A 45,475-nucleotide genomic window follows, 5' to 3' on the forward strand; every position below is an offset into this window, starting at 1 on the left:
GCCTTCGCCGCCGATACCGCCGGCGCCGCCGACTCCACCCGTGCCGCCCGTGCCGCCCGTGCCGCCGACTCCACCCGTGCCGCCCACTCCGCCGGTGCCGCCTGTGCCGCCCGTACCGCCCGTGCCGCCTCCGGTTCCCCCGGTGCCGCCCGTGCCGCCGGTCGCGCCCGCGCCGCCCGTGCCGCCGGTCGCGCCGCTACCACCTTGGCCCCCCGTGCCGTTGTCCGAGCACGACGCGAGGCCGAGGGCGCCCGCGAGCAGAAGCAGCGAGCTGGAAAAGAGAAGGGTACGAGCCATCAGGAAAACCTCCGGGAGCAACGCGCCGGCGCGGCGCCGCCCGAATGCGCGCGGTGGTGCGGCCACGTGGAGCACCCACCGCGCATGTCGGATCCGGAGCGCGCGCCTGCCGGGAGTGCGGCTCCGATCAAGCGGGCCGAAGCGACTTCCGGAGCATCGTCTCAGATTTCCGCGTGCGGCTCAACTCGGACGAACGAAGTCGATCGACGCGCCCGACGCGAGCTGCAGCCGTGCAAACGAACGGCACCCATCGTGGGAGATCTCGCGATCCTGGGATGGAGCGGGGACGGAGGAAGGGCGGCGCGCCCGGGGTTGTCTGCCGCCGGGCGCGCGGGCGGGGGCGGGTCAGTAGCTCGTGACGAGCGCGAAGCAGGCGGCGTACGCCTTGTTGCAGTCGGGCTCGGAGCTGTCCGTGATGCAGTTGGCGAGCTCCTGGAGCGCGGCGCTGTTGAAGGGATTCGTCTCGAGCTGGCAGCCCTGCGTGTCGAAGACCTCGCCGTTGATGCAGAGCTGGTCGGAGATCGTCTGGCAGGCGAGGGCTGCGTCGGCCGAGGGACAGGCCGCGGCGTACATCTTGCCGACGCAGTCGGCGACCTGCTCATCGTCACAGGCGTTCGCGGGCTCGACGCCGATGTCCGAGAGGCAGCTCTGGAGCACGGTGGCCGCGCCGCGCGTGTAGATGTCGAAGCCACGCTTGCACGTGCCGTAGCCCGGGGGGTCGTACTCGATGGGGTTGCCGTTCCCGTCGGTGCCCTGGCACTGGGCCGCGGGGCCTTCCGGCTTGGGCGTGATGTTCATGGCGTCGCAGGAGGCGACATCGCCGCTGCCGTCGTCCGGGCCGATGCAGGAGGAGCCGCCGCCCTCGCCGCCGGCGCCGCCCGTGCCGCCCGTGCCGCCCGTGCCGCCCTCGCCGCCGACGCCGCCGACGCCGCCGGCGCCGCCCGAGGCGCCGACACCCGCGCCGCCGTCGCCGCCGCTTCCGCCGGTGTTGTTGTTGGGATCCGTGACGATGATGCAGCCGCTGCTGAGGGCCGCGGCCGTGAGGAACGAAGTAAGAACCAAGGCAAACGTCGAGCGAGACTGCATGTTCCGAGTCCTCCGGAGTTGGGAGGCGCCGAGGGCCCGGGGAGGTGGGGCTCCGGCGCGGACGATTTCAAGAAGTGTGAGCGTAGTACGAGCGGCCCGGCGGATCCTTCAAAACCGAACCGTGCTCCGGACGCCCGTTCAGCGATCGCGGGAGATCCGTTCAGCCGGATCCCTCACGGACGGTGGAGCTCGCAGAATTTCTGCGGATCTGGCTTGCAAGCGTCGTGGGGCTTTGCTAGACACCGCGCTCCGTTTTCCTGGGGGCGATCGCCTATGGTGTTCGTCCCTCCCGAAGCCGTAACGGCGCTTCGGATCCAGCTCGCCTCTTCGGCCGCCGTGGGACACCCCCCGGTGACGCGGAGAGGGTTCCTCGTCGCGAGACGTCGGGTTGGTCTTCCGGAACGTACGACGGCAGGGCTCGGTTCGACAGGCGTAACGCTGGTCGACCGAGTTGGCCAACGACCGGGCGCCCTGGGCCGAACCGGCCCCCTGTCTGCGAGGTTTCTCGGATGCTAAGCAAGGCCAGTGCGATGTTTTCGCGGATCTCTCCGCGAAAGGCGCGCATGATTGCGGACCTGGTCCGCGGACGCGATGCAGCGGATGCGATCCAGCTGCTCCAGTTCACGGAGAAGTCGGGCGCGCCGGTGATCAAGAAGGTCATCGAGAGCGCGGTGGCGAACGCCCGCCAGGGTGGCGCCGACGTCGACGCTTTGTTCATCAGCAAGGCCACGGTCGACAAGGGCCCGAACAAGTTCAACCGCCGCTGGCGCCCCCGTGCGATGGGGCGCGCGACGAAAGTCGTGAAGGGCGTCTCTCACATCGTGATCGAGCTCAGCGAGCGCAAGTAAAGGAACACGGCTTCCATGGGACAGAAGACCCATCCGTACGGCTTCCGCGTCGGCGTGATCAAGACGTGGAGCAGCAAGTGGTACGAGGACGGTAACGCGTACCAGAAGTGGCTCCACGAGGACATCCGCATCAAGCGGGCGATCAAGCAGTACCTCTACAACGCGAACATCGCGAGCGTGGAGATCGAGCGCGCCGCGAACCGGGCCAAGGTCATCGTCTACACGGCGCGTCCGGGGATGGTGATCGGCAAGGGCGGCAAGGGCATCGAGACCTTGAAGGGTGGCAACGTCGGCACCGCGACCAAGGGTGAGACGGTGTTCCCGGGCGTCGCCTCCTTCACGGACAACGAGGTCTTCATCGACGTCCAGGAGGTCCGGAAGGCGGAGACGAACGCGCAGCTCGTCGCGGAGAACATCGCGACGCAGCTCGAGCGTCGCATCGCGTTCCGCCGCGCCATGAAGAAGGCCGTGGCGACGGCGATGAAGTTCGGCGCGAAGGGCATCCGCGTTCGGTGCGCGGGCCGGCTCGGCGGCAGCGAGATGAGCCGTGTCGAGACGTACCGCGAGGGTCGGGTTCCGCTCCACACGCTGCGCGCCGACATCGAGTTCGGCCTCGCCGAGGCGAGGACGAAGGTCGGCATCATCGGCGTGAAGGTGTGGATCTTCAAGGGTGAGGTTCTCCAGCGCAAATCGCGCCGGATTCAGTAGGAACGACCGATGCTGTCTCCCAAGCGAACGAAGTTCCGCAAGATGCAGAAGGGCCGCATTCGCGGGGTTGCGACCACGGGAAGCGACGTGTCCTTCGGTGATTTCGGTCTGCAGGCGCTCGAGCCCGCGCGCATCACGTCTCGCCAGATCGAGGCTGCGCGTATGGCGATTCAGCGGCACTGCAAGCGCGCGGGCAAGCTCTGGATCCGCATCTTCCCGGACCGACCGGTGACGAAGAAGCCGCTCGAGGTCCGCATGGGTGGCGGAAAGGGTGCGCCGGAGGAGTGGGCCGCGGCGGTGCGGCCGGGCCGCGTCATGTACGAGATCTCGGGCGTGCCCGAGGAGATGGCGCGTGAGGCGTTCCGCCTCGCCGGGCACAAGCTCCCGATGGCGTGCAAGTTCATCGCTCGCGGGATCGTGTGAGGTATTCGAGATGAAGGCGAAGGATCTGCGCGAACGCACGACGGAGCACCTGCAGGAGCTCGAGAAGAATCTCGGCCGTGAGGTGTTCGACGCCAAGTTCAAGAACTTCACGAACCGGCTGAACGACACGTCGGCGATCCGCAAGGCGCGCCGCGATCTCGCCCGGGTCAAGACGATCCTCCAGCAGCGTGCCAGCGAGTCGGCAGCGGCGGAAGGGAACAAGTAGAGCCATGGCAACGAACGAGGCGAACGCGACCGCCGCCGGGCAGGCTCAGGCCGAGACGACCGCGAAGCCGCACGGCTTCCGCCGCAAGCTCGTCGGGCGCGTGAAGAGCAACAAGTGCGACAAGACCGTCGTGGTCGAGGTCGTGCGTAACTCGCCGGATCCGGTCTACAAGAAGTACGTCCGGGCCCGCGAGCGCTACAAGGCGCACGACGAGAAGAACGAGTACAAGGTCGGTGACCGCGTGGAGATCCAGGAGCACCGTCCGATCTCGCGCGAGAAGCGCTGGATCGTGACGAAGCTCATTTCCCGCCCGGTGGAGGAGTAGCCATGATTCAGGTCACGACGCATCTCGAAGTGGCGGACAACTCCGGGGCTCGGGTCGTCAAGTGCATCAAGGTTCTCGGTGGCTCGCGTCGCAAGTACGCGGGGCTCGGCGATGTGATCGTCGTGTCCATCAAGGAAGCCATGCCGGGCACCAAGGTGAAGAAGGGCGACACGGCGCGGGCGGTGGTGGTGCGCACGGCGCGTGAGTATCAGCGCTCGGACGGCAGCTACATCAAGTTCGACACCAACAGCGCGGTGCTGATCAACAAGGAGAAGGAGCCGATCGGGACCCGTATCTTCGGGCCGGTGGCTCGCGAGCTCCGCGCGAAGAAGTTCATGAAGATCATCTCGCTCGCGCCGGAGGTGCTCTGATGCGACGGCTCCGAGTCGGTGACCTCGTGCAGGTCATCAGCGGCAAGGACAAGGGCAAGCAGGGTCGCGTGACGAAGGTCCTCGCGGAGGACGACAAGGTCGTCGTCGAGGGGATCAACGTGGTGACGCGGCACCAGCGCCCGACGCCGCGCAATCAGCAAGGCGGCAAGATCACGAAGGAGGCGCCGCTTCATGCCTCCAAGGTGATGCCGGTGGATCCGACGACGGGCAAGCCCACGCGGGTGAAGTCTACGGTCGTCGATGGCAAGAAGCAGCGCACCGCGAAGAGCGGCGCCGTGATCGCGGCAGGCTGAGCCATGGCGGACAAGAAGGAAGAAAAGGGCAAGGGCAAGGGCGAAAAGCCCAAGGACGCCAAGCCGGCGGCTGCGAAGCCGCAGGCGGCTGCGGCCGGCAAGGGTGGCAAGGACGCCGGGAAGGGCGGCAAGGGCAAGGGCGAGGCGAAGGCCACGCCGCAAGCCGAAGTCGCTGACGTTCCGCGTGATCCGAGCTACGCGCCGCGCCTGCGCGCGAAGTACCGGGAGGCCGTCGGGCCCGCGCTTTCGAAGCGCTTCGGGTACAAGAACCCGATGATGGTGCCTCGCCTCGAGAAGGTCGTGATCAACATGGGCCTCGGCGCTGCCGTCGGGAACCCGAAGATCATCGACTCCGCTGTCGAGGACATGCGGGCGATCTCGGGCCAGAAGCCGGTCGTGACGCGCGCTCGCAAGTCGATCGCGACGTTCAAGCTCCGCGAGAACCTCCCGATCGGCGTGATGGTGACGCTGCGCGGGGAGCGGATGTGGGAGTTCGTCGATCGTCTGATCAGCTTCTCCCTGCCGCGCGTGCGCGACTTCAAGGGCGTGAGCCCGAAGGGCTTCGACGGCAAGGGCAATTTCACGATGGGTCTGCGCGAGCAGATCATCTTCCCTGAGATCGACTACGACAAGGTCGACGTCGTGAAGGGAATGAACATCTCGTTCGTGACGACCGCGCGCACCGACGAGGAGGGACGAGCCCTTCTCACGGAGCTTGGGATCCCGTTCAGGCATTGAGGAACGTTCGATGGCCCGTGCAAAAGAATTCGCCAAGCTGAACCGGCCGCCCAAGTTCGCCGTGCGGCACCGGAACCGTTGCAAGGTGTGCGGCCGTTCGCGGGCTTATTACCGCGATTTCGAGCTCTGCCGCATCTGTCTTCGTACGTTCGCGCTCCGAGGCGAGCTGCCGGGCGTGATCAAGGCGAGCTGGTGATGCCATGATGACCGATCCTGTCGCCGACATGCTGACCCGGATCCGGAACGCCGCGCTCGCGCGGCATGATCGGACCGAGGTTCCTGCAAGCAAAATGAAGCAGGCCGTTGCCGAGATCCTCAAGTCCGAGGGGTACATCGCGGACGTGCGGCCGAGCGACGGCAACCCTGGGAAGCTGACGATCGTGCTGAAGTACGGGCGTGACCGCTCGAGCGCGATCGACGGAGTCCGTCGGGTGAGCCGCCCGGGGCGACGCGTGTACGTCAAGCACGACCGCATCCCCCGCGTGCTCTCCGGCCTCGGGATCTCGATCCTGAGCACCTCCCACGGCCTGATGAGCGACCGCGACGCCCGCAAAAACAAGCTCGGAGGCGAGCTCATCTGCGAGGTGTGGTGATGCAAACGGCTACGACGCAACAAGGCGAGGCCTCCAAGACCTCGCGCATCGGCAAGCGACCGGTGGACGTCCCCAAGGGCGTTACCGTGTCGATGCAGGGGCGCAAGGTCGAGATCAAGGGCGCCAAGGGCCAGCTCGCGCGCGAGCTGCCTTCGAGCATCGACGTGAAGGTCGAGGGCGCGAAGCTGCACGTGACCTCGACGGCGCCCGGGCGTGATGGCTCGCGGCTGCAGGGGCTCGTGCGGGCGCTGCTCGCCGGCATGGTGAAGGGCGCGGCCGACGGCTACGAGCGGGTGCTCGAGCTGAAGGGCACCGGTTACCGTGTCGACCTGAAGGGCACGACGCTCACGTTCGCGCTCGGGTATTCGCACCCGGTCGTGTTCAACGTGCCGAAGGGCCTCACGGCGACGATCCCGGCGGATTCGAAGGGCACGGTCCTCGTTCTGACGGGCGCCGACAAGGAGCTCATCGGGCAGACGGCCGCGACGATCCGCGGCTTCCGTCCGCCGGAGCCCTACGGTGGCAAGGGCGTTCGTTATCGTGGCGAGCGCGTTCGCGAGAAGGCCGGCAAGGCTGGCGGTAAGGGCGGCAAGAAGTAACCGAGCGGGGCGACGTCGTGTCGCCCCTACAGGTACGGGGTTACGACCATGGCTATGAAGATCGTCGGACGGGAGCGCCGCAAGCTCCGTATTCGCAAGAAGGTGAACGGCTCGCCCGCTCGCCCGCGCCTCACCGTCTTCCGCAGCGCGAAGCACATCTACGCGCAGGTGATCGACGACACGACGGGTCAGACCGTCGCGCACGCGTCGACGCTGTCGAAGGACCTGAAGGGCACGCTCGACAACGACAACAAGGTCGACGCGGCCAAGAAGGTCGGGGCGCTCATCGCCAAGATCTGCAAGTCGAAGAAGATCGACCGTGTCGTGTTCGATCGGAACGGCTACCTCTATCACGGGCGCGTGAGCGCCCTCGCTCAGGCCGCGCGGGAGGCGGGGCTCGAGTTCTAGCCCCGAAGGCGCCGGACCCGCGGGGGTCACGGGCAAAACGTCTCGGGCGATAGCGAAGACTTCACGGACGACGAAGAAGGCACGGTATGGCGTTCGATCAGGTCGACGAAGAAAAGCTCAAGGAGCGGGTGATCCACATCAACCGCGTCGCCAAGGTCGTGAAGGGCGGGCGGCGCTTCAGCTTCTCGGCGCTCGTCGTTGTGGGCGACGAGTCGGGACATGTGGGCGTCGGCCTGGGCAAGGCCAACGAGGTCCCGGAGGCGATCCGGAAGGGCAACGATCAGGCCCGCAAGAACATCTTCCGCATCCCGCTCGACGGGGCGACGATCCCGCACGACGCGTTCGGGCACGTCGGCGCGGGCAAGGTGCTCTTGAAGCCGGCGAGCCCTGGAACGGGCGTCATCGCGGGCGGCGCGGTGCGCGCGGTCGTCGAGTCCGCGGGCATCCACGACGTTCTCTCGAAGTCGCTCGGCACGAGCAACCCGCACAACGTCGTTCACGCGACGGTGGCGGCGCTCAAGGCGCTGAAGAGCGTGGAGCAGGTCGCGGGCCGGCGCTCGATGCAGGCGGACGACGTGGGTTGGCAGCGCAAGGGTGGCAACGCGACGGGCAGTGCGACGAGCCGTCGTCGCGCGAGCCAGATGCCCCCGGCACGCTCTCCGCGTGAGGGGGGTGAAGGAGGTACGCCGTGAAGACCCATCTCCGCGTACGGCAGACGGGCAGCGTGACGAACCAGACGGAGCACACGCGCAAGGTTTTGCGGGGCCTCGGCCTTCGCAAGCCGGGCAATGAGGTGCTCGTGGCGAACACGCCCTCGTTCCGTGGCATGGTCAAGAAGGTGATCCACCTCGTTTCGGTCGAGGAAGTCGACGGCAACGGCGCGCAGGCGTCGAAGTAAGGAAGCGTAGCAGCATGGACATCCTCTCGAAGCTTCAGGCCCCGGAAGGCGCCAACAAGAAGGAGACCCGCGTCGGCCGCGGCGTGGGCTCCGGCCTCGGCAAGACGGCGGGTCGTGGCCAGAAGGGCCAGAAGGCCCGGTCGACGGGCAACATCGGCAAGAAGCACTTCCAGGGCGGCCAGACCCCGATCCAGCGTCGCCTGCCGAAGCGCGGCTTCCGCAACCCGCTCGCGGCGATCGTCGCGAACGTGAACGTCGGCGACCTCGAGATCTTCGAGGCTGGCGCGGACGTGAACCAGGAAGCGCTGGAGGGCAAGCGCCTGCTCCAGGGTCGTTACGACCTCATCAAGGTGCTCGGCGACGGCGAGCTCACGAAGAAGCTCACCGTGACGGCGCACCGGTTCTCGAAGAGCGCCATCGCCAAGATCGAGGCGGCGGGCGGCAAGGCGATCGTGCTTGCGCCCGGCAAGGCTTCGGCGCAAGCCTAACGTCCTTTCGGCTCGAGCCCCCCCAAGGCAGCACACCGACGTACCATGGCCACACTCGCGGGAATTGCGAACTTCCACAAGGTCCCGGAGCTCCGGCGCAGGGTGATCTTCACCCTCGTGATGCTGGCCGTGTACCGCATCGGGGTCTTCGTCACGGTCCCCGGCGTCGACCGCGCCGCCATGTCGAAGTACATGGCCAAGCAGTCAGGCGGTCTGCTGAACTTCTTCAACATGTTCTCCGGCGGCGCGCTGGAGAACTTCTCCCTCTTTGCGCTCGGGATCATGCCGTACATCTCGGCATCGATCATCATCCAGCTGATGGGCATGGTCTACAAGCCCATCGACGAGCTGCGCAAAGAGGGAGAGCAGGGGCGGCGCAAGATCGACCAGTACACGCGCTACGGCACGGTCGCGCTGTCGCTCTTCCAGGCGTACGGCAGCGCCAAGCTCGTCGAGGGCTGGTCGGCCTCGGATGCGGGCGCGGGCATCGTCACGCACCCGGGTCTCGGCTTCCAGCTCATGACGATGATCACGCTGACCACGGGAACGGCGTTCCTCATGTGGATCGGCGAGCAGATCACGGAGCGCGGCATCGGCAACGGCATCTCGCTCCTGATCTTCGCGGGCATCGTGACGGGCGTGCCGGGCTGGGTGGGCAGCTATCTCGCGACGAACGCGGGTAACATCCAGCCGCTCACGATCTCGGCGGTCGGCGCGTTCGTCGTGGCTGCGATTGCGGTGATCGCGTTCTTCGAGAACGGTCGCCGGCAGATCCCGATCGTGTATTCGCGGCGGCAGGTGGGGCGGCGCGTGTACGGCGCGCAGAACGCGCACCTGCCGCTCAAGGTGAACACGGCGGGCACGATCCCGCCGATCTTCGCCTCCTCGCTGCTCATGTTCCCCGCGACGCTGGCGAACATGAACGTGCCGGGCGCGGACAAGCTCCAATCGATCATCAGCGGTGGCGGCTGGGTGTTCAACACCGGCTACGCGCTCCTGATCGTGTTCTTCTGCTACTTCTACACGAGCGTCACGTTCCAGCCGGTCGACGTGGCGGAGAACCTGAAGAAGCAGCAGGCGAACATCCCTGGCATTCGCCCGGGCAAGCAGACGGCGGACTACATCCAGGGCGTGATGAATCGCATCACGTTCGGCGGGGCGATGTACGTCGCGGCCGTGTGTGTCTTGCCGTCGGTGGTTGGTGACCTCCTGCGTGTGCAGATCACGTTTGGCGGGACGTCCCTGATGATCGTCGTGGGTGTTGCGCTGGATACGGTCAACCAGATCGAGGCGCAGCTCATCACGCGCAGCTACGAAGGGCTCACCGGCCCTGGGGCGAGCCGCATTCGGGCGCGGCGCCTCCCCGAGGGATGAGAAGGGAGATCTTCGGATGATCGCGATCTTGGTTGGTCCGCCCGGTTCGGGCAAAGGCACGCAGGCGAAGGTCCTCACCGGCAAGTTTGGGATCCCGCAGATCTCGACGGGTGACATGCTTCGCGCGGCCAAGACGGCTGGCACGCTCGATCCGCGGTACCGTGCGATCATGGACGCGGGCGGCCTCGTTCCGGACGAGGCGATGATCGAGCTCATCGACAAGCGCATCGACGACGCGGACTGCAAGAACGGGTTCTTGCTCGACGGTTTTCCGCGTACGGTCCCCCAGGCCGATGCGCTCGAGCGTCTGCTTGCGGGTCGTGGCCTTACGATCGATGCTGTTTTGCAGCTGGATGTGGCGCGATCTCTCCTGGAGGAGCGCTTGATCCACCGTCGGACCGACAAAAGGTCTGGACAGATCTACCATCTCGTCTATAATCCGCCGCCCCCGGATGCCGAGCTAGAGCATCGGGCGGACGATCGGCCGGAGGCCGTCGGAAAGCGTCTCGATGCGTACGAGGCGATGACGGCGGCGCTCCTGCCCTACTACGAAGCAAAAGGTCTCCTCCGGCGTGTCGACGGTGTCGGCAAACCCGAGGAGGTCACGGCGAGGGTGCTTGAGGCCCTTGGCCGAGTGCAGTCGGAAGAGTCATGAGGCGATCGAACCAAAGCTCGAAACCCGCGAAGGAACCGAAGGGCGACAAGCTCGAGTTCGATGGTGTCGTTCAGGAGGCTCTTCCGAACGCGATGTTTCGGGTGAAGGCCGACAATGGTCTCGGGGTGCTCGCGACCATCAGCGGCCGGATGCGTCAGTACTACATCAAAATTTTGCCCGGCGATCGCGTTACGGTCGAGGTTTCGCCCTACGACCCGACGCGTGGCCGGATCACGTATCGTCACAAGTAGACCAAGCAGCCCAAGTAGCGGAGCGAGGACAGGGAACGGAGCCGCGACATGAAGGTGCGACCGAGCGTCAAGAAAATCTGCGACAAGTGCAAGGTGGTGCGCCGTCGCGGCGTCGTGCGCGTGATCTGCGAGAACCCTCGCCACAAGCAGCGTCAGGGCTGAGCTGGAGCAACCATGGCACGTATTGCTGGCGTCGATCTCCCGCGTCGTAAGCATCTCGCGTATGCGCTTCCGTACCTCTATGGTATCGGCCGCGCGCTCGCGAAGCAGATCTGCGCGAAAGCCAAGATCCCCGAGAACAAGCGGGTGGAGGAGCTGAACGACGCAGAGATCAGGACGATCCGCGAGATCCTCGACGCCGAGTACAAGGTGGAGGGCGATCTTCGTCGTGAGGTTCAGCTCAACATCAAGCGGTTGATGGATCTGGGCTGCTACCGCGGTCTTCGGCATCGCCGCGGTCTGCCGGTGAATGGCCAGCGCACGCACACGAACGCGCGTACGCGCAAGGGCCCGCGCAAGGGCATGCTGCAGCGTCGCCCGGCGACGAAGGCGTGACGGGACGTTAGGAAGAGGACGCTATGGCGAGTCCGAAGACGGCGGCCACCAAGGCCAAGCAGAAGAAGAAGGTCAAGAAGAACATCGCGGCTGGGATCGCGCACATCCAGTCGACGTTCAACAACACGGTCGTGACGATCACGGACATCAACGGCAATGCCGTGGCGTGGTCGTCGGCCGGTGCGCGCGGGTTCAAGGGGTCGCGCAAGTCGACGCCCTTCGCTGCGCAGCTCGCTGCCGAAGAGGCGGCGCGGCGGGCGCAGGAGCACGGGATGCGGTCGGTGGCCGTATTCGTGAAGGGCCCTGGCGCCGGGCGCGAGAGCGCGCTCCGGGCGCTGCAGACGGCCGGCTTCAAGGTGACGTTGATCCGCGACGTCACGCCCATTCCGCACAACGGTTGCCGGCCGCCCAAGCGGCGCCGGGTCTGAAGCAGCGCGCGCGGGAGTCCGCTCGAGGTTACGAACATGGCTCGCTACGTTGGTCCTGTCTGCAAGCTCTGCCGCCGCGAAGGCATGAAGCTCTACCTCAAGGGAGAGCGCTGCTACTCGGAGAAGTGTGCCTACACGCGGCGTCCTTACCCGCCCGGCCAGCATGGCCAGGGTCGCATCAAGCTCAGCGAGTACGCCGTCCGGCTCCGCGAGAAGCAAAAGGTGCGTCGCATCTACGGCGTTCTCGAGAGCCAGTTTCACGGCTACTTCCAGGAGGCGAGCCGTCGCAAGGGCCGCACGGGTGAAGAGATGCTGGCGCTCCTCGAGCGTCGCCTCGACAACGTCGTGCATCGGCTCGGCTACGCGGCGTCGCGCTCCGAGGCGCGTCAGCTCGTGCGCCACGGTCACGTGAAGGTGAACGGCAAGCGCCTCGACATCCCGAGCTTCGTGGTTCGGGTGGGCGATCGCGTGGAGCTCACGGAGGGCGCGAAGAAGTTCAAGTTCGTGGCGGCCGCCGTGGCCGGCGCGGACAAGCGCCCGATCGCCTCGTGGCTCGAGGCCGACCGCGGATCGTTCTCGGGTTCGGTCAAGGGCACCCCGGTGCGCGAGGACCTCAACGAGCCGGAGATCCGCGAGCAGCTCGTCGTCGAGTACTACTCGCGCTGATTCTGTTCGCAGGTCGGTGGTCTTGCGGTGAACGTTTCGGAAAGCTGATCGGGGGCGTGCGAGGGAGCGCGGCCCCGATCGCTTTTTGATTGCAGGAAAATAGCGCCATCCGGCGCGACGCGGGCAGGAGACGGCTTTCGCTCACCGAGTGCGGTGACGGGGCGAGATTTCCGCGCGAACCCCTCGAAGAAAGAGGACGCTGATGACGATGCAGACCAGCGGAAGCATGACGATGATCGCGCGAAACTGGCGCGATCTGATCCGCCCGAAGGGCATCTCGATCGACACCGAGTCGTCGAACAACTTCTACGCGAAGTTCACTTGCGAGCCTCTCGAGCGCGGCTTCGGGATCACGATCGGCAACTCGCTTCGCCGCGTGCTCCTCTCGTCGCTGCAGGGCGCGGCGATCACCGCCGTCCGCATCGAGGGGGCGCTGCACGAGTTCACCACCGTGCCCGACGTCGTCGAGGACGTCAGCGACATCATCCTCAACCTCAAGGAGGTCGTCTTCAAGGCGGCCGCCGCGCGGACCTACACGGTCCGCATCGACAAAGAGGGCCCGGGGCCGGTGTACGCGCGCGACATTCAGCTCGTCGACGGGCTCAGCGTGCTGAACCCCGATCACCTGATCGCGGTGCTCGCCAAGAAGGGCCCGCTCGCGATGGAGCTGACGGTGAACGTCGGCCGCGGCTACGTGCCCGCGGAGCGGAACAAGACGCCGACGATGGCGATCGGGACGATCCCCATCGACGCGCTGTTCTCGCCCATCCGCAAGGTCAACTACACGATCCAGAACGCGCGCGTCGGTCAGGTGACCGATTACGACAAGCTGACGCTCGAGGTCTGGACGAACGGCTCGGTGCTGCCCCAGGACGCGGTCGCGTTCGCCGCGAAGATCCTGAAGGAGCAGCTCTCGATCTGGGTCAACTTCGAGGAGTCGGAGGAGACGAGCTACCAGACGGTGCCGGGCGACGAGGAGCCGCTGAACGAGAACCTCTTCCGCTCGGTCGAGGAGCTCGAGCTCAGCGTGCGCAGCGCCAACTGCCTCCAGAACGCGAACATCACCCTGATCGGCGAGCTCGTGCAGCGGACCGAGCAGGACATGCTGAAGACCAAGAACTTCGGTCGGAAGTCCCTCAAGGAGATCAAAGAGATCCTTGCGAACATGGGGCTTTCGCTCGGTATGAAGATCGACAACTGGCCGCAGCTGCTCGAGCGCTGGAAGGCGCAGCAGGCGCAAGCCTAGAGGGTGCGATATGCGTCATAAGAAGGCGGGGAGGCAGTTTGGTCGGGACACGTCGAGCCGGCGCGCGATGCTGCGCAACTTGACGGCGAACCTGATCACCCACGAGCGCATCGAGACGACGGACGCGAAGGCCAAGGAGCTCCGGCGCGTCGCGGAGCGGCTCATCACCAAGGCCACGCGCCTCGGCAAGGTCGCCTATACCGCGCAGAGCGAGCTGTCGGCGGCTGACAAGGCGCGCCGGCTCCACGCCGAGCGCCTCGTCTCGTCGTACGTGCCGCGCTTCGGCGTGAAGGCCGACGGGACCAAGGTCGACGTCGTCGAGAAGGTGATGCTCGACCTCTCGAAGCGCTTCGAGGGCCGGCCCGGTGGCTACACGCGCATCATCAAGCTCGGCAATCGCCGCGGCGACAATGCGCCGATGGTCTACATCGAGTTCATCGACGCGGCGCAGGTGACCGACAAGCAGGCTCCCGAGGAGCCGGCTGCGGCGGTGACCGCCGAGCCCACGTCGGCCGCGTCGGCCTCGGCCGAGTCCGCCTCGACGGCGAGCTCGGGCGAGACCGCGTCGAACGAGTAAAGCGCTCCCACGACGAACCCGTGAACGGGGATCGGGTGACCGGTCGCCACGTTCACGGGTTTGGAAGGGAAAAACGAACACGGACACCGCGAGGTGCCCGTGTTTTCGTTTGTCGGGCCCGCGAGCGACTCGCGGAAACCTTCACTCCGCGCCGGCGACCGGCGCATCTGGGGCGGGCGGAGCGGGTGGATTGCCGCCTGCCCGCGGCCCTTCCGCGTCGCGACCGGCGTCAGGCTTACGCCTCGCCAAGAAGATCATCGCGATCATCGCGATCAGCGCGACGATCCCCACGCCGCCCGCCGCGACATAGCGGTGCAGCGAGCTCTTTTGCGGCTCGATGCGCTCCTGCTCCAGCGACGCGAGCGCCCGCTTCGCGCGCTCGTTGCTCGGATCGAGCTCGATCGCCTTCGTCAGCGGGAACTTGTCCGGCGTGCCCCGCGCGATGAGGGTCACGCCTTCGAGGTAGGCGATCTCCGCCTCGACCTTCCGCGCGCCCTCCCCCTTCGGATCGAGCCGCAGCGCCTTGCGGAGCATCTCCAGCGCTGCCGCCGGCTCCTTCTCTTCGAGCGTCTTCGCGTGCGCCACGTACGCCGGCGCCATCTCCTTGCGACGCTCGAACACCGGCGAGCGCGCGAGCACCTTGTCGAACGCGCTCGTCGCCTCGACCCAGCGGCTCGCGGTCGCGTGCGCCGCGCCCTCGTCCATCAGCTTGTAGACCTCGGCGAGCCGCGCGCGGTCGTACATGCCGAAGAGCTCGCGCGCGATGCGATCCCACGTGAACTCGCGCGGCGCCTTGTTGCCCGTCTGGTTCAGGTAGGCGTCGCGGAGCTGCCAGATGCCGGGCTCGCCGATCGCGGCGATCGCCTCGCGCGCGGCTTCGCGAAGCTGGATGCGGTCGCTGTTGCTGAACGAGAGGATCACGCGGACGGCGTCGACGTCGCGCGTGCGGCCGTAGGCGCGCAGGATGTCGGCGAGGGCCTGCGGATCGGTCACGCCGACGGCCTCGCCGGGGATCGCGCGGCCGAGCAGATCGAGCTGTTTGCTTGCGAAGCGCTGCACGATCTTCGCGTCGTGCTGTCGGCCCTCGATGAGCGCGGGGACGGCGCGGTCGCGGAGTTTTGCGATTTGCCGCTGGAGATCGACGCGGAGCAGCTCGCCGAAGTACGAGTACATCTGCAACAGCTCGCGCACCGCGGGCGTCGTGCCCGCCGCCGTCAGCATGCGCTCCATCGCGAGCAGGCGGACGAGATCCCGCCAGGTATCGTTCTTCGGCTTCGGAGAGGCCAGGACAAACTCGAGCCAATCGCCCTCGTCCTCCGCGTCCTTGTCCTTCTCCTTGTCGGCCTTGCTCTTCTTCGGCGCCTTCGCGTCCTTGCTGGCCTTGTCGTCCTTGGCGGGGGCCTTGTCGTCCTTGCCGGCCTTGTCCTTCTCCTTGCCCGCCTTCTCGGCCTTCTCGGCCTTCTCCTTGTCGCGCAGCGACTTGCGGCCGGCCTTGCGCGCGTCGTCGAGCAGGCCTTGCGCCTCCTTGCGGTCGAGCCCGGCGCGGAGCTCCTGCACACGCGCGCGCACCGCAGGCACCACGGACGGCGTGACCTCCGCGATGGCCGCGCGCGCCGTCTCCTTCCCGCGCGCGTCGCCCGTCGTGAGGCGCTCGAGCACGCGGTCGAGCTCCTGCAGCGCCGCGGCGTCGGGCTCTTGCAGCACGATCGGCTGGAGCTTCGGGAGCTCTGGCAAGGACGCGGGCGCGGCCGGCGCTGCGGCCGCCGAGGCCGAGGCCGAAGGTTGCGTGATCTCTCCGGCGGCGTGCACGTGCAGAGGCACGAGCGCGAGCGCGGAGACGAGAACGAACGACGAAGCGAGCTTCGAGACGTGATTCACGGTGCCCCCGAGAACGACGGGCGAGCGCGCGGCCCTTCCCGGGCGGTTCACTCGACGATGCGGAAGTCCGGAAAATCGCCCTGGAATCCGCGCCAGCGGACGTCGACGCGCTCCACGCGCGCCGCGCTCGGGCCTTTCTGGGCCCAGGCGATGAGCTCTTTCAGGCCATCTTCTTCGCCTTCGGCGAGGATCTCGACGCCTCCGTCCGGGCGGTTCTTGACCCAGCCGGAGAGGCCGAGGCGCTTGGCTTCGCGCTGTGTCGACGCCCGGAAATAGACGCCCTGAACGCGACCCTTCACGTGCAGATGCACTTGTTTCAGCCCCATCGGACCGCTCGATTCCTACTCGCACGTCGCGACCGAGGCAACCTCGTAGGCCTGCGCGCGAACGCGCACCCTGAAACGATCCGCCCCCGAAGGAGCGACCTCGCGAGGCGAATCGGCCGATTGACAGGTCAGTATCGCTTGATAGAGTCCCCGCCCGCCGAGCACCGCGCTCGGCCGCGCCCCCTCACTGGGGACGCCTCGTCACAGTCCGTCGAACCGCCCTTCCCAGGGGCGGGCAATCCACGAGAGCCGGCCCAAGGGCCGACTCGAAGCTCGACCTTCCCACAACCCTACCGACCTCGGGGAACGCGCCGTCTTCCGGCCGACGCCCCTCCGTGGAGTTTTCGATCGATGCACCTGCGTGAACTGAAGCAGAAATCGATGGCCGATCTGGTGCAGATGGCCAAGGGCCTCAACATCGAAGGAGCCGCGGGCCTGCGCAAGCAGGAGCTCATCTTCGCGCTCCTCCAGGCCCTGGCTGCCCAGGATCAGCCTGTGTACGGCGAGGGCGTGCTCGAGTGCCTGCCCGACGGTTTCGGCTTCCTGCGGGCGCCCGACTACAACTACCTGCCGGGTCCGGACGACATCTACGTCTCCCCGTCGCAGATCCGGCGCTTCAACCTGCGCACGGGCGACGCGGTGAGCGGCCCGATCCGGCCCCCGAAGGAGCGCGAGGCGTACTTCGCCCTGCTCAAGGTCGACAAGATCAACGGCGTCTCGCCCGAGGTCGCGCGCGACAAGATCCTCTTCGACAACCTCACGCCGCTCTACCCGCAGCAGAAGTTCAACATCGAGAACGGCACGAAGGGCTTCTCGACGCGCATCATCGACATGCTCTGCCCGATCGGGAAGGGCCAGCGCTGTCTGATCGTCTCGCCGCCCCGCGCCGGCAAGACGGTGCTGCTCCAGAACATCGCCAACGCGATCAGCACGAACCACCCGGAGACCACGCTCATCGTGCTGCTCATCGACGAGCGGCCCGAAGAGGTCACGGACATGCAGCGCAACATCAAGGGCGAGGTCATCAGCTCGACCTTCGATGAGCCCGCGACGCGTCACGTCCAGGTCGCCGAGATGGTCATCGAGAAGGCCAAGCGCCTCGTCGAGCAGAAGCACGACGTGGTCATCCTGCTCGACTCGATCACGCGCCTCGCCCGCGCCTACAACACCGTCGTCCCCCCGAGCGGCAAGATCCTCTCCGGCGGCGTCGACTCGAACGCGCTGCACAAGCCGAAGCGCTTCTTCGGCGCGGCCCGCTCCATCGAGGAGGGCGGCTCGCTCACGATCATCGCGACCGCGCTCGTCGACACGGGCTCGCGCATGGACGAGGTGATCTTCGAGGAGTTCAAGGGCACGGGCAACAGCGAGATCCACCTCGACCGCAAGCTCATGGAGAAGCGGATCTTCCCCTGCCTCGACATCAACAAGAGCGCGACGCGCAAGGAAGAGCTGCTCCTGCCCGAGTGGATCCTCCAGCGCGTGTGGCTGCTCCGCGGCCTGCTGCACCCGCTCAACGTCATCGACTCCATGGAATTCCTGCTCGACAAGGTGAGCCGCACCGAGACGAACCAGGAGTTCCTCGAGTCGATGAATCAATAAACGATGGGGGCTCCGTTCCGCTTCGCGGAACTCTGCCCCCAAACCCCCGCCGCCCCCGCGGCCATGCCTGAGGGGCCCTCGAACTGGGGGCCCCCTTCCCTTTCCCCTCCCCTGCCCCTACCGATCCCCCGGGCAAACGTCGGATCCATCGCGATTTTGCGGGAGCGCTGTAGCGCCGGCCGGAGGCGTGTTAGCGTCGACTGGTGACCGGTAAGGCGGACCGCCTGCGAGAGCTCACGGCCCGGGTCGAGGAGCTCGAGGCCAGGCTCGAACGCTCCGAGAAGACCGTCAGCGCGCTGCGCGACGTGGGGCTCGCGCTCGGCTCCACCCTCGACCTCGATCAGCTCCTCGAGCTCATCCTCGGCAAGATCACGGAGCTGCTCGAAGCCGACCGGGCCACGCTGTACCTGCTCGACGAGCAACGAAAGATGCTGCTCTCGCGGGTGATCCTCGGCGGCGAGGTCCGCTCGATCGAGCTGCCCGTGGGCGAAGGCATCGCCGGCCACGTCGCCAAGCACGGCAAGATCGCACGCGTCAAGGACGCCTACCGAGACAAACGCTTCCAGCGCACGTGGGACGAGCTCACGGGCTACCGGACGCGCTCGATCCTCGCCGCGCCGATGCGCAACCACGTGGGCCGCACGATCGGCGTCGTGCAGGTGCTGAACAAGCACGGCGGCAAGGGCGAGTTCTCGCAGTACGACGAGGAGCTGCTCTCGGCGCTCGCCACGCAGGCGGCCATCTCCATCGACAACTCGCGCCTGTTCCTCTCGGTCATCCAGAAGAACATGCAGCTCGTCGAGACGAAGGAGCAGCTCGAGCACCGCGTCGCCGATCTGAAGCTTCTGTTCGAGCTCGAAACGGCGATGAGCGGGGCCTCGTCGCTCGAAGAGCTGAGCCGCGCGGTCATCGCCGAGGCCTCGAAGGCGTGCGAGGCGCGCGCCGGTGGTCTGCTCGTCGACGAGGGCGAGGCCGGCGTGTTCTTGTACTTCTGCGACGCGTCGGCGCCGGGCGTCTCGGTGCGCGACGTCGACGTGAAGCGACTGCCCGTCAAGCGCGGCGAAGGCCTGCTCGGCTGGGCCATGACGCACAACGAGTCGGTCCACCTCGGCCCGAAAGATCCGCCGGTCGGGCCGATCGTCGAGGCCGCGCTCACGCACATGCATCCGTCGCTCGATCTGGAGATCGAGAGCGCCATCGTCGTGCCGCTCGAAGGCGAGGAGGACACGTCGCTCGGCGCGCTCGGGCTCTACAACGCTAAGAACGCGCTCGGCTTCACGCAGGACGATCGCTCGCTCTTGCGGCTCGTGTCGGCGAACGCGTCGACCGCGGTGCGCCTCTTCCGCTCGCGCACCGAGCGCGAGAAGAGCGAGCGACTCACGGCGATCGGGCGGCTGCTCTCGGGCGTGATGCACGACATGCGCACGCCGCTCACGGTGATCAGCGGCTACGTGCAGCTCATGGCGACCGCGGGCGAGCCCTCGGTGCGCGCCGAGCACGCGCGGCTCATCCTGAAGCAGTTCGACGCCATCAGCGCGATGCAGCGCGAGCTTCTGGAGTTTGCCCGCGGCGAGCGCAGCATCCTCGTGCGCAAGGTCTACCTGACGAAGTTCTTCGGCGACCTCGAGAAGCAGCTCCAGCTCGACCTCGCAGGCAACCGCGTCACGATCGTGATGGAGCTCGACGACCGCGGCACCGCGCGCTTCGACGAGACGAAGATGACGCGCGTCGTGCACAACCTCGTGCGCAACGCGGTCGAGGCGATGGAGCCGCACGGCGGCGGCAAGGTGGTGCTGCGCGCGCTGCGGCAGGGCTCGGACTTCGTGCTCAGCGTCTCCGACACGGGGCGCGGGATTCCGCCGGAGATCCGCGAGCGGTTGTTCCACTCGTTCGTCACGAGCGGCAAGCGCGGCGGCACGGGCCTCGGCCTCGCGATCGTCAAGAAGATCGTCGACGAGCACGGAGGCTCGATCGAGGTGGAGTCGTCCGAGCGCGGAACGACGTTCACGATCCGGATCCCGCAGGAGACGCCGATGATGGCGACGATCGCGCCGCCGGCCCCGACCGCGTCTCCCGCGTCGCCGCACATCCCGCGGCCATCGAGCGCGCGTGTCGACGAGGCAACGGGCTTGCCGCTCGTGCATGCGACGAGCCCCACGTCGGCCTCCGCGGCCGCGACGACGGCGCGCTCACCGCAAGCGCCGGCGGCCGAGGAGCCCGAGGCCGATCGATCGGCCAAGACGGCGCGAGCGAGCCAGCCCGGCGAGGAAGGACCACCGAGCCGACGCAGCGGCCGCGCGAGCACCCCGGGACAACCCGCGGGACGAACGGGGTAGCCGCGGATCCCTTGCGCGCATCGCCTCGGGAGCAGAGACTCCGGAGGTGCTCCGCCTGCCCATCGTCGCCACGCACAAACGCGCGCTCGAGACGTGCGTGTACTGCCCGAAGCTCTGCCGCGCCGCGTGCCCCGTCTCGAACGCGGAGGCGAGCGAGACGGTGACGCCGTGGGGCAAGATGAGCCTCACCTACTTCGCGGGCCGCGGCGACGTGCCCGTCGAGGCCGAGCACACCGCGCCGGCGTGGGCCTGCACGGGCTGCCACGCATGCCGCGAGAAGTGCGACCACAGGAACGAGCCCGCGACGGTGCTCGTCGAGTCGCGCGCGGACTTTTTCGCGCGCGGCGCCGCGCCGAAGGCAGCCATGGACGTGGTGATGCGGACGCAAGAGCGCGACGGCGAGACGGCCGCGGCGCTTGATGCGATCGAGGGCGAAACGAAGAGGCACGGGCACGTCGCGGCCGGCGTGCTCGTCGGATGCTCGTACGCTCGGAAAAACCCGTCTGTCGCGAAGGACGCGCTCGCCGTCGCGGCGAAGCTCGTCGGCGGCCCGGTGCGCGCCATTCGAAGCTGCTGCGGCCTTCCCTCGCTCCACGCGGGTGACCGGGAAGGCTTCCGTGTGTCCGCCGAGCGCCTCGCCGCCGAGGTCTCCGAGGTCCCGCGCCTCCTCGTCGTGGACCCGGGCTGCGCGCGCGCCACGATGGTCGAGCACGCCCGTGTCGGCGTCACCATGCCCCGCGAACCCGAGCTCCTCCTCGACCTCGCGCACGCCGCGCAGGACCGCCTCCGCGTGCTGCCCGAGCTCGCGGGCACGACCGTGCGGTGGCATTCGCCGTGTCAGCTCGGCCGCGGGCTCGGCCGGTACGACGAGCCGCGCGCGCTGCTCGCGAAGATGTCCGGCAAGGAGCCCGCGACCTTCCAGCGCGACCGTGAGCACGGCGAGTGCAGCGGCGCGGGCGCGCTCTTGCCCGTGACGCGGCCGCGCACGAGCGAGGCCATCGCGGACGCGCGCATCGCCGAGCACAAGGCGCGGGGCGGAGGCCTGCTCGTGACGGCGTGCGGGTCGAGCCTGCGGCGCTTCCGGAGCCGCGGCGAAGCGGCCGAGGACCTCGTCAGCCTGCTCGCGCGGGCGCTCGCTCCCTGAGTCCTCGCGCGCATGTCGACCCCGAAGGTTCCTCGCCGAAGGCGAACCGTCTCGAGCAGGCTGCTCGCGAGTTACGTGCTCGTGCTCGCGGCCTTCGCGCTCACCGTGACCTGGAGCTTTCGCGCGCTCCGCGACACGTCGCAAGGCGCGGAGCTCCTCCGCAGCGGATACGCGCCGCTCCTGCTCCGCGTGGGCGAGGCCCTCGCCGCGCAGAACGTCTTCAACGCGCAGCTCAACCACATCACGGCCGCGAAAAACCCTGGCGACGTGCGCGAGTGGATCGAGACCGCGCGCCGCACGCGCCCGCTCACGTTCGCGCACGTGCGTGAAGCCGCCGAGAAAGGGCTCGTCGACGAGGATCCTTCCGTCGCGAAGTTCCAGGACGAGATCGTGCACGAGGCCGCGGCCATCGAAAAACTCCTCGTCGCGGACCCCGAGCGGTTCGGGCAGCTCTTCCAGGCGCTCGCGGTGAGCGACCGCGAAGCCGCGGAGCGGGCGCGCGACGAGCTGCTCAAGCGCGAGGCCGAGGGCGCGCAGCGCCTCCGCGCCATCAAGCTGCGCGTCGAGGAGCGGATGGAGAGCCTCACGGCCGAGGCGAAGCGGCGCGAGGCCCGGTCCATTCAGCTCCTCGTCGGCCTCTTCGTGCTCACGCTGCTCGTCGGCGTGGTGATCTCCATCTACGCGCGCCGCGTGCTCGCGCCGCTCACGGCCGTCACCGAGCGCGCGAAGGCCGTCGCCCAGGGCGACCTCACGCCGCGCGAGGTCATGGCCACGAACGACGAGATCGGCGAGCTCGCGACCACGTTCGAGGGCATGGTCGCCGCCATCCAGCGCGCCCGCAGCGAGCTCGTCAACGCCGAGCGCCTCGCCGCCATCGGCAAGATGGCCGCGCACGTCACGCACGAGATTCGCAACCCGCTCTCGTCGATCGGCCTCAACCTCGAGCTGCTCGAAGAGGAGGTCGCCACGTCGGACAACAAGGAGGCCTCGCAGCTCGTCGTCGCCATCAAGGCCGAGGTGGAGCGGCTCTCGCGCATCGCCGAGCAGTACCTCAGCATCTCGCGCAGGCCTCGCCCGCGGCTCGAACGCGAGCGCGTCGAGGACCTCGCGGTCGAGCTCATGGCCTTCGTGCGGCCCGAGCTCGACCGCGGCGGCGTGGCGAGCCGCGTGGACGCCGACGACGATCTGCCCGACGCGCGCCTCGACGAATCGCAGTTCCGTCAGGCGCTCCTGAACCTCGTGCGCAACGCGCGCGAGGCCATGGCGAAAGGCGGCGAGCTCGTCGTGTCGATCCGCAAGGCCGAGGACGACGGCATCGACCTCGCGGTCGACGACACGGGCTCGGGCGTGCCCGAGGAGCTACGCGCGTCGATCTTCGATCCCTTCTTCACCACGAAGCAACGCGGCACGGGCCTCGGCCTCGCGGTCACGCGCGACATCGTGGAGGCGCACGGCGGGACGATCCGCTGCCTCGGCCGCGAGGGCGGCGGCACGCGCTTTCTGATTCACCTGCCGGCCGCGGGCGCCTCGGAGCCGAGCTCGAAGGTCGTCGACGACGACGAGCTTTTGGCCTAGGGCGCGCCCATCAGGGCAGCGCGCCGCCGCCCCACGGAATGAGCACGAGGAACACGAACGCGACGAGCACCAGCATGAGCACGCTGGTCACGAGGTACGTCGAGCGCGGCGAGCGCGACGTGCTCCATCCGTCGCCGTAAAACTTCCCTCGCGAGCGCGTGCGCAGCTTCTTCTGCACGCCTCCGAGCAGGCTCGGCGCCACCGCGCCCGGCGGCGGACGCAGCGCGCGCCGCAGGAGCTCGCGCACCTCGACCTCGTCGAGCGGCGCTTCGTCCTCGGCCTCGTCGCGCTTCTTCGCCGCGCGTTTCTCGTCCGCGCCCGGCGCCTCGTCCTTCGCTTCGGCCTTCTCTTCGGCGTCGAGCCAGCGCTCTGCTTCGGCCGCGAGGCGCTCGGCCTCTTCGCCCGTGACGTCGCCCTCCGTGCCGAGCAGATCCTGATCGTCGGCCGGCGCGCCCGCCTCTGGCTTTCGCTTCGCGTCGCCGCTCATGCCTTCTTCTCGCTCCTCAGCTTGTCGCCGAGCGCCTTCTCGACCAGGGCGCGAAGCTGCGCGCGGGCGCGGAAAATGCGGCTCTTCACCGTGCCTTCCGGCAAGCCCGTCACCTCCGCGATCTCGTCGTAGGACATGTCCTCCACGTCGCGCAGGATCAAGACCTCGCGGAAGTCCGCGTCGACTTGCTCGATCGCGCGCCTGACGATGCGCTCGAGCTGCATGCCCTCCAGGATCTCGTCCGGACGGTTGATCGCCCCGCTCACCGTGACGCCCTTGCCGCCGTCGCCCGTCACGCGATCGGCGATCTCGTGGACGTCCTCCTGCTCGCCCACCTTGCGCCGCGACAGGTACTTCGCCTTGTTCTTGCAGAGGTTCACGGCGATCCGGAAGATCCACGTGGAGAGCTTCGACTCTCCGCGGAACTGATCGATCGCCTTGAAGACCTGGACGAACACCTCTTGCGCGAGGTCCTCGGCCTCGTCGCGTCGCCCGATCATCCGGAACACGAGCGCGAACACGCGTCGCTCGTAGGCGACGACGAGCTCGTTGAAGGCCGACTCGTCACGCGCCACGAGACGCGCGACGAACCTGGCCTCCTCGGTCTCGTCGTCGCTCGTCACGCCCGGCTGCTCCTCGCAGCTACGGTAAACGCCCTCGGTCGGGGGACGCTAGTGGTTCCGGCGCATGGATTCGAACCATGATTAGGGGATTCAAAGTCCCCCGTCCTGCCCTTAGACGACGCCGGAGCGGGCCCCGGGCGTGCCCGGAGCTCGAGAGGGCCGGGACGATAGCGCGACTCTCCCCGCTTGGCACGTGCCGAGGAGACGGTCGCTGCCGGCCGCGGGAGGAGGCCGACCGACTTCGACGACGGTCGACCCCCAGCGAAACAGAGCCGTGACCAACCTCGCCGGCGGTCGACCCCCAGCGCAGGAGGGTCGCGCTCGTCTTCGGGGACGGTCGCTACCGCCGAACGCCCCGTCGCGACCGCCTCTGACCCGGGTCGGTATGGTGGCGCGCCGAGGGCGGAGGGGGCGCCACGGGGGCCGCCTCCGTCTGCCGGAGGGTCTCGACCGTCCTGTGCCCCACCTTCGACACGAGCTCGGAGGCGCCGGACACGAGCGCGGGACGGTTCGTACCCTCGTCTTGCCCAGACAGGACCGCGGGCGCGATCCCTCGATGCACGAGCGCGAGGCCCACCGCCGTCACCGCCACGACACACCCGAGCACGAAGGAGAACCCTCCTTGCCCTGCCACAGACCGTCGTGACCCACCCTTGCGACCGAAGGGCCACGCCCGGAGGGGGAGCGAAATCGGCTCCGAGCGGGTCTCGTCCCCCTCGAGAGGCCGTACGCGCGGAGGGTCGCCCGTCTGCGCGACGGCCCCGCTGAAGGTCAAAGGTGTCCTCGACTCGCCGCGCGGCGGCGTGAGCGCGACCTCCGGCAGCGGCGCCGGCGTCACGAGCGGCGGGTCGAAGGAGACCGAATCGGCGAGCGCGTAGGCGAGCTCGGGGATGTGCTCGATCCGCCTCCACCCCTCCATCCCGTCACGCCAGACCGAGGTCTCGGCCCCGATCTCACCCCTGGCGAGGGCCATCCAGAGCTCGAACGTGGTCATGGCCCGCAGGCCCGAGCCGAGCTCGACGCACCACTCGGGCATGGGACGGCCGCTCTCGGTGCTCTCCTCGTCGAGGTCGAGGCGCGCGAGCTTGCGGCGCTTCTTGTGGTTGGCGAACCAGGATTTCGGGTTCGAGCGCGCGTAGGGGATCGTCGGATGGCTCTCACGCGCGAGCGGCGCCGGCTGCGTCTCGGCCTGGTTCTCCGCGGGGGGCGGGAGCATGGACGAGCGCGGCTGGAACACGCTCGGGATCGTGTCTTCCGGGCCCCTGCTTTCGATGGACGACGACACACACGACGCCTGCATGAGACGCCCCTTCCCGACAAACACCGGACGTCCGCAGCCCCGTGCGATGGGGCGACGGGCGGACGCTCGGCGTGACTAGGGCGCTCCTACAGGGTTCTCGTGAGGTCGGCCAAGTTTTAGACGCCCTTGATGACCTCGCACCCCATGAACGGCCGCAGCGCCTCGGGCACGACCACGGTCCCGTCGGCCTGCTGGTACTGCTCCAGGATGGCGATCACCGTCCGGCCGACCGCGAGCGCCGAGCCGTTCTGCGTGTGCAGGAGCCGCGGCTTCGCCTTGGGCTCGGGCCGGTAGCGGATCGCCGCGCGCCGCGCCTGGTAGTCGCCGAAGTTCGAGCAGCTCGAAATCTCGCGATAGACGCTCTGCCCCGGCAGCCACACCTCGAGGTCGTACGTCTTCTGCGAGGCGCCGCTCATGTCGCCCGCGCAGAGCAGCGAGACGCGGTAATGCAGGTTGAGCCGGCGGAGGACCTCCTCGGCGTTCCGCGTGAGGGTCTCGTGGTTCTCGGCGGAGGTCTCGGGCGTCGAGAAGCGCACGAGCTCGACCTTGTCGAACTGGTGCTGCCGGATGAGCCCCCGGACGTCCTTGCCGTGGCTGCCCGCCTCGGCGCGGAAGCAGGGCGTGTACGCGGTGTAGGCGAGCGGCAGTTTGTCGGCTTCGAGGATCTCGTCGGCGTGGAGGTTCGTCACGGGCACCTCGGCCGTCGGGATCAAATAGAGGTCGTAGGCGCGCTCGGGGTCGCTCTTGTGCGTCTTGAAGAGGTCCTCGGCGAACTTCGGGAGCTGCCCGGTGCCGTAGAGCGCCGAATCCTTCACCAGGAAGGGCGGGAGGACCTCGGTATAGCCCTGCTCGCGCGTGTGCAGGTCGAGCATGAAGTTGATGAGCGCGCGCTCGAGCCGCGCCGCCGCGCCCCAGAGCACGGTGAAGCGCGAGCCCGAAAGCTTGGCGCCGCGCGCGAAGTCGAGGACGCCGAGGCCCTCGCCGATGTCCCAGTGCGCCTTGGGCGTGAACGTGAACGACGGTTTGTCACCCCAGGTCCGGACGACGACGTTGTCGTGCTCGTCCTTGCCGTCCGGGACCGACGGATCGGGCATGTTCGGGACGAGGGCGAGCTCTGCCTGGATCTTCGCCTCGACGTCCTTGAGCGCCTGCTCCGCGTCCTTGATCTCCGCGGACAGGCGCTTCAGGGCCTCGCGTTGCTCGGTGAACTCGGCGGACTTCTTGTCCGCCTTGGCCATCTTCTCGTTGGCCTGGTTGCGCGCGGCGGCCTTGGATTCGCTGAGCGCGATGAGCTCGCGCCGCTTCTGGCCGAGCTCGGCGATGGGGGCGAGGGCGGCCGCGGCCGCGGGCGAGCGCCGCGCCAAGGCGGCGCGGACGTCGTCCATGTGATCGACGACGTGGCGGAGGTCCAGCATGGGGGCGGGTTTAGCCGAGACCTCCGCCGCTGTCAGCCGGGTCGGCTTAGTTGTACGTCACTTTCGTGAAGGTCAGGCCATCGCCCGACCGTCCAATCGCGACGGTATCGCCCGACTTGAACTCGCCCCCGAGCAGGCGTTTGGCGAGCTCGTCCTCGATGTAGCGCTGGATGCTCCGCTTGAGCGGCCGCGCGCCATATTGCGGATCCCAGCCCTGCTCGATGAGGAAGGCCTTCGCTGCGGGCGCGACGGTCATCGAGATCCCGCGCTTGGCCAGGCGCTTCTCGAACTGCGCGAGCTGGATGTCGAGGACCTTCTCCACGTCCGACCGTTCGAGCCTGCGGAAGACCACGATGTCATCGAGCCGGTTCAAGAACTCCGGCCGGAAGTGCTTGCGCACCTCCTCGAGCACCACGCGCCGCACGAGCTCGGCCTTGTCCCGCGGATCGAGCCCCTCGCGCTCCTCGACCGCCATCGCCGCCGGCGTGCCGAGGTTCGACGTGAGGATCAGGATCGTGTTCTTGAAGTCGACCGTGTGGCCCTGGCCATCGGTCAATCGGCCATCGTCGAGCACCTGCAAGAGCACGTTCCACACGTCCGGGTGCGCTTTCTCGATCTCGTCGAAGAGCACCACGGTGTAGGGCCTGCGCCGCACGGGCTCGGTGAGCTGACCGCCCTCTTCGTAGCCGACGTATCCGGGCGGCGCGCCGATGAGCCGCGCGACCGTGTGCCGCTCGCCGTACTCGCTCATGTCGATGCGCACCATCGCCTTCTCGTCGTCGAAGAGGAACTCGGCGAGCGCCCGCGCGAGCTCCGTCTTGCCGACGCCCGTGGGCCCGAGGAACATGAACGAGCCGATCGGCCGCTTCTCCTCGCCGAGCCCCGCGCGCGAGCGCCGGATGGCGTTCGACACCGCGACGAGCGCGTGGTCCTGCCCCACGACGCGCCTGCGCAGCTCGTCTTCGAGGCGCAGGAGCTTCTGCATCTCGCTTTCGAGCATCTTCGAGACCGGAATGCCGGTCCATTTCGACACGATGGCCGCGATGTCCTCGTCGGTGACCTCCTCCTTGAGATAGCTGCCCTTCTCCTGGAGCTTTCCGAGCGACTCGCGCAGCCCTTCGAGCTTCTTCTCGACCTCGGGGATCTTGCCGTAATGGATCTCGGCCGCCTTGCCGAGGTCGCCGCGGCGCTTCTCGCGCTCCTCTTCGAGGCGGAGCTGCTCGATCGATTCCTTCGTCTTCTTGATCTCGGAGAGCAGCTCCTTCTCGCGCATCCACTGCGCCCGCATCGCGTCGCGCTTCGCCTGGAGCTCGGCCATCTCGCGCTTGACGTCCTCGAGCCGCGCCTTGCTCGCCTTGTCCGGCTCGCGCTGCAGCGCTTGCTCCTCCATGCCGAGCTTGACGAGCTGACGCTCGACGTTGTCGATCGGCGTCGGCAGGCTCTCGATTTCCATGCGGATGCGGCTCGCGGCCTCGTCGACGAGGTCGATCGCCTTGTCCGGCAGGAATCGCTCCGTGATGTAGCGGTGCGAGAGCACCGCCGCCGCCACGAGCGCCGCGTCCTGGATGCGGATGCCGTGGTGAATCTCGTACCGCTCCTTGAGTCCGCGCAGGATCGCGATCGTATCCTCGACGCTCGGCTCGCCGACGAACACGGGCTGGAACCTGCGCTCGAGCGCCGCGTCTTTCTCGATTCGCTTGCGATACTCGTCGAGCGTGGTCGCGCCGATGCAGCGGAGCTCGCCGCGCGCGAGGGCGGGCTTCAGCATGTTCGCCGCATCCATCGCGCCCTCGGCGGCGCCCGCGCCGACGAGCGTGTGCAGCTCGTCGATGAACAGGATGATGCGGCCCTGCGCGCCCTCGATCTCCTTCAGGACGGCCTTCAGCCGGTCCTCGAACTCGCCGCGGAACTTCGAGCCCGCGACCATCGCCGCGAGGTCGAGCGCCGCGAGCTTCTTGTCCTTCAGCGACTCGGGCACGTCGCCGGCCACGATGCGCTGCGCGATGCCCTCGACGATGGCCGTCTTGCCGACGCCCGGCTCGCCGATGAGCACGGGGTTGTTCTTCGAGCGGCGCGACAGCACCTGAATCACGCGGCGAATCTCCTCGTCGCGACCGATCACCGGGTCGATCTTCCCGCGCCGCGCGAGGTCCGTGAGGTCGCGCGTGTACTTCTCGAGCGCCTGGAACTTGCCCTCGGGGTCACGATCGGTGACGCGCTGATTGCCGCGCACCTGCGTGAGCGCCGCGAGCAGTTTGTCGTAATTGAGCCCCGCGCGCTCGAGGAGCTGCGAGGTGTCCTTGTCGCTCTTCAGCGCGGCGAGGATCAGGTGCTCGGTGGAGATGAAGTCGTCCTTGAGGGACTTCATCTCGTCCTCGGCTTTTTGCAAGAGGCCGAGCGCTCGTCGTGACAAGCTCGGTTCGGCGCCGCCGCTCACGCGGGGGTAGCTATCGATCTTGGCGTCGAGGGCCTGCAAAACACGCCCTGAGTCGACGCCGGCCTTTTCCAGGAGCGGCGCCCCGATCCCATCCTCCTGAGCGACGATCGCTCTGAGCAAGTGCTCCGGATAAAGCTCCGGGTTACCGCGCCGGCTCGCGAGGTCGACGGCAGCACGAACCGCTTCCTGGGCCTTGGTCGTCATTCTATCGATCCGCATGGCACGACCGAAACTAAGGCCGGATCTCTGGCAAGCAAGGGCCTTGCCAAGGGACCGAGGAGGTCACACGCTCGGGGATCCTTTTCGGGTTCTTCGCGATCGACACGGACGGGCGCCCTCGGCGAAGATGCGCCTTCATGCGCAAACATCGGCTCTCTTTTCTCGCTTTCACGGCGCTCGCGGTCCCATCCCTCGCAGCCGCGCTCGCCTCGTGCGGTGACGGCAACGTGACGGGCAGCGGCGCGTCCGCAGGCACGTCCTCGGGCGGCCAGGGCGGCCAGGGCGGCGGCGGTCAGGGCGGACTCGGCGGCGACCTCTTCGGCGACAGCGGGACCACCGGCTGCACGCCCGGCGAGGCCTGCGGCGACGGCGGCGTCTGCACGTCGGGCGGCGTGTGCTGTACGCAGGACAAGGCCTGCGGGGCGGCGTGCTGCGGCGACGCGGAGGTCTGCTCGTTCCAGCAATGCGTGGTCCCCGGCGCGACGTGCATCGACGCCACGGAATGCCCCGCGGGCTCCTACTGCGAATACGCGCTCGGCGAGCCGGGCGGCATGCCCGACGGCGGCGCGGGCGGCTCGTGCCAGGGCGGCGTGACGCCGGCGACGGGCAAATGCCTGCCGCAGCCGCCCGAATGCGCGCCCGGCATGGAGCCCGGCCCGAACGACCCGATCACCTGCCTCGCGAAATGCGAGTACAAGCCGCCCGTCGGCCAGTTCGAGCCCGTGCTCAAGTACGTCTGGGGAGACCCGGCCGCGCCGAACACGCAGGACAGCGTGATGATGGCGCCCATCGTGATCCAGCTCGACGACGATACCTGCGACGGCGTGGTCGACGAACGCGACATCCCGGAGATCGTCTTCCTCACGTTCCAGACGAACAAGTACAACGAAAATGGCACGCTCCACGCCATTTCGATCGTCAATGGCCAGATCGTCGAGAAGTGGACCGCGAACGCAGGCGCGACGAGCCAGAACCACCCGGGCCGCTCGATCGCCGCGGGCAACATCGACGGCGTGCCGGGCAACGAGATCGTGGTCTGCACGATCGACGGGCGCGCGCGCGCTTATACGGCGACGGGCGCGGAGCTCTGGCTCAGCGCGCCCGGCACGTGTTTCATGCCCTCGCTCGCGGACCTCGATCAGGACGGCGACGTCGAGGTCGTGGCGGAATCGCAGATCCTCGAGGGAAAGACGGGCGCGACCGTCGCGACGTTCGAGCCGGCGAATACCTCGAACGTCGTGGTCTCCGACATGGACGCCGACGGAAAGCTCGACGTCGTCACGGCGAGGCGCATTTACAAGGGCGACGGCACGCTCCTCGTCGACTCGAACCTCGTCGCGAGTTTCCCCGCCGTCGGCGATCTCGACAAGGACGGCATCCCCGAGGTCATCGCGATCTACAATTCGAACCACGAGCTCAGGATCTGGCGCGTCGACCCGAACGAGCCCGGCGGCTTCAAGGTCGTGCGCACGGGCATCGACATCAACGGCACGCTCAATCCGGCCCTCTGCCCCACGAACAGCGCGGGCTACGTGCAAGGCGGCGGCCCGCCCACGGTGGCGGACTTCAATGGCGACGGCGTGCCGGACGTGGCCATGGCCGGCGGCGTCGGATACGCGGTCTTCGACGGCAAGAAGCTCATGGACCCCGCGATCCCGAACGCCGAGACGCTCCTCTGGATCCGGCAAACCCAGGATTGCTCGTCCGCGTCGACGGGCAGCTCGGTCTTCGATTTCGAGGGCGACGGCAAGGCCGAGGTCGTCTACGCCGACGAGAAGATGATGCACGTCTATTCCGGGACCGACGGGACGGTGCTTTACGAGACGTGCAACACGAACGGCACGCTCTACGAGTATCCGCTGGTCGCGGATGTCGACAACGACGGGCAGGCCGACATCGTGGTCGTGTCGAACTCGTATTCGAGTTTCACCTGCGCGGACGGCACGAAGACGGCGGGCGTGCGAATCTTCGGCGATAAAAACGGAAACTGGGTCCGCACGCGAAGGGTGTGGAACCAGCACGGGTATCACGTGACGAACGTGGAGGAGGACGGGACGATCCCCACGGTGGAGATGCCGAACTACAAGCAGCCGAAGCTCAACAACTTCCGGCAGAACGTGCAGCCCTCGGGCGAGTTCTCCGCGCCGGATCTCGTCGCCACGGTGTTCCCGCTCTGCGGAGGCCCGACGTACGGGCTCGTGGCGCGCGTGCGCAACATCGGCGAGGCGAGCGTGCCGGCGGGCGTGAACATCGGGTTTTACCTGGACGACCCGGCAAACGGCGGTGTGCCGCTGCCCGGCAGTCCCGTCATGACCACGAAGGTGCTCTATCCAGCCGAGGCCGAGGACGTGAACCTCCCGCTGCCAATGCCGCCGCCCGGCGTGCTCGACGGGTCGAAGAAGATCTTCGTGGTCGTCGACGATCAATCGCCGCCGCACGCATGGCACGAATGCCGGACCGACAACAACGTCGCCCAGGGCAGCGGCGTTTGTGAGGGCGGGCCAAACTGACGCAACGCGCTGGAGAAGTAAAACCCCTCGAAACACAAAACCCCCCTCGAGCAGCGCCGAGGGGGGTTTCGTGTTTGGGGGTTTGCCCCCGTCAGATGTCGAGGTTCTTCACGTTCAGCGCATTCACCTCGATGAAGCGCCTCCGCTCGTCGACCTGCTCGCCCATCAGAATCGCGAAGAGCCGCGCAGCCTCGGCCTCGTCGTCGATCTTCACCTGAAGCAGCGTGCGAGCGTCCGGGTTCATGGTCGTCTCCCAGAGCTCCTCCGCGTTCATCTCGCCGAGGCCCTTGTAGCGGCCGAGCGTGATGCCCTTCTTGCCGCGCTCGTCGAGGTATTCGATGAGCGATTCGCTCGTCTCGAGCTTCGTCTCGCTGCCGCCCTTCGACACGGCGGTCCAGGGCGCCGGGCCCGCGGTCTCCACGAGCATGCGCTCGATGTCGAGCGCGTCCTTGTACTCGGGCAGGCCGAGGAGCTGCCAATCGATCACGGCCACGCGGCTCGAAGCACCCGGCCGCGGCGTCACCGTGATGCGATGCGCGCCGTGCTCCGAGTCGAGCGACGAGACGACCTTGAACGGCATCATGTCGGGATAGCGGCGCTCGAGGTACGCCTGGAGCTTCTCCCGCGCCGATTGGACCTTCGCCTCGTCGCGCAGATCCTCCTGGCTCAAACCCGTCGCGCGGATGAGCGAGGCCACCATGCGCGCATCGCACCGTTTGTCGAGGTTGCCGAGGACAACCTTGAATTGCTTGAGCCGCTTCGCGAGGCTCGGCAGCACGGCGGGCGGCACCGGCGCGCGGCCCTCCGACGACAGGGAGAGGTCCTCGACCGCATTGTTGCCGAGGTACTCGTCGAGCGCGGCCTGATCCTTCAGGTAGATGTCCTTCTTGCCCTTGCGCACGCGATAAAGCGGCGGCTGCGCAATGTAGAGGTGACCCTGCTCGATGACCTCGCGCATCTGCCGGAAGAAGAACGTGAGCAAGAGCGTGCGAATGTGCGACCCGTCGACGTCGGCGTCGGTCATCAGGATGATCTTGTGGTACTTGAGCTTGCCGAGCTCGATCCCATCGTCGTCCTTGTCCTCGCCCTCGCCGCGCGTCGTCCGCACGCCGCTGATGCCGCAGCCGAGCGCCGTGATGATCGTGCCGACCTCGGCCGAGCTCAACATGCGGTCGAGCCGCGCGCGCTCGACGTTCAGGATCTTGCCACGGAGCGGCAGGATCGCCTGGAAATGGCGGTCGCGCCCCATCTTGGCGCTGCCGCCGGCGCTGTCGCCCTCGACGATGTAAACCTCGCTCTTCTCGGGATCCTTCGACTGGCAATCGGCGAGCTTGCCCGAGAGCGAGGTGATGTCGAGCGAGCCCTTGCGGATGACCTCACGCGCCTTGCGCGCAGCTTCACGCGCCCGCGCCGCGAGCACCGCTTTCTCGATGATCTTCTTCGCGCCCTGCGGGTGCTCCTCGAAATACTGGCCGAGCTTGTCGGTCACGGCGCGCTCGACGATGCCCTTCACCTCGCTCGACACGAGCTTCGACTTCGTCTGCGAGTCGAACGACGGGTCGGGGTGCTTGACGCTGAGCACGCAGGTGAGGCCCTCGCGGATGTCCTCGCCCGCGAGCTCCTGCTTGAGCTCCTTGAACAGGTTTTGCGCCTTGCCGTACTGATTGATCGTCTTCGTCAGCGCCGAGCGCATGCCGGCGAGGTGCGTGCCGCCGTCCTTGTTGTGGACGTTGTTGGTGTAGCAATAGATCTGCTCGGTATACGAGCCGCTCCACTGCATCGCGACCTCGACCGTGATGGGCGGCGTGGGCTTCGAGCCACCGTTGCCCGCCGCCTCGGCCTGGCCCTCGACCACGAACGCGATGACGTCGTCGTGAATCGCCTCCTGCGCCTGGTTCAGGAGCGCGACGAACTCGGCGATGCCGCCCTTGTAGTGGAATGTCTCGCTGCGGCCGGTCGGGCGCTGATCTTCGAGGTTGATGATCAGGCCGGCGTTCAAGAACGCGAGCTCGCGCAGGCGATTGGCGAGGATGTTGTAATTGAACTCCGTCACCGAGAAGATCTGCACGTCCGGCTTGAACGACACCTTCGTGCCCGTCCGGTCCGTCTCGCCGAGGGCCTTCAGGGGCTTGCGCGGCACGCCACGCTCGTACTCCTGGTACCAGACCTTGCCCTCGCGCTTGATCTCGAGCTTCAGCCACTCGCTGACGGCGTTCACCGCCGAGACGCCGACGCCGTGCAAGCCGGCGCTGACCTTGTAACTCGCGTTGTCGAACTTGCCGCCCGCGTGGAGCACGGTCATCACGACCTCGGCCGCGGAGACGCCCCTCGCATGCATGCCGACCGGAATGCCGCGGCCGTTGTCCTCCACGGATATCGATCCGTCGAAGTGCACGGTCACGCGAATCTCGGTGCAGTGCCCCGCGAGGTGCTCGTCGACCGCGTTGTCCACGGCCTCCCAGACGAGGTGGTGCAGCCCCGAGCCGTCGTGCACGTCACCGATGTACATTCCCGGGCGCTTGCGCACGGCTTCGAGGCCTTCGAGCGCCGTGATGCTGTTGGCGTCGTAAGCCTGGCCCGCGGTCGTCTTGGATTCGGTTTGCTGGATGCTCGTCGGTTCGGTCGTCATCGGTCTCGTGCTTTCGGCTCCCGAGCGTCTGGCCGATCGGTTCGTTCCGACCCGCACGTTCGCGCAGATCGAGAGGTTCCTCGGGCCGAGCGCGGACGCCTTGATGTCACGCGCGCGGGGGCCGTTTGGAGTCGCGGAAATCTAGCCTTTTTGTGCCTCTTGGGCAAGCTCGGCGGGGCCCTTTTCGTGAGGAAATCACGCCCGATTGGTGCCCGTTTCGCGCGCTCGCGGTCGAGGCGCTCCCGAGCGGCCGGAGGTCAGCCCGCGCCCTCGTCGAGCTCGCCCCGAAACACGCGGAAGTCACGCCGTCCCTCGGCCGGTATGTCCTCCGCGCGGATGAGCTCGGGGCGCGTGGTCGTCAGGAAAATCTGACCGCGATGGAGCGCGAGGAATGAAAAGAGCGCGCCCGTGCGCTCCGGATCGAGCTCGCTCGAAACGTCGTCGAGCAAGAGCAAGGGCTCGATGCCCCGCTCTTTGGCGATCGTCGCCGTCTCGGCCGCCTTGAGCGCAAGCGTGAGCGCGCGATGTTGTCCCTGCGACGCGACCACGCGCGCCGGATGCCCGTCCAGCATGAGCTCGAGCTCGTCGCGATGCGGGCCAAACCCCGCCGACGCCCGAAACGCATCCCGCTTTCGGCCCCGCGCGAGTTCGCCGCGCGCCGTCTCCACGTCGGCCGAGCCTCCCGGCGCGTATCGCGCTTCGAGGCGGAGGTCGGGCGCGGCGATCTGCGCGAACGCGCTCACGAGCTCGACCACGAGCGCCTCGGCCGCCGCCGCGCGCGCCCGCGTGAGGGCCGCGCCATGCTCGGCGCAGAGCTCCTCGAACGCGTCGAGCTCACGCGTATCTCTCGAAGGCATGTCCGCGCCGCGCCGCAAAAGCTCCTGCCTCGCTTTGAGCGCATGCGCATATCGCGCGCGCGCGTCGGCGCTCTCGGGCCGCGTGAAGAGCGCGAGCCGGTCGAGCAGCGTGCGCCGTCCCTGCGCGGGCCCGCTCGACAGCGTGAGCTCCTCGGGATGAAACACCACGACGGGCGAGCGCGTCGCGTACTCGACGAGCGCGCGCGGCCGATTGCCGTCGATGCGCACGGCCACGCTCTTGCCCTGCACCGCGGCCGTCTGCTCGCGCGAGAGCGCCGGCAGCGCGCCGCCGCGCTCGACGAAGCGCGCCTTCACGCTCGCCGCCTCCTCGCCGTGCCGCACGAGCTCGCCCACGCGCGACGTTCGAAAGCTCTTCGAAGTCGCGGCGAAGTAAATCGCCTCGAGCACGCTCGTCTTGCCGTGCCCGTTGTTGCCCCACACGACGTTGAGCCGCGGCGCGGGCTCCATGTCCACCCGCGAGAGGACGCGCAGGCCGCGCACGCTGAGCCGTTCGAGCTCGAGGCGATTCATCGAGATTCACCCCTCTGCCGGCGGGAGAGGGGTCGGGGGTGAGGGTGTATCGGAGACGGGTCGCGGCGCTGATGTAGCGACCGCGTTTCAAATCCGCATCGGCATGATGACCGAGACATAGCTCTCGGCCGCCGACTCCGTCGCCGGACGGATGACCGCGGGGTCGAGCTCGCCCGACACGCCGAGGACGACCTCGTCGTCGCTGATGGCCGCGAGCACGTCGAGGAAGTACTTCGCGTTGAAGCCGATCGTCACCTCGGGGCCGTCGTAGTCGATCGGCACCTCGTCGAAGCCGTTGCCGCTCTCGGGGCTCTCGCTCGTGATGCGCAGCGCGCGCGGCGTCACCGTGAGCTTCACGCCGCCCGTGCGGTCGCTCGCGGCGAGCGAGACAGCGCGCAGGGCCTCGGCGAGCTGGGCGCGCGGCGCGCGGATGCTCCGGTCGCTCACGTTCGGGATGACCTGCTGGTAGGGCGGGAACTGCGCGTCGACGAGCTTCACCGAGAAGGTCATGCCACCGACGCCGAAGAACGCGTTCGGCCCGCTCTGCGTGATGTGCACCGTGGGCGTCTCCTTGTCGACGCCGCTCGTGAGCCTGCGCAGCTCGTGGATGGCCTTGAGGGGGATGAGCATCGTCGCCGTCGCGCTCGTCCCCTCGAGCGTGACCTCCATCTTGGACAGCCGGTGACCGTCGGTCGTGACCATGCGGACGCGGTGGCCGGCCCACTCGAAGAGCGCGCTGTTCACGTGGGCGCGCGTCTCGTCGGTCGAGATGCTGAAGTGCGTGCGCTCGATGAGGCGCGAGAGCAGCTCCACGGGCAGCTCGAGCGAGGGCGCGTCGGGCGCGGGCTTCGGGAGCTGGGGGAACTCGCTGCCGGGCATGCCGTGCAGCGTGTAGCGGCGCGGCGAGCCGACGGCCTTGATGACGGTCTGCGCGCCCTCGCGCGCGGTCACCTGGATGGGCCCGTCGGGCATGGCCTTCACGCGGTCGAGCAGGTCCTTCGCCGGAACGGCCACGGAGCCTGCGCTCACGATTTCGGCCGCCGTCTGACCACTCACCGCGAGGTAGAGGTCGGTCGCGGAAACGCGCAGCGCGTTCCCATCGGCGGCGAGCAGCACGTTGGCGAGCACCGGCATGGCGCTCTTCTTGTCGGCGACGCCCTGGCAGCGGTCGACGAGGCGCAGCAGATCTTTCTTCGCGATGACGAGGTCCATGGCCCTTCAACTCCGCCGCGGCGGGAAAGCAGCGGGTCGGTCCCTCTTAGCAGGGTTATCGGCGGGGCGAAGGTCGAAAAGATGACCGAGGCAAACGTGACCAGGCTCACCCGTTCCCCTCCGATCTAGGGAGATCATTAGATCTAGATCAGGTCGTCATCGTAGAGCCTGTGGACGATGGGGAAAACTCTGGATCGGCCCATGATTTCGATGACTTACGGATCCACCCCCCTGTGGATTGTTCGGGGAGGCCCCGGGGTCGGGTCGGGGAGATCTCGACGGGGGGACGGCCGAGCCCGGTTCTCTCCCCAAGGCAGACCCTGGGATCACCGGAAGTTATCCCCAGCTTGCCCCCGTTCGGCTGTAGGCGCCGCGGACTGACCAGACGAGCACCTGCGTACCGATGCGTACCGAGTGCGTCATGGGCCGCCCGCGCGCGGCGTGTGCTTCCGTCGTGGGAACGAAAACGCGATCGCCGAGCGATTTTGCAGTGGCCGCGCGCGACGGAATGGCCGAACGTAGGGCTCGCGCGATGGGCGAACTCCGCTGCCGCCACTGCGGCATCCGGCATGACGAACGGCTCGTGATTTGCCCGGCGACGGGGCTCGCCATCGGGCCAGGGTCGAGTCTGCCGTCGCGCCCGGCGATGCACACGCCGCGTTCGTTCATCCCGCCCGCGCCGAGCATCCCGCGGCCCGTGGGCATCCCGTCGCCCCGCGTGCCGGGCCCCGCGCCCGTCGCGAACGCTCGCCCGGCGTCCGGCGCCCCTCCGAACCGCGACGGCCCGTCCTCGCAGAGCTCGCACAGGCTCGCGCGGCGTGACCTCGTGGGCCACGTCATCGGCGACAAGTACCGCGTGAAGGCGCTGCTCGGCGAGGGCGGCATGGGCGCGGTGTACGAGGCCGAGCACCTGGCCATCGGCCGCATCGTCGCGGTGAAGGTGCTGCACCCGAAGCACGCGCAGCAGGCCGACTCGGTCGCGCGGCTCAAGCACGAGGCGCGTATCGCCGGGTCGATCGGTCACCCGAACATCTGCGAGATTTACGACCTCGGCCGCCTCGAAGACGGCACGCCCTACCTCGTGATGGAGCGGCTCATCGGCGAGACGCTCGACCAGCGCATCAAGCGCGACGGCGCGCTGCCCGAGCGCGACGTCGTGGACGTGATGCACCAGGTCCTCTCGGCGCTCACGGCCGCGCATGCGAAAGCCATCATCCATCGCGACCTCAAGCCCGAGAACGTTTTTCTCGTCCGCAAGGCCGGCGTGCCGCCCATCGCCAAGCTCCTCGACTTCGGCATCTCCAAGACGATCGACGAGGAGACGTCCACCGACCTCACGATGCCCGGCATCGTCATGGGCACGCCGTACTACATGGCGCCCGAGCAGGCGCGCGGCGATCGCGGGCTCGACCACCGCGTCGATCTCTGGGCCGCGGGCGTGATCCTCTACGAAGCGCTCTCGGGCCGCCGCCCGTTCGTCGCACGAAACTACAACGCGCTGCTCGTGCAGATCCTCACCTCGAAGCACCGCTCGCTCTCCGAGGTGCGTCCGAACATCACGCGTGGAATCGAGCGCGTCGTCGACAAGGCGCTCGCCAAGATGCGCGAGGACCGCTACCAGAACGCCCCCGAGTTCCAGGACTGCCTGCGCCGCGCGCTCGAGCCCGAGCCGCCGCCGCCGTCGCGCCGCGCGCCGCTGCCGCCGGCGAAGATGTCGTTCTCCGAGGACGAAGACGAGACGATGGTGCTCTCGTTCTCGCGCAAGGACCTCGGCTTGCCCATGGCGCCGCCGCGCTCGTCGAAGCAGGGCGCCGCCGGCAACGCGGGTCCGCCGTCGAGCCGCCTGGGCCCGCCCACGACCGTCACCGCGTCGCACCAGGGCGCCGCCGCGCCGTCCTTGCCCGCGCCGCTGCCGCCTCCCTTGCCGCTGCCGCCGCCGTCGCATCCCGCGCAGCAACAAGCGTCCCAGGCATCCGCCTCCGCGAGCGGCCCGCCGTCGACCATGCCGGCCGGGCAGCTCGCGAGCATGGGCGTGGGCAGCGGTCGTCAGGCGTGGCTGCCGCCTCCGCCCGCGCCGTTGCCGCCGCCTGCGGCGCCGCCGCTCCCGGCGCCCGTGCCCATCCCGGTCCACGCGACGGCTCCCTTGCCGCCGCCTCCGCCGCGCCCCGTCCCGCCGGCGCGCCCCGTGACCGACGACGACGACGACGAGCGCACGCTCGTCGACCGGCCCTCGTTCTCCGACGAGCGGCCGACGCTCGTGCGCCCGTTCCCGGCGCCGCCGGTGCCCGAGAAGGGGTCGTGAGCCGCGTCGGATGAGCCGAGCACCACGCCTCACACGCATCGTCGGCAAGGGCCTCATCAAGTCCTACGGCCCCACCGTGGCCTTGCGCGGCGTGAGCCTCACGATCGAGCTCGGCAAGCTGCTCGTCGTCGAGGGCGCGAACGGCTCGGGCAAGTCCACGCTGCTCGGCATCCTCGGCACGGTGATCAAGCCGACCGCGGGTTCGGTCGTGTACGAGCCGCTCGGCGACGACCTGCTCGCGGTGCGCGCCGAGATTGGCTGGGTCTCGCACGAGACGATGGCGTACCCGGACCTGTCGGGTCGGAAGAACGTGGAGCTCGCGGCGCGGCTCGTCGGGCTCGACGCGGCGGAGGCGTGGGCGCGGGCTGCTTCGCGCTTCGAGCTCGGCGCGTTCGCCGAGCGGCCGGTGCGGACGTATTCGCGTGGGCAGCGGCAACGCATCGCGCTCGCGCGGGCGCTCACGCACGAGCCCTCGCTGGTCCTGCTCGACGAACCGACGACCGGCCTCGACAAGGCGGGCGTTTCGCGGCTGCTCGCGGTGGTCGACGAGGAGGTCGCGCGGGGCGCGGCCGTGGTCGTCGTCTCGCACGAGCCGGAGCTCTTTCGCGAGCGGGCCGGCGCGCGCCTCGTGCTCGACCGGGGTCGGGTGGTCGATAGCGTTACCGCCTGACCGTCGCCGAAAAACTACACAATGGACGTCGCCGCGAATGGACGGTGACGATGAACGCGAATTCGGATTCGCGTGAAAGAAGCGTTCGACCTCGGTGTGTCGAATTTCCGTCAGCCGGTATTTTCTTTTCTTTTGCGATTCGATTCGATAAGGATCGATCTCAGCGTGTTCGATCTCGAAAATGGATTGCACCGGGGGAGCACGAGGGCGCGCCTCGTCGCGGCGCTGGCCGCGCTTTGCTTTCTCGGAATCGGGACGGGCGCCGGGGCGCAGACGAAAACGTCGGCCTCGGACGCGGCGCCGACCGAGATCACGGGGACGGTGCTCGCCCTCGAAGAGGAAGGCGAGGAGCTGATCCTGGACCTCGGCTCGACCCAAGGAGCGACGGAGGGGGCGACGGTCGAGATCTGGCGCCCGCTGAAGCTCAAACACCCCGTGACCGGCAAGGTGATCTCCGACCGATTCCGGATCGGGACCCTCGAGCTCGGCCAGGTGCGGCCCTCGATGTCGATCGCCACGGCGACCGGCACGCTCACGCGGACCCCCGAAAAGGGCGACCTCGTGATCCTGCGCAAAGCCCCGGCCCTCGGCAAACCCGAGCCCGCAAAGCCCGACGCCCCCACGACCCCCACGGCGACGGAAACGCCCGCCGGGGATGCCGATCCCGAGGCGCTCGTGATCGCCACGATGTTCGACAAGCTCAAGGGCGCCGACCTCGTAACGCGCATCAAAGCCTACGAGGATTACGTCCGGGAGAAACCGAACGGTCGATATGCGCGCGTTCTCTATGAAGAAGCCGCGTCGCTGCGCCGACTGATCGAAGCCGAAGGAAAACCCGGTTCGAAGGCGGCGCCCGCGAAAGGGCAGATCACGCGGACCGAGCCCTCGCTCGTGAGTTTTTCCCGACCAACGGCAGCGGTGGAAGGCACCCCGCTCGAGCTCGCGGTGGAGCTCGACGACCTGGCCACGGGCGCGATCCTGCACGTGCGGACGAAGGGAAAACAGACGTACACGCCGTTCGTGATGGCCAGCGCTGGCCCCGGCTACTGGGCCGCGACCGTGCCCGGCGAGCGCCTCGTGCCCTCGGAGGTCGAGTACTTCATCGAGGCGACCATGGCGAGCGGCGCCGCGAAAGCCGTCGTCGGCCTGCCCAGCTCCCCCGAGCGGATCCAGATCCAGGACGCGCCCAAGGTCGCGAAGCCCGAGAAACGTATCGCCTCGGCGATGTTGCTCACGGATTTTGCCGACTACAACGGGCTCAAGGGCAACGATCGCGTCTGGCAAACGGAAGGCACGTTCGGGCTCCGTTACGGCGACACCGGCGTGCGCGCGCTACGCACGGGGTTCGGCGTCTACCGCGGCGTCGGCGGGTCGCTCAACGATCTCGATACGCTGGGGCTCTCGGGTCGGCCCGTCGGGTTGACCTACGGCTACCTCGAGACGGAGGTCGGCTTCCACCGGCTGTTCGGCGTGATCGGCAGGATGGCGATCGGGCTGCTCGACGACGGCATCTCGGGCGGCGGGCAGATCCTCTTCCGCATCGGCAACGACCGCGAGACGAACCTGGTGCTCGGCGGCGAGCTGCTCGGCGGCGTGGGCTTGCGCGGCTTCACCCAGCTCGAGCTGAACACCTTCAAGCGCGTGCCCATCCTCGTCCGGACCGAGGTGACGAACCAGCCAGCCGGATCGAGCAGCTACCGGTCGCCGCTCGAGAACGGACAGCCCACGCAGTCCGAGGAGGAAGGCGAGGTCGGCGCGCGCGGGATCGTGCAGGTGGGCTACCGGCTCACACCCGGATTCGTCATCGCGGCGCGTGTCTCGTTCCAGGGCCGAACCATCAACCATGCAGGGCCGGGCTTCGGCGGAGCCGTGGGGTACGAATGGTGACGCGAACCTTCGGGAAGACGCTGGCCGTGTTCGCCGCGGCCGCGCTGTCACTATCCTTCGCGCCGCGCGACGCCGAGGCCCAGAAAGCCGCGGACGTCCCGCCGGGCGAGACGCCGACGCCCACGACGCCGCGCGTCCATCACGCGCCGATCGCCAGCGCGGAGCCGGGCACGAAGCTCGTGCTGGAGGCGTCGTTCGAGCATGCGGAGCTCATCCGGAACGTGCTCGTCGTCTACCAGACCGCGCTCGGCGAGACGAAGGCCGTGCCGTTCCAGCGGGGCGGCGAGAGGGGCTACATCGCGGTCATCCCGGGCGAGGCACTCAAGGCGCCGGGGATCGGCTACACGATCGAGGTCGAGCAGATGAACGGGACGCGCTTCTCCGCGTTCGCGTCCCGGCAGAAGTTCCACCCGGTCAGCGTGATCGAGGATCGGACCGACGCGAAGGAACGAGCGGCGCTCAGTCGGCTCGGCGGGCGTCGCTCGGTCGTCGGGGTGGCGGGCGAGTACGTGGGCTTCGGGAAAACGACGGGCACGACGCCGATCCCATGCGCGGCGGGTCAGCCGACCTGCACGCCGGGCGAGGAGGTCCTGCCGGCGGTCGACGAGCAGTACTACCGGGTGGAGGCGAGCTACACGTACCGGCCGCTGCGCACGGTGTCGGAGTTCGGCTTCCGGCTCGGCCTCGTGCGCGGCTGGTCGCTCGTGCCGCTCTCCGAGTACAACGAGGAGCGGTACAAGGTCGGCCTGAACTTCGGCGCGGCGCGCATCCGCTTCCGGCTGCTCGACCTCTGGCACCTGGAGACGGAGCTCCAGACCAGCGTCACGGAGATCGGCTTCTCGGTCGGCCTCGGGGCGTCGACGTTGATCGGCGACCCGTACGGCTCGAAGCTCATCCTCGGGTTCGAATCACTCGGCCTCGGGGACAGCGCGCCGTTCGGGAATCGGTTCTACAGCCGGCTCGATCTGGTCGCGGGCGACCGCGTGCTCGTCTCGCCGATCGTCGAGGTGACGGACATGCCGAACGCGGAGACGTACGGCGTGCGTCTGATCGGCGAGGTAGGCATCACGCTCGGGCGTGGGTTCTCGGTGCAGGTCCGAGGAGGCTACCAGGCGCGGAGGTCGACGTCGGGTGGACCCGGGTTCGGCGGCAGCGTCCTCTACGCCTTCTGATTCTGGCCCTCGAGGGCGAGCGCCGAGAGCGCCCACTTCGCCGCCGCCCTCGTCTCCTCGGCCGTCGGCTCGGCCCGGGGAAATCCGACCAGCCTCGGAACGATCTTCAACTCGACGAGCTCCTCCGCATTCGTCCCCGTGGACGCATCCGGCACCGCCGGCGGCTGGAGCACGAGCAGCGGCACCGGCAGGTCCGCGGCCATCGTGCGCAGGGCGTGCAGCGTGACCGCGACATCGTGGAGCACGCCGAGCCGATCCGAAGCCACGAGCAGCAGGTGATCGGGTCGCAGCACGCGCACGAGGTCCAGGTTGGCGAGCCCCGGCCCGAGCGGCGACAGGAGCGCCCCCGCCGTCTCGATGACCAGGACCTCCGCGCAGGCATGCATGTCGACCCACTCGGCCACGCGACCCAGATCGATGCGCATCCCCAGGCGACGCGCGGCCAGGTGCGGCGACACCGGATCCGGCAGCGCGTAGGGCAGGGGATGTTTCACGTGAAACGTGCTGAACGCCGCGAGCGCGGAGGCGTCGGTCGGGGTCGTGGGGGAAGGCTCCGACGGAACGCCGGACTCGATGGGCTTGAGGCCCGCGACCGAGACGCGAGCCGAGGCGAGGGCAGAGACGAGGGCAACACCCGCGTGGGTCTTCCCGACGCCGGTTCCGGTTCCGATGACGACGATGCGACTCATGGCTTCCAGCCTTCCGCGAAGGCGGTGACGATCTGAGAGAGGTCCGCGTCGGTGAGGCGCGCATGCGCGGTGACGCGAAGGCGTGAGGTGCCCGGCGGGACCGTCGGGGGGCGAATGGCCTGAACGAGGACGCCACGCTCGCGCAGGCGAAGCGAGATGCGAACGGCCTCCTCGGGAGGACCCACGAAGCAAGGGAGGATGGGCCCATGCGAAGGGAGGAGCGCGTCTCCGATGAGGGAGGCGAGTCCGGCGCGCAGACGGTCCGTGACCTGGTCGAGCCGAGCGCGCGCCTCGTCATCGGCCGCGACACGGAGGACCCGATGCCGGATGGCGGCGGCGAGGGCAGGGCTGATGCCCGTGGAGAAGACGAAGCTACGGGCGCGGTTCCAGAGCCAGGTGCGGAGGACCATCGGCCCGACCACGAACGCACCCTGGAGCCCGAGCGCCTTCCCGAGCGCCCCGACGAGCACGTCCGGCCGAACACCCGCCCGCGCCGCGAGTCCTCGACCTTCGGGCCCGAGGGTCCCGACCGCGTGGGCCTCGTCCACGATGAGCGCGGCATCCCATCGGTCACACGCGGCCCGGAGCCGGACGAGGTCGGGCGAGTCGCCATCCATGCTGAAGTACGACTCGGTGACGAGCCATCGCCGCGGCGCACCCTGCGCCTGCTCGAGCGCGGCCTCGGCGGCAGCCGCATCCCGATGGGGAACGACGACGACCTTGGCTCCGGAGAGCCGACAGCCATCGATGATGGAAGCGTGGTTCAATGCATCCGAGACGATGACGTCCCCCGGCCGGGCGAGAGCCGAGAGGGTCCCGACGTTGGCCGCGTACCCGGACGAGAACAGGAGGGCGGCTTCGAAGCCGAGCCAGGTTGCGATCGTCTGCTCGGCGAGCGCATGTTCGGCGTGATGTCCGCTGACGAGGCGTGAAGCGCCGGCGCCGGAGGGAGCCTCGGAGGGCGCGGGCCAGGGGTCGGTTCCGTATCCGAGGTAATCGTTCGAGCAGAGGACGAGGCATCCCGACGGCGCCGGTGCGCTCGGCTTGCGGAGCAGGCCAGCCTGGTCGAGCGCCGCAATCTCCGCCGCGAGATGGCGAAGGGCGCCGAGTTCGGTCATCGGTCGTCCTCGTCGGATGCGTCCGCGCCGGGTTCGAGGGCGCCGAGCGCGGCGTCGACGCGTTCGAGCATGCGACCGAAGGCGATGCGGGTGCGGGCAAGCTGGTCGGTGTGGCGGGCGCGCTCTTCTTCGAGGTCGTGGGCGAGGGCGAGTGCCGCGAGGAGGAGGGCCTGGGGGTTGACCATGCGGCCGGGGCCGGCGACTTGTGTGAGCTTCTCCTCGACCATGAGGGTGAGGCGGTGGAGTTCGTCGTCGGACGCGGAGGTGACGACTCGATATGTCTGGCCGCCGATGCGGAGCTGGACCTGACGGCCACCCATGGCGGGGGGACGGTACCATGAGGGGGGCCGGGATGCGAGGCGGGGAGGGAGGGTCGGAGGTGGTGGCCACCCGGAGGGGCACGAGGGCGTGCGCGGGGCTTTGCCCCGCACCCCAGCAGGGGGCTGTCCGCCCCCTGCACCCCGGACCAGCGCAAGCGCTGGACT

The 45,475-nt window shown here is 68.3% G+C and carries 47 protein-coding genes, 1 tRNA gene and 1 pseudogene; 33 read left to right on the forward strand and 16 right to left on the reverse strand.

The features are described 5' to 3' along the window. Both QHF83_RS41975 and QHF83_RS41980 read right to left on the reverse strand, forming a co-directional pair. Nucleotides 1-297: pseudogene (locus tag QHF83_RS41975) on the reverse strand (hypothetical protein); the annotation flags it as partial. A 345-nt stretch (nucleotides 298-642) separates the two neighbouring features. Further along, nucleotides 643-1,383: a hypothetical protein gene (locus tag QHF83_RS41980; protein ID WP_282423730.1), complete on the reverse strand. Its 741-nt coding sequence runs from the start codon at nucleotides 1,381-1,383 to the stop codon at nucleotides 643-645. Between the two features lie 509 nt (nucleotides 1,384-1,892). Here QHF83_RS41980 and rplV point away from each other — a divergent pair. From rplV to rplQ, 24 genes are all read left to right on the forward strand, one after another. Continuing rightward, nucleotides 1,893-2,231, forward strand: a complete 339-nt coding sequence (gene rplV / locus QHF83_RS41985) for a 50S ribosomal protein L22 (protein ID WP_281316614.1) — start codon at nucleotides 1,893-1,895, stop codon at nucleotides 2,229-2,231. A gap of 15 nt (nucleotides 2,232-2,246) precedes the next feature. Beyond that, nucleotides 2,247-2,939, forward strand: a complete 693-nt coding sequence (rpsC, locus tag QHF83_RS41990; RefSeq protein WP_136935251.1) for a 30S ribosomal protein S3 — start codon at nucleotides 2,247-2,249, stop codon at nucleotides 2,937-2,939. 9 nt (nucleotides 2,940-2,948) lie between these two features. Further along, nucleotides 2,949-3,362, forward strand: coding sequence for a 50S ribosomal protein L16 (gene rplP, locus QHF83_RS41995; protein WP_136935252.1), 414 nt, complete (start codon nucleotides 2,949-2,951; stop codon nucleotides 3,360-3,362). Between the two features lie 10 nt (nucleotides 3,363-3,372). Further along, nucleotides 3,373-3,588 (forward strand): 50S ribosomal protein L29, encoded by a 216-nt coding sequence (rpmC, locus tag QHF83_RS42000; RefSeq protein ID WP_281316613.1) that lies wholly within the window; start codon nucleotides 3,373-3,375, stop codon nucleotides 3,586-3,588. A gap of 4 nt (nucleotides 3,589-3,592) precedes the next feature. After that, entirely contained in the window at nucleotides 3,593-3,913 is a 321-nt protein-coding gene (gene rpsQ / locus QHF83_RS42005; protein ID WP_271930142.1) for a 30S ribosomal protein S17, read from the forward strand. A gap of 2 nt (nucleotides 3,914-3,915) precedes the next feature. Further along, the gene (gene rplN, locus QHF83_RS42010) at nucleotides 3,916-4,284 is read left to right on the forward strand and encodes a 50S ribosomal protein L14 (protein WP_271930139.1); all 369 of its coding nucleotides are present in this window, start codon (nucleotides 3,916-3,918) and stop codon (nucleotides 4,282-4,284) included. Further along, complete coding sequence (gene rplX / locus QHF83_RS42015; RefSeq protein WP_281316612.1) at nucleotides 4,284-4,598, forward strand: 50S ribosomal protein L24; 315 nt, start codon at nucleotides 4,284-4,286, stop codon at nucleotides 4,596-4,598. The genes rplN and rplX overlap by 1 nt, the downstream gene beginning before the upstream one ends. A gap of 207 nt (nucleotides 4,599-4,805) precedes the next feature. Continuing rightward, nucleotides 4,806-5,336, forward strand: a complete 531-nt coding sequence (gene rplE / locus QHF83_RS42020) for a 50S ribosomal protein L5 (protein ID WP_282423757.1) — start codon at nucleotides 4,806-4,808, stop codon at nucleotides 5,334-5,336. Nucleotides 5,337-5,346: 10 nt separating this feature from the next. After that, nucleotides 5,347-5,532: a type Z 30S ribosomal protein S14 gene (locus QHF83_RS42025; RefSeq protein ID WP_136935257.1), complete on the forward strand. Its 186-nt coding sequence runs from the start codon at nucleotides 5,347-5,349 to the stop codon at nucleotides 5,530-5,532. Nucleotides 5,533-5,536: 4 nt separating this feature from the next. After that, entirely contained in the window at nucleotides 5,537-5,929 is a 393-nt protein-coding gene (gene rpsH / locus QHF83_RS42030) for a 30S ribosomal protein S8 (protein WP_272416921.1), read from the forward strand. Further along, complete coding sequence (rplF, locus tag QHF83_RS42035; RefSeq protein WP_282423731.1) at nucleotides 5,929-6,528, forward strand: 50S ribosomal protein L6; 600 nt, start codon at nucleotides 5,929-5,931, stop codon at nucleotides 6,526-6,528. The genes rpsH and rplF overlap by 1 nt, the downstream gene beginning before the upstream one ends. Nucleotides 6,529-6,576: 48 nt before the next feature. Then, on the forward strand, nucleotides 6,577-6,936 hold the full coding sequence (gene rplR, locus QHF83_RS42040) for a 50S ribosomal protein L18 (protein ID WP_136935260.1): 360 nt from the start codon (nucleotides 6,577-6,579) through the stop codon (nucleotides 6,934-6,936). Between the two features lie 86 nt (nucleotides 6,937-7,022). Further along, nucleotides 7,023-7,628, forward strand: coding sequence for a 30S ribosomal protein S5 (gene rpsE / locus QHF83_RS42045; protein ID WP_282423732.1), 606 nt, complete (start codon nucleotides 7,023-7,025; stop codon nucleotides 7,626-7,628). After that, a complete protein-coding gene (rpmD, locus tag QHF83_RS42050) occupies nucleotides 7,625-7,834 on the forward strand; it encodes a 50S ribosomal protein L30 (RefSeq protein WP_282423733.1) in 210 nt (69 codons plus the stop codon). Before rpsE ends, rpmD begins: the two co-directional genes overlap by 4 nt. A gap of 14 nt (nucleotides 7,835-7,848) precedes the next feature. Further along, nucleotides 7,849-8,322, forward strand: a complete 474-nt coding sequence (gene rplO / locus QHF83_RS42055) for a 50S ribosomal protein L15 (protein WP_271930126.1) — start codon at nucleotides 7,849-7,851, stop codon at nucleotides 8,320-8,322. Between the two features lie 45 nt (nucleotides 8,323-8,367). Continuing rightward, nucleotides 8,368-9,696 (forward strand): preprotein translocase subunit SecY, encoded by a 1,329-nt coding sequence (secY, locus tag QHF83_RS42060; RefSeq protein WP_272416918.1) that lies wholly within the window; start codon nucleotides 8,368-8,370, stop codon nucleotides 9,694-9,696. Nucleotides 9,697-9,712: 16 nt separating this feature from the next. Beyond that, nucleotides 9,713-10,351 carry an adenylate kinase gene (locus tag QHF83_RS42065; protein WP_282423734.1) on the forward strand — a complete coding sequence of 213 codons (639 nt, stop codon included), beginning with the start codon at nucleotides 9,713-9,715 and terminating at the stop codon, nucleotides 10,349-10,351. Beyond that, nucleotides 10,348-10,602, forward strand: coding sequence for a translation initiation factor IF-1 (infA, locus tag QHF83_RS42070; protein WP_136921418.1), 255 nt, complete (start codon nucleotides 10,348-10,350; stop codon nucleotides 10,600-10,602). The genes QHF83_RS42065 and infA overlap by 4 nt, the downstream gene beginning before the upstream one ends. Before the next feature lie 48 nt (nucleotides 10,603-10,650). After that, the gene (gene rpmJ, locus QHF83_RS42075; protein WP_136935266.1) at nucleotides 10,651-10,764 is read left to right on the forward strand and encodes a 50S ribosomal protein L36; all 114 of its coding nucleotides are present in this window, start codon (nucleotides 10,651-10,653) and stop codon (nucleotides 10,762-10,764) included. Nucleotides 10,765-10,776: 12 nt separating this feature from the next. After that, nucleotides 10,777-11,157, forward strand: a complete 381-nt coding sequence (rpsM, locus tag QHF83_RS42080; protein ID WP_272416916.1) for a 30S ribosomal protein S13 — start codon at nucleotides 10,777-10,779, stop codon at nucleotides 11,155-11,157. Between the two features lie 23 nt (nucleotides 11,158-11,180). Next, nucleotides 11,181-11,585: a 30S ribosomal protein S11 gene (gene rpsK, locus QHF83_RS42085; protein WP_136935268.1), complete on the forward strand. Its 405-nt coding sequence runs from the start codon at nucleotides 11,181-11,183 to the stop codon at nucleotides 11,583-11,585. 36 nt (nucleotides 11,586-11,621) lie between these two features. Further along, on the forward strand, nucleotides 11,622-12,251 hold the full coding sequence (rpsD, locus tag QHF83_RS42090) for a 30S ribosomal protein S4 (protein WP_272458219.1): 630 nt from the start codon (nucleotides 11,622-11,624) through the stop codon (nucleotides 12,249-12,251). 202 nt (nucleotides 12,252-12,453) lie between these two features. Next, nucleotides 12,454-13,497, forward strand: coding sequence for a DNA-directed RNA polymerase subunit alpha (locus tag QHF83_RS42095; RefSeq protein WP_282423735.1), 1,044 nt, complete (start codon nucleotides 12,454-12,456; stop codon nucleotides 13,495-13,497). A 10-nt stretch (nucleotides 13,498-13,507) separates the two neighbouring features. Continuing rightward, complete coding sequence (gene rplQ / locus QHF83_RS42100; RefSeq protein WP_282423736.1) at nucleotides 13,508-14,074, forward strand: 50S ribosomal protein L17; 567 nt, start codon at nucleotides 13,508-13,510, stop codon at nucleotides 14,072-14,074. A 141-nt stretch (nucleotides 14,075-14,215) separates the two neighbouring features. Here rplQ and QHF83_RS42105 read toward each other — a convergent pair whose 3' ends face one another. Then, nucleotides 14,216-15,952, reverse strand: a complete 1,737-nt coding sequence (locus QHF83_RS42105) for a hypothetical protein (protein WP_282423737.1) — start codon at nucleotides 15,950-15,952, stop codon at nucleotides 14,216-14,218. Between the two features lie 47 nt (nucleotides 15,953-15,999). Then, on the reverse strand, nucleotides 16,000-16,278 hold the full coding sequence (locus QHF83_RS42110) for an acylphosphatase (RefSeq protein WP_282423738.1): 279 nt from the start codon (nucleotides 16,276-16,278) through the stop codon (nucleotides 16,000-16,002). Between the two features lie 351 nt (nucleotides 16,279-16,629). On the opposite strand from QHF83_RS42110, the gene rho reads away from it, so the two are divergent. The 4 genes from rho (at nucleotide 16,630) to QHF83_RS42130 (ending at nucleotide 22,932) form a co-directional block, all read left to right on the forward strand. After that, on the forward strand, nucleotides 16,630-17,877 hold the full coding sequence (rho, locus tag QHF83_RS42115) for a transcription termination factor Rho (RefSeq protein ID WP_272416911.1): 1,248 nt from the start codon (nucleotides 16,630-16,632) through the stop codon (nucleotides 17,875-17,877). A 203-nt stretch (nucleotides 17,878-18,080) separates the two neighbouring features. Further along, nucleotides 18,081-20,213 carry a GAF domain-containing protein gene (locus QHF83_RS42120; RefSeq protein WP_282423739.1) on the forward strand — a complete coding sequence of 711 codons (2,133 nt, stop codon included), beginning with the start codon at nucleotides 18,081-18,083 and terminating at the stop codon, nucleotides 20,211-20,213. Nucleotides 20,214-20,259: 46 nt separating this feature from the next. Then, nucleotides 20,260-21,357, forward strand: coding sequence for a (Fe-S)-binding protein (locus QHF83_RS42125; RefSeq protein ID WP_282423740.1), 1,098 nt, complete (start codon nucleotides 20,260-20,262; stop codon nucleotides 21,355-21,357). A 12-nt stretch (nucleotides 21,358-21,369) separates the two neighbouring features. Next, nucleotides 21,370-22,932, forward strand: a complete 1,563-nt coding sequence (locus tag QHF83_RS42130; RefSeq protein WP_282423741.1) for a sensor histidine kinase — start codon at nucleotides 21,370-21,372, stop codon at nucleotides 22,930-22,932. Between the two features lie 10 nt (nucleotides 22,933-22,942). On the opposite strand, the gene QHF83_RS42135 is transcribed toward QHF83_RS42130, so the two are convergent. From QHF83_RS42135 to clpB, 6 genes are all read right to left on the reverse strand, one after another. Continuing rightward, nucleotides 22,943-23,419, reverse strand: a complete 477-nt coding sequence (locus tag QHF83_RS42135) for a hypothetical protein (RefSeq protein WP_282423742.1) — start codon at nucleotides 23,417-23,419, stop codon at nucleotides 22,943-22,945. Next, nucleotides 23,416-24,042: a sigma-70 family RNA polymerase sigma factor gene (locus QHF83_RS42140; RefSeq protein WP_272416906.1), complete on the reverse strand. Its 627-nt coding sequence runs from the start codon at nucleotides 24,040-24,042 to the stop codon at nucleotides 23,416-23,418. The genes QHF83_RS42135 and QHF83_RS42140 overlap by 4 nt, the downstream gene beginning before the upstream one ends. Before the next feature lie 52 nt (nucleotides 24,043-24,094). Continuing rightward, nucleotides 24,095-24,168 (reverse strand) — tRNA-Gln (locus QHF83_RS42145). Nucleotides 24,169-24,382: 214 nt separating this feature from the next. Beyond that, nucleotides 24,383-25,342: a DUF4339 domain-containing protein gene (locus tag QHF83_RS42150; protein ID WP_282423743.1), complete on the reverse strand. Its 960-nt coding sequence runs from the start codon at nucleotides 25,340-25,342 to the stop codon at nucleotides 24,383-24,385. Nucleotides 25,343-25,458: 116 nt separating this feature from the next. Further along, entirely contained in the window at nucleotides 25,459-26,757 is a 1,299-nt protein-coding gene (serS, locus tag QHF83_RS42155) for a serine--tRNA ligase (protein ID WP_282423744.1), read from the reverse strand. A gap of 46 nt (nucleotides 26,758-26,803) precedes the next feature. Beyond that, nucleotides 26,804-29,413, reverse strand: a complete 2,610-nt coding sequence (clpB, locus tag QHF83_RS42160) for an ATP-dependent chaperone ClpB (RefSeq protein ID WP_282423745.1) — start codon at nucleotides 29,411-29,413, stop codon at nucleotides 26,804-26,806. Between the two features lie 137 nt (nucleotides 29,414-29,550). Here clpB and QHF83_RS42165 point away from each other — a divergent pair, with 137 nt between their 5' ends. Next, the gene (locus QHF83_RS42165) at nucleotides 29,551-31,923 is read left to right on the forward strand and encodes a VCBS repeat-containing protein (protein ID WP_282423746.1); all 2,373 of its coding nucleotides are present in this window, start codon (nucleotides 29,551-29,553) and stop codon (nucleotides 31,921-31,923) included. A gap of 91 nt (nucleotides 31,924-32,014) precedes the next feature. Here the strand turns inward: QHF83_RS42165 and gyrB are convergent, their stop codons facing one another. From gyrB to dnaN, 3 genes are all read right to left on the reverse strand, one after another. Further along, nucleotides 32,015-34,552 (reverse strand): DNA topoisomerase (ATP-hydrolyzing) subunit B, encoded by a 2,538-nt coding sequence (gene gyrB / locus QHF83_RS42170; protein ID WP_282423747.1) that lies wholly within the window; start codon nucleotides 34,550-34,552, stop codon nucleotides 32,015-32,017. A 257-nt stretch (nucleotides 34,553-34,809) separates the two neighbouring features. Continuing rightward, a complete protein-coding gene (recF, locus tag QHF83_RS42175; RefSeq protein ID WP_282423748.1) occupies nucleotides 34,810-35,940 on the reverse strand; it encodes a DNA replication and repair protein RecF in 1,131 nt (376 codons plus the stop codon). Nucleotides 35,941-36,027: 87 nt separating this feature from the next. Then, complete coding sequence (gene dnaN / locus QHF83_RS42180) at nucleotides 36,028-37,152, reverse strand: DNA polymerase III subunit beta (protein WP_282423749.1); 1,125 nt, start codon at nucleotides 37,150-37,152, stop codon at nucleotides 36,028-36,030. Between the two features lie 532 nt (nucleotides 37,153-37,684). Here dnaN and QHF83_RS42185 point away from each other — a divergent pair. The 4 genes from QHF83_RS42185 to QHF83_RS42200 all read left to right on the forward strand — a co-directional run bounded on the left by QHF83_RS42185 (nucleotide 37,685) and on the right by QHF83_RS42200 (nucleotide 43,183). Continuing rightward, nucleotides 37,685-39,454, forward strand: a complete 1,770-nt coding sequence (locus QHF83_RS42185) for a serine/threonine-protein kinase (RefSeq protein WP_282423750.1) — start codon at nucleotides 37,685-37,687, stop codon at nucleotides 39,452-39,454. A 10-nt stretch (nucleotides 39,455-39,464) separates the two neighbouring features. Then, nucleotides 39,465-40,124, forward strand: coding sequence for an ATP-binding cassette domain-containing protein (locus tag QHF83_RS42190; protein ID WP_282423751.1), 660 nt, complete (start codon nucleotides 39,465-39,467; stop codon nucleotides 40,122-40,124). Nucleotides 40,125-40,196: 72 nt separating this feature from the next. Further along, nucleotides 40,197-42,011 (forward strand): hypothetical protein, encoded by a 1,815-nt coding sequence (locus QHF83_RS42195; protein ID WP_282423752.1) that lies wholly within the window; start codon nucleotides 40,197-40,199, stop codon nucleotides 42,009-42,011. Further along, on the forward strand, nucleotides 42,005-43,183 hold the full coding sequence (locus QHF83_RS42200) for a hypothetical protein (protein WP_282423753.1): 1,179 nt from the start codon (nucleotides 42,005-42,007) through the stop codon (nucleotides 43,181-43,183). Before QHF83_RS42195 ends, QHF83_RS42200 begins: the two co-directional genes overlap by 7 nt. Here QHF83_RS42200 and QHF83_RS42205 read toward each other — a convergent pair. The 3 genes from QHF83_RS42205 to zapA are packed head-to-tail and all read right to left on the reverse strand — an operon-like array spanning nucleotide 43,171 to nucleotide 45,310. Beyond that, a complete protein-coding gene (locus QHF83_RS42205; protein ID WP_282423754.1) occupies nucleotides 43,171-43,872 on the reverse strand; it encodes a dethiobiotin synthase in 702 nt (233 codons plus the stop codon). The genes QHF83_RS42200 and QHF83_RS42205 overlap by 13 nt on opposite strands. Continuing rightward, entirely contained in the window at nucleotides 43,869-44,990 is a 1,122-nt protein-coding gene (locus tag QHF83_RS42210) for an 8-amino-7-oxononanoate synthase (protein ID WP_282423755.1), read from the reverse strand. Before QHF83_RS42210 ends, QHF83_RS42205 begins: the two co-directional genes overlap by 4 nt. Next, nucleotides 44,987-45,310: a cell division protein ZapA gene (gene zapA, locus QHF83_RS42215; RefSeq protein ID WP_282423756.1), complete on the reverse strand. Its 324-nt coding sequence runs from the start codon at nucleotides 45,308-45,310 to the stop codon at nucleotides 44,987-44,989. The genes QHF83_RS42210 and zapA overlap by 4 nt, the downstream gene beginning before the upstream one ends. Between the last annotated feature and the right edge of the window lie 165 nt (nucleotides 45,311-45,475).

This window comes from Polyangium sp. 15x6, from assembly GCF_029960785.1.
In the GTDB taxonomy this organism is placed as follows: domain Bacteria; phylum Myxococcota_A; class Polyangia; order Polyangiales; family Polyangiaceae; genus Polyangium.

Coding starts and splice junctions, on each gene's coding strand:
- QHF83_RS41980 (WP_282423730.1), bottom strand. CDS start 1,383: ATGCAGTCTCGCTCGACGTTTGCCTTGGTTCTTACTTCGTTCCTCACG.
- rplV (WP_281316614.1), top strand. CDS start 1,893: ATGCTAAGCAAGGCCAGTGCGATGTTTTCGCGGATCTCTCCGCGAAAG.
- rpsC (WP_136935251.1), top strand. CDS start 2,247: ATGGGACAGAAGACCCATCCGTACGGCTTCCGCGTCGGCGTGATCAAG.
- rplP (WP_136935252.1), top strand. CDS start 2,949: ATGCTGTCTCCCAAGCGAACGAAGTTCCGCAAGATGCAGAAGGGCCGC.
- rpmC (WP_281316613.1), top strand. CDS start 3,373: ATGAAGGCGAAGGATCTGCGCGAACGCACGACGGAGCACCTGCAGGAG.
- rpsQ (WP_271930142.1), top strand. CDS start 3,593: ATGGCAACGAACGAGGCGAACGCGACCGCCGCCGGGCAGGCTCAGGCC.
- rplN (WP_271930139.1), top strand. CDS start 3,916: ATGATTCAGGTCACGACGCATCTCGAAGTGGCGGACAACTCCGGGGCT.
- rplX (WP_281316612.1), top strand. CDS start 4,284: ATGCGACGGCTCCGAGTCGGTGACCTCGTGCAGGTCATCAGCGGCAAG.
- QHF83_RS42025 (WP_136935257.1), top strand. CDS start 5,347: ATGGCCCGTGCAAAAGAATTCGCCAAGCTGAACCGGCCGCCCAAGTTC.
- rpsH (WP_272416921.1), top strand. CDS start 5,537: ATGATGACCGATCCTGTCGCCGACATGCTGACCCGGATCCGGAACGCC.
- rplF (WP_282423731.1), top strand. CDS start 5,929: ATGCAAACGGCTACGACGCAACAAGGCGAGGCCTCCAAGACCTCGCGC.
- rplR (WP_136935260.1), top strand. CDS start 6,577: ATGGCTATGAAGATCGTCGGACGGGAGCGCCGCAAGCTCCGTATTCGC.
- rpsE (WP_282423732.1), top strand. CDS start 7,023: ATGGCGTTCGATCAGGTCGACGAAGAAAAGCTCAAGGAGCGGGTGATC.
- rplO (WP_271930126.1), top strand. CDS start 7,849: ATGGACATCCTCTCGAAGCTTCAGGCCCCGGAAGGCGCCAACAAGAAG.
- secY (WP_272416918.1), top strand. CDS start 8,368: ATGGCCACACTCGCGGGAATTGCGAACTTCCACAAGGTCCCGGAGCTC.
- QHF83_RS42065 (WP_282423734.1), top strand. CDS start 9,713: ATGATCGCGATCTTGGTTGGTCCGCCCGGTTCGGGCAAAGGCACGCAG.
- infA (WP_136921418.1), top strand. CDS start 10,348: ATGAGGCGATCGAACCAAAGCTCGAAACCCGCGAAGGAACCGAAGGGC.
- rpmJ (WP_136935266.1), top strand. CDS start 10,651: ATGAAGGTGCGACCGAGCGTCAAGAAAATCTGCGACAAGTGCAAGGTG.
- rpsM (WP_272416916.1), top strand. CDS start 10,777: ATGGCACGTATTGCTGGCGTCGATCTCCCGCGTCGTAAGCATCTCGCG.
- rpsK (WP_136935268.1), top strand. CDS start 11,181: ATGGCGAGTCCGAAGACGGCGGCCACCAAGGCCAAGCAGAAGAAGAAG.
- rpsD (WP_272458219.1), top strand. CDS start 11,622: ATGGCTCGCTACGTTGGTCCTGTCTGCAAGCTCTGCCGCCGCGAAGGC.
- QHF83_RS42095 (WP_282423735.1), top strand. CDS start 12,454: ATGACGATGCAGACCAGCGGAAGCATGACGATGATCGCGCGAAACTGG.
- rplQ (WP_282423736.1), top strand. CDS start 13,508: ATGCGTCATAAGAAGGCGGGGAGGCAGTTTGGTCGGGACACGTCGAGC.
- QHF83_RS42110 (WP_282423738.1), bottom strand. CDS start 16,278: ATGGGGCTGAAACAAGTGCATCTGCACGTGAAGGGTCGCGTTCAGGGC.
- rho (WP_272416911.1), top strand. CDS start 16,630: ATGCACCTGCGTGAACTGAAGCAGAAATCGATGGCCGATCTGGTGCAG.
- QHF83_RS42130 (WP_282423741.1), top strand. CDS start 21,370: ATGTCGACCCCGAAGGTTCCTCGCCGAAGGCGAACCGTCTCGAGCAGG.
- QHF83_RS42135 (WP_282423742.1), bottom strand. CDS start 23,419: ATGAGCGGCGACGCGAAGCGAAAGCCAGAGGCGGGCGCGCCGGCCGAC.
- QHF83_RS42150 (WP_282423743.1), bottom strand. CDS start 25,342: ATGCAGGCGTCGTGTGTGTCGTCGTCCATCGAAAGCAGGGGCCCGGAA.
- serS (WP_282423744.1), bottom strand. CDS start 26,757: ATGCTGGACCTCCGCCACGTCGTCGATCACATGGACGACGTCCGCGCC.
- clpB (WP_282423745.1), bottom strand. CDS start 29,413: ATGCGGATCGATAGAATGACGACCAAGGCCCAGGAAGCGGTTCGTGCT.
- QHF83_RS42165 (WP_282423746.1), top strand. CDS start 29,551: ATGCGCAAACATCGGCTCTCTTTTCTCGCTTTCACGGCGCTCGCGGTC.
- gyrB (WP_282423747.1), bottom strand. CDS start 34,552: ATGACGACCGAACCGACGAGCATCCAGCAAACCGAATCCAAGACGACC.
- recF (WP_282423748.1), bottom strand. CDS start 35,940: ATGAATCGCCTCGAGCTCGAACGGCTCAGCGTGCGCGGCCTGCGCGTC.
- dnaN (WP_282423749.1), bottom strand. CDS start 37,152: ATGGACCTCGTCATCGCGAAGAAAGATCTGCTGCGCCTCGTCGACCGC.
- QHF83_RS42185 (WP_282423750.1), top strand. CDS start 37,685: ATGGGCGAACTCCGCTGCCGCCACTGCGGCATCCGGCATGACGAACGG.
- QHF83_RS42190 (WP_282423751.1), top strand. CDS start 39,465: ATGAGCCGAGCACCACGCCTCACACGCATCGTCGGCAAGGGCCTCATC.
- QHF83_RS42200 (WP_282423753.1), top strand. CDS start 42,005: ATGGTGACGCGAACCTTCGGGAAGACGCTGGCCGTGTTCGCCGCGGCC.
- QHF83_RS42205 (WP_282423754.1), bottom strand. CDS start 43,872: ATGAGTCGCATCGTCGTCATCGGAACCGGAACCGGCGTCGGGAAGACC.
- QHF83_RS42210 (WP_282423755.1), bottom strand. CDS start 44,990: ATGACCGAACTCGGCGCCCTTCGCCATCTCGCGGCGGAGATTGCGGCG.
- zapA (WP_282423756.1), bottom strand. CDS start 45,310: ATGGGTGGCCGTCAGGTCCAGCTCCGCATCGGCGGCCAGACATATCGA.